We start from the raw sequence: 57,671 nt of genomic DNA on the forward strand, positions 1-57,671 counted from the left end.
GGAGGAGCAGCGGATCGCCTACACCCGGTTCGTCGACGAGGCCGCGCGGGCCATCCACGCCCTCGACGCGGACCACCCGGTCACCTCGACCGACGCCTGGACCGGCGCTTGGCCGTACTACCGGGCGTACGCGCCGAACCTGGACCTCTATTCGGTCAACGCCTACGGCCACGTCTGCCAGGTGAAGCAGGACTGGCTCGCCGGTGGCTACACGAAGCCGTACCTGATCACCGAGACCGGCCCGGCCGGCGAGTGGGAGGTGCCGAACGACGTCAACGGCGTGCCCGCCGAGCCGACCGACCAGCAGAAGCGCGACGGGTACACCAGCGCGTGGAACTGCGTGCTGGCCCACCCCGGGGTGGCCTTGGGGGCGACGCTGTTCCACTACGGCACCGAAGGCGACTTCGGCGGCGTCTGGTTCAACATCACCACGGGCGGCGAGAAGCGGCTCTCCTGGTACGCCGTCCGCAGGCTCTACAGTGGACAGACAGGCGGCAACACGCCGCCGGTGATCGCGTCGATGACCCTCGGCCGCGTCACCGACGTCCCGGCCGGCGGCACGTTCACCGTGACGGCCGCGGTGTCCGATCCGGACGGTGACCCGATCGGCTACACGATGGGCTACAACAGCAAGTACATCAACAACGCCTCGGGGCTGATCCCGGCCGCGTTCACCGGGAACGGGACCTTCACCGTGACCGCGCCGCAGCAGCCGGGCGTCTGGAAGCTCTACCTCTACGCCCGGGACGGCCACGGCAACGTCGGCATCGAGACGCGTTCGCTGCGCGTGGTCGCCCCGCCGGTGCCCGGCACGAACCTGGCGCGGGGCGCCCCGGCCACGGCCTCGACGTACCAGGCCGACGGCGCCGGCGCGCCCTACCCGCCGCAGGCCGCCACCGACGGCGACGGCGCGACGCGGTGGGCGAGCGCGTGGAGCGACCCGCAGTGGCTGCAGGTGGACCTGGGCCGCAGCCAGGCGTTCGACCACGTCCAGCTGGTGTGGGAAGCGGCGTACGGCAAGGCCTACGAGATCCAGGTGAGCGACGACGCGGCGAACTGGCGCACGGTGTTCGCGACGACGTCGGGCGACGGCGGTGCCGACGACCTCGCGATCGCGGCGACCGCGCGGTATGTGCGCGTGTACGGGACCCAGCGCGGCACGGGGTACGGCTACTCGCTGTACGAGTTCGGGGTGTACCGGACCTGACGTCGTGGCCCTCGGTCCCTCGGTCCCTCGGGACCGGGGGCCACGACGGTGTCAGCCTTCGGCCAGGCAGAAGAGGTGGCCTTCGGGGTCCTGCAGGACGGTCCAGTCGCCGCCACCGGGCTGGAACTCCGGTTGGGTGGCGCCCAGTGCCACGAACCCGGCGGTGGCGGCGGCGAGGTCGCCGACCTTGAAGTCGAGGTGGGCGTGCTTGGCGTCGCCGGGCCAGGCGGGGCCGCGGTAGCCCGCGACGCGCTGGAAGCCGAGGACGGCCGGGCCGCCGCCCAGCTGGACGGTGTCGGCGTCCTCGTAGGTGACTTCCCAGCCCAGCGCCTTGGCGTAGAAGGCGGCGAGCGCGGCCGGGTCGGCGCAGTCGAGGACGACGGCGGTGAGTTCTGCGGGCACGGATGGCTCCTTTCGTCGTGCGGCAGCCTGCCCGCCGTCGCGGGCCGCGGTCTTGAAGATCCTTGCGGGCCGGAAACTGTCGTACCCCCGGCGTACGGTCCGTGACGTGCGTGACGCAGTGGAAGTGGTGGCCCGCCCCGGGTATGCGGTGAACGTGGTCCGCTGCGCCGACGACCACACCGGCTGGTCGGCGGCGGAGGTCTCGGCCGGCCACCGGATGGTGCTCGTCCGCCGCGGCCGGTTCCGCCGGCGCGTCCGCGGAGTGATTGCGGACGCGGAGCCGACGGCGGCGTACATCGTCGAACCCGGCGACGAGGAGTGCTTCGCGCACCCGGCGGGCGGAGACGTGTGCACGTCGGTGGAGTTCGGCGCGCGGTTGTGGCGGCGCCTCACGGGCGACCGGGCGGTGCCGTCGACGGTGTACGTCGACGGCGCGCTCGAGCTCGCCCACCGCCGGGTGGTCGCCTCGGCGGCCGACCCGGACTACGCGCTGGCGGAACAGCTGCTGGTGCTGGTGGGGGGCGCGCTCGCGCAGCCGGCGCGGGCGGCGGGCGCGAACGACCGCACGCTGGTAGGCCGCGCCCGCGAGGCGATCGTGACGGACGACCCGGCGGCGGCCGGGCTGTTCCCGCTGGCGGAGGCGCTGGGGGTGTCGCCGTACCGGTTGAGCCGGGCGTTCCCGCGGGAGCTGGGTGTTTCGCTGACCCGGTACCGCAACCGGGTGCGGGTGAGCCGCGCTCTGGAGCGGCTGGAGGCGGGGGAGCGGGAGCTGGGTGTGCTGGCGGTCGAGCTGGGGTTCGCCGATCAGGCCCATTTGACGCGGACGGTGCGCGAGCACGCCGGAGCGCCGCCGGGGGTGGTGCGCCGGCTGTTGGCGAGATGAGGGTGGTGTCGCCGCGCCGGCGGTGACCCTCGCGTGGGCGGGTCCGCTGGCGCCGGCTCGGCGTGTCGGCGCGTGCGCTTGATCCGCTGAAGCTGCCTTGCCGGTGCGCGGGCTCGATCCACCGCCGTCCGAGCCGAAACCCTCCACCCCAGCGGGAAAGCGAGAGGGGCGGCGCGGCGGTGAGGGTGGGGCGCGTGGCCACCCCCAGCGGCCACGTGAGTCACCCGCGGGCCGCTGCGCCACCCCGGGCCGGTGTCAAGTTTCCGAAACACCGGTCAGGCGTATCGTAGTCTTTCCGACACAGGGTGTGTCAAGTTTTCAGGACAGCTAGGCTGACCGGTGTCACGTTTCATGGCTGCGGGTGGTGTGTGGTGAGCGAAGAGCGCAGTTTCGCCGAACGGCTGGCGCACCTGATCGCGACCGTGCACCCGCCGGATCGGAAGCCGTACTCCTACCGGGAGATCGCGCACGGCGTCGCCGAACAGACCGGCGTCACGATGTCGGCGACGCACGTCCAGCAGCTCGCCGTCGGCGCGCGCAAGGACCCGAAGCGCTCGCACATCCAGGCGCTCGCCCAGTTCTTCGGCGTGCCGGTGACCTACTTCTTCGACGACCGGGTCGCCGGCCAGGTCGACCAGCAGGTCGAAGACGTCGTGGCGTGGCGCGACAGCGAGGCGCGGAACCTCGCGCAACGGGCCATGCGGCTCTCGCCGCGCGACCGCGAAACCGTGACGGCCCTGCTCGATCAGCTCACCAGCTACGACGAAACCCGGCGTCGCACCGGCCGGCGGCGGAAGCCGGAGTGACCGCGGCCGGCTCGGTTACGATGGCCTCGTCCGTCTTCGCGCCCCGGTGCACCCGGCTGGCGCCCGGTGACCGGGGAGGACCCATCGACGAGCGCGGCCTGCCGGCCCTCCGCGCGCGGGCACGCGAGCGCGTGCGGGCGGTGCTCGCCGCCGTCCCGATGCCGCGGCCGTGGTCGATGAACGCCTGGGTCGACGGGCTCGAAGCGTGGCGCGGGCGCGAGATCGACCTCGTTCCCGTCGCCCACCGGCCCGGGCAGCCGTCCGGTGCGTGGCAGGCCCGCCCGGACTACGACCTGATCGCCTACACCGAGCACACGTCGGCGCTGCACCAGGACCACATCATCGCCCACGAGCTGGCCCACCTGCTGTGCGCGCACACCGGGACGTGCCTGATGTCGGAGGCCGAAGCCGCCGAACTCGCCCCGGACCTGGCGCCGCGCGCGTTGTCGCACCTGCTGACGCGCGTCACCACCGGGACCGACGAGTACGAGGCCGAGCTGATCGCCGTCCTGCTGATGAGCGCGGCGACGAGCGAGCCGGCCGCCGTTCAGCCGGGCGCGTCCGGCCGGGCGGCGGATCAGGCTAGGCGGCTGGCGGCACTCCTGGGATAGTCGCGTTCCGTGATCGACCTACTTTTCGTCGGAGTCGGGCTCTTCGCGCTGTCGGCCGGAATCTGGCGAGCGGTCCGCGCGCGCCGCACCGGCGCGGGCGCCGGCCTGGCCGTCTCGCTGATCGCGCTGGGCGCGGCGTTCTGCTTCCTGTCCAACCGGGCCCAGCAGTTCGAGAGCGAGATCCACCCGAGTCTCGGCCGGCTGCTGTCGAACCTGGCGACGATGGTCGCGGCATACGGCATCGGCCTGACGGTGGCCGAGATCAGCGGTACCCGCGACCGCGGCCGCCGCACCCGGCTGGTCGCGCTCGGCGTGGCGCTGACGGTGCTGGTGGTGACGTTCTTCAGCACCTCGGACCTGCCGCGCGGCGTCGGCGTGTTCGACGAGCTGTACCGCACGCACCCGACGCTGGTGGTCTACGTCTTCACGTACACGGTGTACCTGGGTTTCGCGGTGCTCGACATCGGCTTCGTGGCCGCGGTGACGATCCGGGCGAGCGGGGGAGCGCTGCGGGCGGGCCTCGCGTTGTTGCTGCTGGCGTCGGCGTTCGCGGTCGCCTACCTGGCCGGGAAGGTGGTCGCGACGATCGGCGCGCTGCAGGCCGACCACCCGGTGAAGGCGTTGTGCCGGGGGCCGTTCTCGACGTTGCCGTGCACCCTGGACGTCGGGTTCCCGGCGGTGTCGGTGTTGCTGATCGTGCTGGGCCTGACGATCCCGGCGATCCCGGGCTGGGCGGCCTCGCGCCGCGACGCCAAGACGCTCCGCCTGCTGCGGCCCCTGCGCGACCACCTGACGCGGCGGTTCCCGGAGATCGTCCGGATCGACCCGGCGGGCCCGTCCCGCCGCGAGCGCCTCCTGACGGCGATGAGCGAGACGAACGACGGCTTGGTCCTGGCCGGGGTGACCCCGGCGGTCCCACCGACGACGGCGGCGAGACTGGTGCGCGACCTGCCGGACGAGCCGTCCGGGACGGAGCCGCCCACCGCGGCGACGGAGCCGTTCGCCGCGGACGTGGCCCGGTTGCGCGCGATCGCCCGCGCGTACCGGGAGCTGGAGCGAACGGCGGCTCCCGAAGTCACCGGGCCCTAGCCCAGCGGGCGGTCGCCTCCGCCGCCGAACGGTGCCGACAGCCGCGGCTCCCAGCCGCGGTCGGTGAGCGCCACCCACTGCAGGGACTCCGCGCGATCGGTCAGCGGCAGCAGCGGCCGCACTTCATCGGCCACCCGCGCGAGAGCCTCGTCCGAACCACCCATCGCGACGGTCAGATGGGCGACCGGGCGAGGACCGAACCGGCCCCCGTACGGCAGGATCCCGGGCCACCGAGCGCACACCGCGTCGGCGACCGCCTGAAGCGCCGGAGCGGCGAGGGACACGAAGCCCGGTGCCACCACCAGCTCGGTGAGCCGGACCTCGAGCGGGGGAAAGCCCGCCGCCAGCGCGCGGACTGCCTCAAGGACCTCTTCGCTCGGCGACGGGTCCGGCAAGAACGGGTACAGCGCCGTGACGTGGGCGGGCAGGCCGGGACGGACCAAGGCGGGATCGACCCGCCGGGCCGCGGCCAGCACCGGCTCGGCGGCGGGCAACAGGATCACCAACGCGGTGGTTCCGAGTTCGGGCACTCCCGCATCATGGCAGCCGGGCGGTCACGGCGGCCGAGCGCGGATTGCGGTCACGGCCTTGCCGAGCCGGGCGGTCACTGCGGCCACGGGCTTGCCGTAGCTGGGCGGTCATCGCGGCCGAGCGCGCATTGCGGCCACGGGCTTGCCGCGCTCGAGTGGTCTACTGCGGTCACGGGCTTGCCGTAGCTGGGCGGTCATCGCGGCCGAGGGCGCATTGCGGCCGCGGCCTTACCGCAGCCGAGCGATCGCAGCAGCCGAGCGCTCACTATCGCCACCGCCTTGCCGAAACCGGGCGATCGCGGCGCAGCCACGCGTTCACCCCGGCCACGCCATCACGGCCGTCAGGCGGTCACCGCGGCCGGGCGCTCAACCCAGCCGGGCGCTCAGGCGGCCGCCGCCTCCGGGAAGCGGCCCGAGCGGGCCAATGCCAGGCTCCGCCGGCACAGCTCGATCAGCTCCTGGTTGGCCCGGCTCCGCGGGACGGCCCCGCACAGCCCGCACCGGATCGTCACCTCGCCGGCGAGCTCGTCCACCGCCACCAGGGCCTGGTGGTCGCAGCGACGGCACCAGCGGTACCCGATCGCCGGGTTCGTGTGGACCGGCGAGGCCACGCAGTCGTGCAGCCAGCGGCGGTGCGTCCGGCACGTCACGCGGTCGGTCGGGTCGAGCCTGCCGGCGTCCTCCAGGTGGTCTTCGCGGGCCAGGGTCGTCGTCAACAGCGGCTGGCGTGGTGCCGCCGGCCGGTCCTGCGGGTTCGGCGCGGCCCACGCGTGGTGGTCGCCGCATCGGCACTTCTCGGTCATGTCGCCCCCAGTGGTCGGGCTGTTCGTCGGGTCGAGTGTGAGCTCGGCGACAGAGCACGGACAACCGGAAAAACGCGCACTTTCGACCGGCGGCACGTCACCCGCGGCAGGCGGACGAGCGGACTTCGGCGCACGGGTATGCGAACATATGTTCTATGACAGACGAGGGGCCCATCCTGCACGCCGACCTCGACTCGTTCTACGCCTCGGTCGAACAACGCGACGATCCGGCCCTGAAGGGGCGGCCGGTCATCGTCGGCGGCGGGGTCGTGCTCGCCGCGAGTTACGAGGCCAAGGCCTGTGGCGTGCGCACCGCGATGGGCGGCGCGCAGGCCCGCCGGCTGTGCCCGGAGGCGGTCGTCGTGCGGCCGCGAATGTCGGCGTACCTGGCCGCGAGCCGGGCGGTGTTCGAGGTCTTCCACGACACGACGCCGCGGGTGGAAGGCATCTCGATCGACGAGGCGTTCCTCGACGTCGGGGGATTGGCCAGGATCGGCGGGCGGCCGAGCCGCGTCGCCGAGCGGCTGCGGGCGGCCGTCGCCGAGCGGACCGGGCTGCCGATCACCGTCGGGGTGGCGCGGACGAAGTTCCTCGCCAAGGTCGCCAGCCGCGTCGCAAAGCCCGACGGCCTGCTCGTCGTCCCGCACGACGGCGAGCTGGCCTTCCTGCACCCGCTGCCGGTTTCGGCGCTCTGGGGCGTCGGCAAGGTCACCGCCGAGAAGCTGCGGGCGCGCGGCATCACCACCGTCGGGCAGCTGGCCGCGTCCGAGCACGTCGACCTCGTCGGCCTGCTCGGCCGGGCCGCCGGCGCGCACCTGCACGACCTGGCGCACAACGAAGACCCGCGCCGCGTCGAGATCGGCACCCGGCGGCGCTCGATCGGCGCCCAGCGGGCCCTCGGCCGCGGCAGGCGGACGCCGGCCGAGCTCGACGTCGTGCTCGTGGCGCTGATCGACCGGATCGCCCGCCGGTTGCGCGCCGCCCGCCGCGTCTGCCGGACCGTGACGATCCGCCTGCGCTTCGCCGACTTCTCCCGCGCGACCCGCTCGCACACGCTGACCGATCCCACCGCCGGCACCGGTGTGCTGCTCGCCGCGGCGCGGGAGCTGCTCGTCGCCGCGCTGCCGCTGATCGCCGACCGCGGAATCACCCTGCTGGGCGCGGCGCTGTCCAACCTGGCCGACGAAAATCCGTTCCAGCCGGCGTTGCCGTTCGAACGGGAGCGCTCGAGCGAGCTCGACACCGCCCTCGACGCCGTGCGGGACCGGTTCGGGAAGGCCGCGGTCACCCGTGCGGTGCTGCTCGGCCGTCCGGACGATCTCGAGGTGCCGATGTTGCCCGACTGAGCCGAGCCCGGCTCAGCGGGGAACGCGAGCGGGGGCCGGCGCGGCTCGCCGCCCTCCGGTGGCCACCGGCTCGACGGCTTCGACGTAGCCGTTCCCGGCCGTGTCGCGCAGTTCCGCGGGCGGCAGGTGGCCGGTCGCGATTTCCGATCCCGCGGCGAATCCGCCGAGCTTCCGCAATGTCGCGGCAATCGCGGTCCGGGTCGGGTACGCGGTGACACCGAGCCAGCCTGCGAACACGGGGCGAAACGGGTCCAGTCCACTCTGGACGAGCTGTTCCCGGAGCGGATCGGCTTCGGAGTCGATCGGGACGAACGTCACCGAAGGCGGTTGCCGACGCCGGCGCCCGTTTGGCCTCCTGAGTCGCCGGGTGGTCGACCTCGAACACGTGGAATCATCGCGACGGGGTCCGGTATGCGAACGAATCGAGGCCGGCGCCGAGAATCGGATACTGGTCTATACCAGAATTGCGGTGCGTCAGGCTCGCTCCGGCGAACCGGCTCAGGTATGCCGCTTCGGCGCGGGCGCCGACCGGGACCGTAGGGTTGGTGGTAAACCAGGAGTTCCTCGGTGTGGTCGCCGAGGAGGCGTTCGGCGAGAGTGCTGGAGAAGAGGAACGGCTCGGTGTCGACGAGCAAATGTGCTGCTCGCGCGGCGGCGGCCGTGAAGGTGGTCCGGCCGGCGCGGGGTCATTAGCGGGAAATCCGGCCAAACTCATGTCGACGCGGTACCGATTCGATTTCGAGCATATCACAAAATCAAATCACATCCAAGGTGGCGAGCATTTCGGGCCGGTTGCGGTCACGCTGGACGCGGGCGACCCGCTCGCCCGGGCGGCCATTGTGGACGCTTCAGGGTGTCGCGCGTGCCGGGCATGATTCGACAGGTTAGGGTCTGTCCGACCGTGTTCTGGAGAAGATGAGGAACGACGAATCATGGCGCAACGGGTACAGGTCCAGATGGTGGACGACCTCGACGGCAGCGAGGCTTCGCAGACCGTCCCCTTCAGCCTCGACGGGGTGACCTACGAGATCGACCTGTCCGAGGAGAACGCCTCCGCGCTGCGGGACGAACTGGCTCGCTACGTCGCCGCCGCGCGGCGCATCGGCGGCCGCAAGGTCCGCCTCGCGACCGGCCAGTCGCTGTCCGGCGCGTCCGGTTCGGGTACCGACCGCGAGCGCAACCGGCAGATCCGCGAGTGGGCGCAGGCGAACGGCTACGAGGTCGCCGAGCGCGGCCGCCTGTCCAGCGAGATCATCGCGGGCTTCGAAGCCGACCAGGCCGCGGCGGCCGAGCCGGCCGAAGCCAAGCCGGCCCGCAAGCGAGCGACGCGCAAGAAGGCTTGAAAGCCGTGCCCGTGCCGGCGAAGCCACGCCACCGAGCGCGGCCTCGCCGGCCGGTCGCCGCTTGAGCGCACTCAGGTGGCGGTCGGTGTTCTCGTCGTATCTCACCGTCACGCGTCCGGTTCGAAGTGGACGGCCGTGACACTCCCGGAGCGGCCAAACGGGCACCGCCCGGCCCAGCGCGCCGCGAAAGCTTGTCGGGAAGCGGCTCCGGTGGCCAGACTGTCAGTGCTCCGCGCGGCCGGTACCGCGGCGGAGCACCGGTCCGGTGGCCGCCTCCTCCCTCGATGGCCACCGGGCCGCCTCCCTCCGCGGCGTGACGGCTGCCGCGCTCAGTGAGTGCCGCACGCGGTGAAGCGGCCAAGCCCCTCCCTTTCGCGACGTGACCGCCGCTCGGCGAGTGCCGCGTGCAATGAGCTGCCAGGCCCTCCTCCGCGGCGTGACTGCCGCGCTCGGTGAATGCCGCACCCAATGAGCGGCCAAGCCGCCTCCCTTTCGCGACGTGACCGTCGCGCTCGAGTGCCGCCAAGCGGCCGACTCTTCGGCCGTGCCTCGAGATCCGCCGGACCGCTCTTGTCGCGGACTCGGCCATCCGGGCGCCTACCACCCCTCCCAGTGGACATCCCAGCCCAAGAAGCGCACACTTGGGCGACAGGATACTGCATACAATCTCCAGTCTGCGGAGAGGCGGTCGCCATGGCCGAGGTGCGTGAGCTCCGGGACGTCTACGGACGGCGGTACCGCGTCGGCGAGTCCGACCGCGACCTGCTCGGCCGGCCGCGGACGTGGATCACCTGGCTCGCCGCCGCGGCCATGCTCGCCGCCGGGGTGCAGCAGTACGGCTTCGGCGCGATCGTCCCGTCGCTGAGCCGGACGCCCGGCTGGACGTTCGGCGGGGTCGTCCTTTCGCTCGCGGTGTGGGCCCTTTGCCAGGCCGGCGCCGCGTTCCCGGTGGCCTGGCTCCGGGAACGCGGTCTGCTCCCGGCGCCCGCGGCGATGGCCGCCGGAGCGGTCCTGTGCGCCGCCGGGCTCGTGACGCTCGGCCACGCGACCAGCCTGCTGACCGTGTTCGTCGGATACTCCGTGCTCGGAGGGCTCGGGACCGGCCTGGTGTACGCCACCTGCGTCGGCGCGGTGCTCGCCTGGTTCCCGGATCGCACCGGCCCCCGCGCGGGGTTGGTGAGCGGCGCTTTCGCTTTCGGCAGCGTCCCCTTCGTCGTGCTCGCCGCCGCCCTGCCTGCCGCGCGTTCGGTGCTCTTGGACGTCACCGCCGCGGTCGTGCTCGCCGTCATCGCCGGGTGCGCGGTGCTGCTGCGGTACCCGCCGCGGCACTGGTGGCCCGTCGCGCCCGAACCCCGGGCCTGGGCGCTCGACCGGACGCACAACCGCCGTCCGGCGGTCCGCCACTACCGGCCGGCGGAGCTGTTCCGGTGCGGGACGACCCTCGCGCTGTACCTCGTCGTCGTGCTCGCGGCCGCCGTGCTGCTGTTCGACCTGGCCTACCTGGCGACGTTCACGGCCGCGCGCAACGGGCCCGGGCTCGCCGCGGCCGCGCTGGCGTTGCTCGCCGCGGCCACCGGGAGCGGACGTGTCCTCATCGGACGGCTCGCCGACCGGCTGGGCCGGCCCAGGATCCTGCGGTTCGCCCTGTTCGCGGGCGGTGTCGCCCAGTTCGTGCTGTGCTACTCCGGTGAACACCGGCACGCCGCCGGCCTGCTGCTGGGCGTCGCGCTGGCCGGTCTCGGCAACGGCTGCTGCTACACGCTGCTCGTCGGGCTGGTGCGCGAGTACTTCGGCGAGGAGTCGGCCGCGCAGAACTTCGGGATCCTCTACAGCGCCAAGGCCGTCGGGGCGGCGGCCGGGATCGGGTTGGCCACGCTCGCCGTGCCGGAACAGGGATTCGTCGCGGCCGGCGTGCTGAGCCTGGCCGGGGCGGTGCTGTCCGGGCGGCTGACCCAGCCGGGCCGGCCCAAGACACTGCTGCCGGCGGCGTGACGTGGGGCGGATGACCAGCAGGCGGCGGGTGCTGCGCGTCCACGACGGCGGGCACACCACGCGGCCGGACACCCTGACCGTCGAGGAACCCCTGGAGATCCGGGTCGCCGGCAAGCCGCTGACGATCACGATGCGGACCCCGGGCGACGACTTCGACCTCGCCGCCGGGTTCCTGGTCGGCGAAGGCGTGGTCCGCGCGGCGGCCGACATCCGGTCGATCCGCTACTGCGCCGGCGCCACCGCGGACGGCGGCAACACCTACAACGTCCTGGACGTCGTGCTCGCCGACGGCGTCGCCCCACCGGACGCCTCGGTGGAGCGCAATTTCTACACGACGTCTTCGTGCGGGCTGTGCGGCAAGGCCAGCCTGGACGCCGTGCGCACGACGGCCACGTGGCCGGTCGACGGCGACCCGTTCGCGACCGACCCGGCGACACTGGCCGGGTTGCCGGACGAACTCCGGGCGGCGCAACGGGTCTTCGACCGCACCGGCGGCCTCCACGCGGCGGGCTTGTTCGACGCCGACGGGAAGCTGCGGTGCCTGCGCGAGGACGTCGGACGGCACAACGCGGTGGACAAGGTGGTCGGCTGGGCGACCCGGGACGGCGGGCTGCCGCTGTCCGGGACGGTGCTGATGGTGAGCGGGCGGGCGTCGTTCGAGCTGGTGCAGAAGGCGGTGATGGCCGGGATCCCGGTGCTGGCCGCGGTGTCGGCGCCGTCGTCGCTGGCGGTCGACCTGGCCGCGGAAACGGGCCTGACCCTGGTGGGTTTCCTGCGCGGGACGTCGATGAACGTCTACACGCGACCCGACCGCCTCGGCCTTCAGCCGAGCTGAGCGAGCACGGCGGCCACGGCGGCGCCGGGCTCGGCCCGGTGCACGGCCGCGAGCTGCCACGGAACGGGCCGCGCGAACCGCCGCACGGTGAGCGCCGGGAACCGCGCGGCGGCGGAGGCGGGCAGGACGCAGGCGGCGAACCCGCCCCGCACGAGTTCGACGGCCACGGCGAGATCGTCGACTTCCAGCGAAATCCGGCGGCCGGGGAAGGCTCGGTCGACGGCCTCGCGGATCGCCCAGCCCGGCGGGAAGTCCACAAAGGAGAGTGCTGAGAGATCGGCGGGGGCGGACCGCGAGCCGCCGGGCGCGGTGACGAGGATCAGCTCTTCCGGCGGGAGGAGGGTCGTGGTGCGCGCCCGGTCTCCGGGTGCGGGGGTCGCCGGGCCGGGCGCGTTCCTGGCGGAGTTGGCGAGGTCGCCGCCCGAGGTGGGGGCGGTTGGTGCGGGGGTTGCCGGGCCGAGCGCGTTCCTGGCGAAGGTCGGGAGGTCGCCGCCCGAGGTGGGCGCCGGGCCGGACGCGTGGCCGGCGGAGTTCGCGAGGTCGCCTCCTGCGGGCGTCACCACCATGTCCACATCGGACTGCCATACTGCGCACGCCACCTCCTCCGGCCGCACGGACCGGACCGCCACCTCCAGCCCCGGGTGCGCGTGCCGCAGCGCCGTGAGCGTCCGGGGCAGGTCCGCCAGCAAGCCCGGGCACACGCCCACCCGGACCCGGCCGCGCACCGGGGACACCGCCGCCCGGGCGCGTTCCGCCGCCTCGAGGGCCGCCCGGGCCGCCGGGACGAACGCCTCGCCCGCGGGCGTCAGGACCACCCGGTGCGTCGTGCGGTGGAACAGCGGGGTGCCCAGGTCGCGCTCCAGGGCCCGGACCACGGTGGACACCGTCGACTGGACCGTCCGCAGGCGCTGGGCGGCCGCCGTGAACCCGCCCTCCTCGGCGACCGCCACCACCACCGCCAGCTGGCGGAGCTCCATCAGCCGAGCAGCTCGCGGGCCAGCGCCGCCGTCTCGCTCGGCGTGCGCCCGACCCGGATGCCCGCCGCCTCCAGGGCCGCCTTCTTCGCCGCGGCCGTGCCCGCCGAGCCCGACACGATCGCGCCCGCGTGGCCCATCGTCTTGCCTTCCGGGGCGGTGAACCCGGCCACGTACCCGACGACCGGCTTCGACACGTTGGCGCGCACGAACTCCGCGGCCCGTTCTTCCGCGTCGCCGCCGATCTCGCCGATCAGGACGATCAAGTCCGTCTCGGGATCCTTTTCGAACGCCTCGACCGCGTCGATGTGCGTGGTCCCGATGATCGGGTCGCCGCCGATGCCGACGCAGGTGGAGAACCCGATGTCCCGCAGCTCGTGCATGAGCTGGTAGGTCAGCGTGCCGGACTTCGACACGAGCCCGATCCGGCCCGGGCCGGTGATGTCGGCCGGGATGATGCCGGCGTTCGACCGGCCGGGGGAGATGACGCCCGGGCAGTTCGGGCCGATGATCCGGGTTCGCCCGCCGGCCGCGACGGCGTGCGCCCACAGCCGCGCGCTGTCGTGCACCGGGACGCCTTCGGTGATGACCACCGCGAGCCCGATGCCGGCGTCCACCGCTTCGACCACGGCGTCGGCGACGAACGGGGGCGGCACGAACAGCACGCAGACGTCCGCCCCGGTCGCCGCCATCGAGTCCGCCACGCTGCCGAACACCGGCAGCGACGCGTCGCCGACGGCCACGTGCTGCCCGGCTTTGCGGGGGTTCACCCCGCCGACGACGTTGGTCCCGGCGGCCAGCATCCGCCGCGTGTGCTTCGCGCCTTCGGAACCGGTGATGCCGGAGACGACGATCCGGCTGTTCTCGTCCAGGAAGATGGCCACGGTCAGACCTCCGCCATCGCGAGCTTCGCCGCCTCGCGGGCGGCGTCGTCCATGGTGGCCACCACGGTGACCAGGGGGTGCGCGGCGTCGGCGAGGATCCGCCTGCCTTCGGTGACGTTGTTGCCGTCGAGCCGGACGACGAGGGGCTTGGTGGCCCGCGGACCGAGGATCTCCAGCGACCGGACGATCCCGGTCGCGACGGCGTCGCACGCGGTGATGCCGCCGAAGACGTTGACGAAGACGCTGCGCACCTGGGGGTCGCCGAGGACGACGGTGAGCCCGTCGACCATCACCTGCGCCGACGCCCCGCCGCCGATGTCGAGGAAGTTCGCCGGTCCCCGCGCGCCCGCATCCGCCGCGGCCGCCGCCACCACGTCCAAAGTGGACATCACGAGGCCTGCCCCGTTGCCGATCACGCCGATGTCGCCGTCGAGCTTGACGTAGTTGAGTCCTTTCGCGTGCGCCTCGCGCTCCAGCGGGTCACCGTCGGCCGCGGTGCCGAACGACGAGGAACGCCGGAAGGCGGCGTTGTCGTCCAACGTGATCTTGCCGTCGAGTGCGACGATCCCGGTGGCCGTCAGCGCCAGGGGATTGACCTCGACGAGCGTGCAGTCTTCGGCGGTGAACACCTCCCACAGCCGCTCGACGACCCCGGCGACCTCGGCGCGGACGTCGGCGGGGAACACGGCCGCGACGGCCGCGGCGTCGACGCCCGCCAGCGGGTCGACCGGGACGCGGACCAGGGCGTCCGGCCGGGTGGCCGCCACCTCCTCGATCTCCATCCCGCCTTCGGCCGACGCCATCGCGAGGAACGTCCGCCCGGCGCGGTCGAGGAGGAAGGAAAGGTAGTACTCGTCCGCGATCTCGCTCGCTTCGGTCACCAGGACGCGGTGCACGGTGTGGCCCTTGATGTCCATCCCGAGGATGTCGTCGGCGGCCTGTTCGGCGTCGTCGGCGGTGCGCACCACGCGAACGCCGCCCGCCTTGCCGCGCCCGCCGGTCTTCACCTGGGCCTTGACCACCACCGGCCCGCCGAGGGCCGCCGCCGCGGAACGGGCCGCGGCCGGATCCGCCGCGACCCGGCCACGGGGCACCGGTACGCCGTGTTTTTCGAAGAGTTCGCGGGCTTCGTGTTCGAAGAGGTCCATGCGGGGGCGTCCTTTCCGCGGCGGGGCAGGGCGAGGAAGTCCGCCGTGTCCGGGCGCGGAGCGGTGGTCCGCGGGGGCCGGTTTCGAGTCCGGAAAAACCTGCGGATGGCCCTGGACACGGGCTGCCAGAAGAGTGACTATATGCCTACCCCATACGGTATGCAATCTACAGTCTGCCGCGAAGGGGTCGCTGACCTCGGAAAAGGCGACACGCACCGCCGGACAGGAGAGATCCGGCGGCGGACCAGAGGAGTTGAGCCATGGCGCTGACCACGACCGGCACCACCGCGGGGGAGAGTGCCGCAGCGACGAACGGCGCCGAGCCCGCGCCCGCCGGGATATCCGGCGGCCACCTGGTGGCCAAGGCGTTGAAGGCCGAAGGGGTCGACACGATCTTCACCCTGTGCGGTGGCCACATCATCGACATCTACGACGGCTGCGTCGACGAAGGCATCGAGGTCATCGACGTCCGCCACGAACAGGTCGCGGCGCACGCGGCCGACGGCTACGCGCGGATCACCGGCAAGCCCGGTTGCGCGGTGGTCACCGCCGGGCCGGGCACCACCGACGCGGTCACCGGCGTCGCGAACGCGCTGCGCGCGGAGAGCCCGATGCTGCTGATCGGCGGCCAGGGCGCGCTGACCCAGCACAAGATGGGGTCCCTGCAGGACCTCCCGCACGTGGACATGATGACGCCGATCACCAAGTTCGCCGCCACCGTGCCGCACACCGCCCGGGTCGCCGACCTCGTCAGCATGGCCTTCCGCGAGGCCTACGCCGGCGCGCCCGGACCGTCCTTCTTGGAGATCCCGCGGGACGTCCTCGACGCGCGCGTACCGCTGGAGCACGCCCGGATCCCCGAGGCCGGCCGCTACCGGGCGTCGACGAAGAACGCGGGCGACCCCGCCGACGTCGAGAAGCTCGCCGACCTGCTGGTGCACGCCAGGAAACCGGCCATCCTGCTCGGCAGCCAGGTCTGGACCACCCGGGCGACCGGCCCGGCGACCGAGCTCGTCCGGACGCTGAACATCCCGGCGTACATGAACGGCGCCGGCCGCGGCACGCTGCCGCCGGGCGACCCGCACCACTTCCAGCTCTCGCGCCGGTACGCCTTCGACAACGCCGACGTCATCGTCATCGTCGGCACCCCGTTCGACTTCCGGATGGGGTACGGCAAGCGGCTGTCGAAGGACGCCACCGTCGTCCAGATCGACCTCGACTACCGCACGGTCGGCAAGAACTGCGACGTCGACCTCGGCATCGTCGGCGACGCCGGCCAGGTGCTCGCCGCCGTCGCCGAGGCCGCGTCCGGCCGCACCGACAACGGTGCCGTCGGCCGCAAGACCTGGCTCGAAGAACTCCAGGCCGTGGAGGAGAAGGCCAAGCAGAAGCGGCTGCCGCTGCAGCACTCCGACGCGCGCCCGATCCACCCGTACCGGCTGGTCCACGAGATCAACGAGTTCCTCACCGAGGACTCGATCTACATCGGCGACGGCGGCGACATCGTCACCTTCTCCGGCCAGGTCGTCCAGCCCAAGTCGCCCGGCCACTGGATGGACCCCGGTCCGCTCGGGACGCTCGGCGTCGGCATCCCGTTCGTCATGGCCGCCAAGCACGCGCGCCCGGACAAAGAGGTCGTCGCGCTCTTCGGAGACGGCGCCTTCAGCCTCACCGGCTGGGACTTCGAGACGCTGGTGCGGTTCGACCTGCCGTTCGTCGGGATCGTCGGCAACAACTCGTCGATGAACCAGATCCGCTACGGCCAGGCCGCGAAGTACGGCCCGCGGCGCGAGCGCGTCGGCAACACCCTCGGCGACGTCCGCTACGACGAGTTCGCCCGGATGCTCGGCGGCTACGGCGAGGAGGTCCGCGACCCGGCCGACATCGGGCCGGCGCTGCTGCGGGCGCGGGAGTCCGGAAAGCCGTCGCTGATCAACGTCTGGGTCGACCCCGACGTGTACGCCCCCGGAACCATGAACCAGACCATGTACAAGTGAGCGGAGGCCAAGGCATGGGCAAGGCACTGGAGGGCGTCCGCGTCCTCGACATGACGCACGTGCAGTCCGGTCCGTCGTCGACGCAGCTGCTCGCCTGGCTCGGCGCGGACGTGATCAAGCTCGAAACCCCCGGCCGCGGCGACATCACCCGCGGGCAGCTGCGCGACCTGCCGGGCGTGGACAGCCTCTACTTCACGATGCTGAACGCCAACAAGCGCAGCATCACGCTCAACATGAAGAGCCCCGAGGGCAAGGGAATCTTCGAGAAGCTCGTGTCCGGAGTGGACGTCCTGGTGGAGAACTTCGGCCCGGGCGTCGTCGACCGGTTCGGCTACCCGTGGGAGACGCTGGCCGCGCTCAACCCGCGCCTGGTCTACGCCTCCATCAAGGGGTTCGGCCCCGGCCGCTACGCCGGCTTCAAGGCCTACGAAGTCGTCGCGCAGGCCATGGGCGGCGCGATGAGCACCACCGGCTTCGAGGACGGGCCACCGACCGCGACCGGCGCCCAGATCGGCGACTCCGGCACCGGCATCCACCTGGTGGCCGCCATCCTCGCCGCGCTGTACCAGCGGACCTCCACCGGCCGCGGCCAGCGCGTCCAGGTCGCCATGCAGGACGCCGTGCTCAACCTGTGCCGGGTCAAGCTGCGCGACCAGCAGCGGCTCGCCCACGGCCCGCTCGGGGAGTACCCGAACGACCAGTTCGGCGACGAGGTCCCGCGTTCGGGCAACGCCTCCGGCGGCGGCCAGCCCGGCTGGGCGGTGAAGTGCGCGCCCGGCGGACCGAACGACTACATCTACGTGATCGTCCAGCCGCCCGGCTGGGCCCCGCTCGCCCGGCTGATCGGCAAGGCCGAGCTGGCCGACGACCCGGCCTGGGCCACCCCCGAGGTCCGGTTGTCCAAACTGGACAAGATGTTCGCGCTCGTCGAGGAGTGGACCGAGAAGCACACGAAGTGGGAAGTGATGGAGAAGCTCAACGCCCGCAACATCCCGTGCGGCCCGATCCTGTCCACCAAGGAGCTCATCGAGGACGAGACGCTCGCCGAGCTCGGCTCGGTCGTCGAGGTCGAGCACCCCGAGCGCGGCACCTTCAAGACCGTCGGCTGCCCGCTCAAGCTGTCCGACTCGCCGGTGGAGATCCACCGGTCGCCGCTGCTCGGCGAGCACAACGACGAAATACTGACCGAACTCGGATACAGCGAAGCGGAACTCGGCGAGTTCCGCGCGGCGGGGGTGATCTGACGTGGCGGATCGTGCGGCGGTCGAACGGATCCTCGGACAGGCGGCCGCCGAAGGCCGGACGTCGCTGACCGCGCCCGAGGGGCGTGCGGTCTGCGAGGCCTACGGCATCCCGACCCCCGCCGAGCGGCTGGCGGCGACGGCTGCGGAGGCGGTGGCCCACGCCGAAGACATCGGGCTGCCCGTGGTGCTCAAGATCGTCTCGCCGGACATCCTGCACAAGACCGAGGCCGGCGGGGTGCTCGTCGGCCTGCGCGACGCCGCGGCGGTCAAGGCCGGCTTCACGAAGATCGTCGAGAACGCGAAGGCGTACCACGCCGGAGCCCGGATCCTCGGCGTCCAGGTGCAGCAGATGCTCACCGGGGGCCAGGAGGTGATCATCGGCTCGGTCACCGACCCGACGTTCGGCAAGATCGTCGCGTTCGGCCTCGGCGGCGTGCTGGTGGAGGTGCTCAAGGACGTCACCTTCCGGCTCGCGCCGACGAGCACCGAAGAAGCCCGGTCGATGGTCGACGGTATCCAGGCGGCCGAGATCCTCCGGGGCGTCCGCGGCGCGGATCCGGTCGACCGCGACGCCCTCGCCGCCGTGATCACCGGGCTCGGCGAGCTGGTCACCGACTTCCTGCAGCTGTCGGAAGTGGATCTGAACCCGGTGCTCGCCACCCCCGGCGGGGCCACCGCGGTCGACGTCCGGATCCTGGTCGACCCGGACGCGGCGAAGGAGCCGCACCGGTTCACCCGGGAGGAGATCCTCGCCTCGATGAACCGGATCATGAAACCGGCGTCGGTCGCGGTGATCGGCGCGTCGGCCGAAGCCGGGAAGATCGGCAACTCGGTGCTGAAGAACCTGGTCGACGGCGGGTACGCCGGGGAAATCCACCCGATCAACCCCAAGGCCGCCGAGATCCTCGACCGCAAGGCCTACGCGAGCATCACCGACGTGCCCGGCGACGTCGACGTCGCCGTGTTCGCCATCCCGGCGAAGTTCGTCCCCGCGGCGCTGGAAGAGGCCGGGAAGAAGGGCGTGGCGGGGGCGATCCTCATCCCGTCCGGCTTCGGCGAAACGGGCAACATCGCACTGCAGGACGAGGTCGTGGCGATCGCCCGCAAGCACGGCGTGCGCATCCTCGGCCCGAACATCTACGGCTACTACTACACGCCGGAGAACCTGTCGGCGACATTTTGTACACCGTATGACGTCAAGGGCGGCGTGGCGCTGTCGTCGCAGAGCGGCGGCATCGGGATGGCGATCCTCGGTTTCAGCCGGTCGGCGAAGATGGGCGTCTCCTCGATCGTCGGCGTCGGCAACAAGGCCGACATCGACGAGGACGACCTGCTCACCTTCTTCGAGCAGGACGACAACACCCAGCTCGTCGCCATGCACCTCGAGGACCTCAAGGACGGCCGGGCGTTCGCGGAGACGGCGAAGCGGGTCTCCCGGCGCAAGCCCGTCGTGGTGCTCAAGGCCGGCCGGACGTCGCAGGGCGCGAAGGCGGCCAGCTCGCACACCGGCGCGCTGGCCGGCGACGACAAGGTCTACGACGACATCCTCCGCCAGAGCGGCGTGATCCGGGCGCCCGGGCTGAACGACATGCTCGAGTACGCCCGCGGCATCCCGCTGCTGCCGACGCCGAACGGCGAGAACGTCGTCATCATCACCGGGGCCGGCGGCTCGGGCGTGCTGCTCTCGGACGCCTGCGTCGACAACGGGCTCGACCTGATGGCGATCCCGCCCGACCTCGACGCGGCGTTCCGGAAGTTCATCCCGCCCTTCGGCGCGGCCGGCAACCCGGTCGACATCACCGGCGGGGAACCGCCCTCGACCTACCGCAACACGATCGCGCTGGGCCTCGAGGACGACCGCGTCCACGCCCTGATCCTGGGCTACTGGCACACCATCGTCACCCCGCCGATGGTGTTCGCGGAACTGGTGTCCGAAGTGGTCGGCGAGTACCGCGCGAAGGGCATCCACAAGCCCGTCGTCGCGTCGCTCTCCGGCGACGTCGAAGTGGAGGAAGCCAGCGACTACCTCTACGACCACGGCGTCGTCGCCTATCCGTACACGACCGAGAAGCCCGTGGCCGTGCTCGGCGCGAAGTACCGCTGGGCGCGGGCCGCGGGCCTGCTCTGAACGTCTCCGCAGGGGCCGGCCGACGCACCAGGAAAGGACGAAGATCCACCGCACGGACGATGGCAGCAGAGGGACATGAGTCAACGGTGACGAAAGAGAACTCTTATGACCGCAGCCACGTATCAGGAGATCACCGACAAGAACGGAAGAGTCTACCGGGTCGGTGAGTCCGACCGGGACATCATGGGCAGGCCGCGGTGGACGATGGTCGTCCTGCCCTGGGTGGCCATGATGGCCATCAGTTCATCGGAATACGCGTTCACTTCGGCCGAGGACACATTGTCCGCGGCGCACGGCTGGCACGGCGCGCACATCTTCTGGTTGCTGGCCGTCTGGGTGTTCTTCCAGGCCGCGGTCGCGTTTCCCGCGGGCAAGATGCGGGAGAGCGGCCGGCTGTCCGCCCGGTCGGCGATGCTGCTCGGCGCGTTGGGCACCGTGCTCGGCTACCTGGCGCTGGCCTACGCACCGAGCGTCTTCTGGGCCTACCTCGGCTTCGGCCTCTTCGGTGGCGGCGGCGCCGGGTTCGTCTACGCGACCTGCATCAACATGGTCGGCAAGTGGTACCCGGAGCGCAAGGGCGGGAAGACCGGGTTCGTCAACGGCGGGTTCGCCTACGGTTCGGTGCCGTTCATCTTCATCTTCACGAACTACCTCGACCTGGGCAACTACGGCGCCATCCTGCCCGCGGCCGGGCTCTTCCTGGCCGGGGCCGTCGCGGTCAGCGGGCTCTTCTTCCGCGACCCGCCGAAGAACTGGTGGCCGGCGCACGTCGACCCGCTGAAGGTGCCGGACGACCCGCGCGTGCGTCGGGCGCTGGCGAAGAACCCGCCCGCGGTCCGGCAGTTCACCCCGCGGGAGGCGGTCCGGACCGGGATGCTGCCGCTGATGTGGATCTGCCTGCTGTGCACGGCGGGCGTCAACATCTTCGGCATCTCCGCGCAGGTTCCGTTCGGCAAGGAGATGGGCTTCGCGGGCGGCATCGTCGCGCTGGCGATGAGCCTCAAGGCGGTCATCAACGGCGCCGGGCGCGGGGTGATCGGCTGGATCTCCGACCGCTACGGACGGCGGCAGACGCTGCTGCTGGTCTGCGTGGTGCTGGGGCTGGCCCAGATCGCGGTGTACCTGTCCGGCTCGATCGGGAGCATGCCGCTGTTCCTGCTGGCGTCGATGGTCTCCGGGTTCGGCGGCGGGGCGATCTTCCCGCTGTTCGCCGCGCTGACCGCCGACTACTTCGGCGAAAACAACAACGCCAGCAACTACGGCCTCGTCTACAGCTCGAAGCTCGTCTCCGGGATCGTGGGCGCCGGCCTCGGGAAGCTGGTCATCGACGGGTGGGGCTACGGCGCCGCCTTCTCCCTGGCCGCCGGGACGAGCCTGCTCGCCGCCGGACTCGCCCTGTTCCTGCGCCAGCCGGGCCGCAAGCCCGGCGGCATGCGTCACGGGCTCGCCGAAACCGAGCTCGTCGCGCGGCCCGCCACCGGCTGACGGCCGGCACCGCAGTGAAGGGACCCGAGCCGGCGGAGGGAAGAGATCGCTCATGACCACAATGCGGTACCAGGAGATAGTCGACGAGAACGGACGCGTGTACCGGGTCGGCGAGACCCCGCACGACATCATGGGGCGCTCGCGCGGCTGGATGGTCTGGCTGCCCTGGATCGCCATGATGGCGGTCAGCGTCTTCGAGTACGGCTGGGGTGCCGTGGAGGGCACCCTGGAGCAGAAGTACGGCTGGACGCTGTCGGACGCGTTCTGGCTGGCCAGCATCTGGGCGGTGTTCCAGGCCGCGGTGGCGTTCCCGGCCGGGCGCCTGCGGGAGAAGAACATCGTGTCGGCGAGGACGGCGATGCTCGCCGGCGCGGTGTGCAGCGCGGTCGGCTACTTCACCATTTCGCACAGCGGCAACCTCGTGCTGGCGTTCGCCGGCTATTCGGTGCTCGGCGGCATCGGTGCCGGGCTGGTGTACGCGACCTGCGTCAACATGGTCGGCAAGTGGTACCCCGAGAAGCGCGGGGCACGGACCGGGTTCGTCAACGGCGGCTTCGCCTACGGTGCCGTCCCGTTCATCTACGTGTTCGCGGCCTTCCTCACCCCGGCCAACTATTCGGTGATCCTCGACGTCATGGGCGTGTACATGCTCGTCGCCGTCGGGATCTGCGGGTGCCTGTTCAAGGACCCGCCGAAGAGCTGGTGGCCGAAGGAGGTCGACCCGCTCGCCTGGGTCCGCGACCGGCGGTCCACGACCGGGGGACTGGCAAAGAACCCGCCCGCGGTGAAGCAGTTCTCGCCGATGGAGGCGGTCCGGACCGGGATGCTGCCGCTGATGTGGGTGTGCCTGGTGATCATCGGCGGGGTTTCGCTGTTCGGCATCAACTTCCAGGTGCCGTTCGCGAAGGTGAGCCACTTCGGCGCGTTCGTCGCCGCTTCGTCGGCCGGCGTGCTGGCCATCGTGAACGGCACCGGTCGCGCGGTCGTCGGCTGGGCGTCGGACAAGCTCGGGCGGCGGCCGACGCTGACACTGGTCCTGGTCGTCGCGGCCGTCGCGCAGTTCGGCGTGCTGTACGCCGGGAACACGCACAACCTGGTGCTGTTCATGGTGTTCGCGTTCCTGACCGGCTTCGGCGGCGGCGCGTTCTACCCGCTGTTCGCCGCGCTGGTGCCGGACTACTTCGGCGAGAACAACAACGCGTCGAACTACGGCCTGGTCTACAGCGCGAAACTGGTCGGCGGTGTCGGCGGCGGCGGACTCGCCGCCGGGGTCATCAGCGTGTGGGGCTACACGGGCGCCTACCTCCTCGCCGGGTGCATCGCGCTCCTGTCGGCGGTGCTGACGCTGTTCCTGCGCCAGCCCGGCCGGAAGCGCCACCAGCTCGCCGAAACCGAGCTGGTGGCGCGACCGTCGGCCGCTGCCGACGGCTGACCCGCCGGTTTCAGCGGCGCTCGATCCCGCCGGGGGTCCGGGGACTTGCCCCCGGCGGGGTCGGGGGCTCGGCGTCAGAAGACGCGGCCGGGCGTTCGTGGTAGGCCTGGCGGGTGCGTTCGGTGTGCTTGGCCATGATCTTCTCGGCAGTGTCGGCGTCCTGGGCGGCGATCGCCTTGATGAGCTCTTCGTGCTCGTTCCACGCGTCCCGCCCGCGAGGCCGGGCGATGGGCGTGTAGTACCAGCGGACCCGGCGGTCGACGAGACCGATCAGCTCCGCCAGCACCTTGTTCCCGGACAGTTCGGTGATGAACGCGTGGAGGGCGGCGTTGGCCGCGACCAGCCCCTCGGTGTCCTCCTTGGCCAGCGCCTTGATCCCGGCCTGCTGCAGTTCGTGCAGGCGGAAGACGTCCGCCGGCTTCGCGTTGCCGGCGGCGAGCTTCGCGGAGTGCGTCTCCAGCACGCTGCGGACGCTCAACAGCTGATCGGCCTCCTCGTCGGTGGGGAGGTGGACGAACGCGCCCTGGGCGGGACGGAGGTCGACCCAGCCTTCGCTCTGCAGCCGCTGCAGGGCTTCCCGGACCGGCTGCCTGCTGACGCCGAGGTACTCGGCGAGGTCGGCCTCCACCAGGTGCTGCCCGGGTTCGAGGGTGCGGTTGACGATCAGTTCGGCGAGGGCCTCGTAGACGACCTGCCGCAGCGGCGCGGGCCGCTCGACGCGCTTGGCGGGGGTCGAGCTGAGCGAGCCCTTGGCCGTGCGGCGGCCGGTCGGGCCGCGTTCGGGCAGCGGGGATGCGGGCTGGCTCACGGGACACCTCGACTCGGGGAGGAAAGCGGTGATCTGCCACCAGGATACAGGTTTTGGTATGCAAAATCCCGGAACTCACCCGCAGGCGGGGACTTCGGCCGATGTGGATCAGCGACGACCGGGCGAAGTGACCCATGGTGTCCGGTTTGTCGCTCTTCGCTGAGCCGCCCGGGTGGCCGTGCCGGAAAAGCTGGTCCCGTCGGTGGATCCAGGATACTGTATGCAATACCTCGTCGACCTGGGAGGCGCGTGATGAAGGTGGCTGTTCTCGGGGCCGGGGCGATCGGCGCCTACGTCGGGGCCGCGCTGCACCGCGGCGGAACCGAGGTGCACCTGATCGCCCGCCGGGCCCACCTCGCGGCGATGCGCGAGCACGGCGTCCGGGTGCTCAGCCCCCGCGGTGACTTCACCGCGCACCCCCACGTGACGGACGACCCCGCCGAGGTGGGCGAGGCCGACTTCGTGTTCCTCGGCCTGAAAGCCCACTCCTACGCCTCCTGCGGTGAGCTGCTCGCGCCGCTGCTCGGCCCGGAGACGGCGATCGTGGCCGCGCAGAACGGCATTCCGTGGTGGTACTTCCACGGCCTGCGGGGGCACCCGCTCGAAGGGCGGCGGATCGAGACCGTCGACCCCGGCGGCTCGGTGACGGCGGTGCTCGGGCTGCGGCGGGCGATCGGCTGCGTCGTCTACTGCTCGACGGTCATCGAGGAGCCGGGCGTCGTGCGGCACCTGGAGGGCACCCGGTTCTCCCTCGGCGAGCCGGACGGCGAGATCTCGGCGCGTGCCAAGGTGCTCAGCGCGGCGATGATCGCCGGCGGGCTCAAGGCGCCGGTCGAAGCGCGGCTGCGCGACGACATCTGGATCAAGCTGATGGGCAACGTCGCGTTCAACCCGCTCTCGGCGCTGACCCGGGCGACCATGGCCCAGATGTGCGAGCACCCCGACACCCGCGAGCTCGTCGCCACGATGATGACCGAGACACTGGCCATCGCCCGCGCGGCCGGCGCCGACCCGCGGATCTCCGTCGAGAAGCGCATCGACGGCGCCTGGCGCGTCGGCCACCACAAGACGTCGATGCTGCAGGACCTCGAAGCCGGCAAGCCCCTGGAGATCGACGCGATCATCGGCGCGGTCGTCGAGCTGGCCGGCCTGACCGGCGTGCCCGCGCCCGCCCTGCGGTACGTCCACGCCGCCGTTTCGCTGCTCGACCACACCAGCAAAGTCCCCGTCGGGTCGCACTGACCGGAGGTCACCGTGAAGCGCAGGAACACCGAGCCCTACGTCCGGCTCACCCGGCCCCTGGTGCGTGATTCCGGCGTGCTGCGGCCGGCCACGTGGGCCGAAGCCCTCGACCGGGCCGCCGCCGGGATCCGCCGCACCCTCGACGGCAAGGGGCCCGAGGCGTTCGGGATGTTCTCGTGCGCCCGCGCCACCAACGAGATGAACTTCGTCGCGCAGAAGTTCGCCCGCGCGGTGATCGGCACGAACAACGTCGACTCGTGCAACCGCACCTGCCACGCGCCCAGCGTCGCCGGGCTGGCCCGCGTGTTCGGCAGCGGCGGCGGCACGTCGTCCTACCAGGAGATCGAGGACGCCGACGTCATCGTGATCTGGGGCGGCAACCCCCGCGAAGCGCACCCGATCTTCTTCCACCACGTCCTCAAGGCCGTCCACAAGGGAGCGAAGCTCTTCGTGGTCGACCCGCGGCGGACCAGCACCGCGAGCTGGGCGCACCGGCAGCTGCAGCTCGAGGTCGGCACGGACATCCCGCTCGCGCACGCCATCGCGCGCGAGATCATCCACTCCGGACTGGCGAACCGGACGTTCGTCGAGCGGGCCACCGAGGGGTTCGCCGAGTTCGCCGCCTCGGTCGAGCCCTGGACGTTGGAGGTCGCGGAGAAGACGACCGGTGTGCCGGCCGGGCTCATCCGCGAGCTGGCCCACACCTACGCCCGCGCCGACCGCGCGCAGCTGTCGTGGACCCTCGGCATCACCGAACACCACAACGGCACCGACAACGTCTTGTCGCTGATCAACCTGGCGCTGCTCGCCGGGCAGGTCGGTCGCTACGGCGCCGGGCTGAACCCGTTGCGCGGGCAGAACAACGTCCAGGGCGGCGGCGACATGGGTGCCATCCCGGACCGGCTCCCGGGCTTCCAGGACGTCCTCGACGCGGACGTCCGCGCCAAGTTCGACACGGCGTGGGGCTCGTCGATCCCACCGCACCGGGGCCTCAACCTCACCCAGATGCTCGACGCGATGGAACGCGGCGACCTGACCTGCGTGTACATCATCGGCGAGAACCCCGTGCAGTCCGAAGCGGACTGCGAGCACACGATCAAGCGGCTGGCCAACGTCGACCACCTCGTCGTCCAGGACATCTTCCTCACCAAGACCGCCCAGCTCGCCGACGTGGTGCTGCCGGCGACGGCGGCCTGGTGCGAGAGCGACGGCACCTTCACCAACTCCGAGCGGCGGGTCCAGCGCGTCCGCAAGGCCCTCGAACCCCCGGAAGGCGCGCGCGACGACATCGAGCTGCTGTCCGAGCTCGCCCGCCGGCTCGGGCACGACTGGCACCACACCGGCGGCGAAGAGGTCTGGGACGAGCTGCGGTCGCTGTCCCCGATGCACGCGGGGATGTCGTACGCGCGGCTCGAAGAGCTCGGCGGCATCCAGTGGCCGTGCTACTCCGAGGACACCCTCGAACCGACGTTCCTGCACGCGCGGCTGTGGGCCGAGGACCCGGCCGAGCGCGGCCGCCCGGCGCCGTTCACGGTGCTCGAGCACAGCCCGCCGGTCGACCTGCTCACCGAGGAGTTCCCGATCCGGCTCACCACCGGGCGGCGCCTGGACTCCTACAACACCGGCGTCCAGTCCGGTGGGTTCCCCTCGCCGCTGCGCCGGGGGGAGACCCTCGACCTGTGCCCGGAGGACGCGCGCGCCCTCGGCGTCGAACCCGGCGAACTGGCCCGGATCTCGTCGCGGCGCGGGGAGATCGTCGCACCCGTGCGGCTGGACGACGGGCTGAAGCCCGGCCTGGCCTTCATGACCTTCCACTTCCCGGACGAGGTCGACGTCAACGTCATCACCATCGAAGCCACCTGCCCGATCGCCGGGACCGCCGAGTACAAGGCCGCGGCCATCCGCGTCGACAAGCTGCCGGTGGAGGTCTGACGTGGACCTCAAGCTGCTGGACGCCGTCGCGTCGCACGAAGAACGGGAAGCGGTCGCCGGGTTCGCCGGCGGCGGCCGGGACCAGCTGCTCCCCGCGCTGCACGCGGTCAACGACCGGGTCGGCTGGATCAGCCAGGGCGCGCTCAACCTCATCTGCGAGACGCTGCACGTGCCGCCCGCCGACGCGTACGGCGTGGCGAGCTTCTACTCGCTGTTCGCGCTCGAGGAACGCCCGGAGCGGGTGGTGCACGTGTGCACCGACCTGGCCTGCCGGCTCAGCGGCGCGGAGACGGTGTGCGACGTCCTCACCGAACACGTCGGCGCCGCGGGGAAGGCGCGCGGCGGGGTCACGTGGCAGCGAAGCCCGTGCCTCGGCGTGTGCGAACGGGCCCCCGCGGCGCTGACGTTCCAGGCCGGCGCCCCCGCGACGACCGAGCTGCTCGCCCCCGCGACCGGTGCCGCGGCGGTGCTGGCGGCGCACCGGGCCCCGGCGGCGGAGGGCGCGGCGCCGGTCATCCACCAGAAGCGGGGACTGCGGCTGCTGCGCCGGGTCGGCGTCGTCGACCCGGCCAGCCTGGACGGCTACCGGGCGTCCGGTGGTTACGCGGCCCTGCGCAACGCCCTGCGGATGGGCCAGGCCGCGGTGATCCGCGAGGTCACCGACTCGGGCCTGCTCGGCCGCGGCGGCGCCGCCTTCCCGACCGGGCGCAAGTGGGCGGCCACCGCCGCCCAGCCGGCCGGGCCGCACTACCTGGTGTGCAACGCCGACGAGAGCGAACCCGGCACGTTCAAGGACCGCGTGCTGCTCGAAGGCGACCCGTTCGCCCTCCTCGAGGCGATGACGATCGCCGCCTTCGCGATCGGCGCCCGGCAGGGGTACGTCTACCTGCGCGGCGAGTACCCGCGGGCGCTGCGGCTGCTGCGGAACGCCCTCGCGGTGTGCCGCGAACGGGGGTTCCTCGGCGCCGGCATCATGGGCCACGAGGGGTTCTCGTTCGACATCGAGATCCGGCGCGGCGCGGGCGCCTACATCTGCGGCGAAGAGACGGCGATCTTCAACTCGATCGAGGGCTTCCGCGGGGAGCCCCGGACGAAGCCGCCGTTCCCGGTCGAGCGGGGGCTGTTCGGCAAGCCGACCGTGGTGAACAACGTCGAGACCCTGGTCAACGTGCCGCTGATCCTCACCGAAGGCGCGGCCGCGTACCGGGCGATCGGCACGGAGGCGTCGGCCGGGCCGAAGCTGTTCTGCCTGTCCGGCCACGTCGAACGGCCGGGTGTCTACGAGGTGCCGTTCGGCGCTTCCTTGCGCGACCTGCTGGCCTTGGCCGGGGGAGTGCCCGAGGGCCGCACGCTGCGCGCGGTGCTGCTGGGCGGCGCGGCGGGCGGGTTCGTCCGGCCGGACGAGCTGGACCTGCCGCTGACGTTCGAGGACGCGCGGGCGGCGAAGACGACGCTCGGCTCGGGCGTCGTCCTGGTCCTCGACGACCTGGCCGACCTCGGCGGGTTCCTGCTGCGGATCGCGGAGTTCTTCCGCGACGAGTCGTGCGGCCAGTGCGTGCCGTGCCGGATCGGGACCGTGCGGCAGGAGGAGGCGATCCGCCGCGTCCTGGCGTCCGGCTCCCAGGAGCGGCCGCTGCTGCGGGAGGTCGGCGGGGTCATGCGCGACTCGTCGATCTGCGGACTCGGCCAGACCGCGTGGAACGCCATCGAATCCGCCATCGACCGGCTGGGAGCCTTGAAGTGACCATTGTGGACCTCGGAATCCCGAAGCGGCTGGTCGAGTTCACCGTGGACGGTGAGCCGGTGCGGGTCCCCGAAGGCTCGACGATCCTGGACGCCTGCACGGCGGCGGGCAAGGCGATCCCCACGCTCTGCTACGGCGACACCCTCGAACCGGCGAACGCCTGTCGCGTCTGCATGGTCGAGGTCGAAGGCTCGCGGACGCTCGCGCCGTCGTGTTCGCGCCAGGCCGAGCCGGGCATGGTGGTCCACACCGATTCGGCGCGGACGCGGACCAGCCGCAAGGTGGTCCTCGAGCTCCTGGCGTCGGCGACGGACCTGTCGACCACCCCGGGCGTCGCGGAGTGGATCGCGGAAACCGGCGCGGACCCGGGCCGCTTCGGCCCGGACGCGGCCACCGTGGCGCAACCGGCCCTGGTGGACAACGAGCTGTACGTCCGGGACTACGGGAAGTGCATCCTCTGCTACAAGTGCGTCGACGCGTGCGGCGAGCAGTGGCAGAACTCGTTCGCGATCAGCGTGGCCGGCCGCGGGTTCGACGCGCGGATCTCGACGGAGTTCGCGAACCCGCTGCCGGACAGCGCGTGCGTGTACTGCGGCAACTGCGTCGAGGTCTGCCCGACCGGGGCGTTGAGCTTCAAGCGCGAGTACGACAAGCGTGAAGACGGCACCTGGGCCGAGGAACGCCAGACGCGGACGACGACGGTCTGCACGTTCTGCGGGGTCGGCTGCAACCTGACCCTGCACGTCCAGGACAACGAGATCGTCAAGGTGACCTCACCGCACGACAGCTCGGTCACCCACGGGAACCTGTGCATCAAGGGCCGCTTCGGCTGGCAGCACGTCCAGAACCGTTAGGACCACGCGGCCAGCACGCGGTCGAGGTTGACGAGCACGGTCTGGTGTTCCTCGACGGCTCGGCGGCGGCGCAGGGCCGTGAGCAGAGCACGTTCGTCACGGCGCTCCGCCGCCTGCACGGCCTGGATCCGGGCGTAGGCGTCCTCGTCGTCCAGCGCCCGCTCCAGCAGGGCCGTCGCTTCGCCGCGGGCTTCGATGAGGTGCCAGACGGCGGCCGTGCGGGTGTTCGGCTCGGGCCGGGTGAGCAGCGGCGCCAGGTCGGTGACCAGAAGTGCCCCGGAAGCGGCCAGCGCCCGCATCGTGTGCCAGGCGACGTCGGGGTCGGGGTCGGCGAGGAGCTCGCGGGCGCGGCCGGCGAGATCCGGGGTGCCGAGCGCGCCGAGGACGCGGATCGCCTCGGCTCGCACGGCGGCTTCGGGGTCGGCCAGCGCGTTCCGGGCGGCCGGGGCCACGGCCGCCCGGACCGTCCGCGCGGCGGCGAGCGCCGCCGCGCGGACCCGGGCGTCCGGGTCGGCGGCGGCCGCCGCGAACGCCGCGGCCGCCGCGGGGCCGGTCGAGGGCAGGTAGGCCACCGAGAACGCGGCTTGGGCCCGCCGTCGCGGATCCGGGTCCTCGGCCAGGACGGCGAGGAGGGTGTCTTCGCCGCCGGGGAGCTTGTGGCCGAAGCCCGAGACGGAGCACCCGGCCAGCAATTCGTCGAGCCAGCGGTGGTACCACGCGAGGAAGTCCTCGTCTTCCAGCACGTACGGGGCGGGCACCCCGTTGAGGTCGAGGTTGACGAGCCGTCCGCGGCCCGGGCCGGACACGACGAGGTGCGTGTACCCGGTGCAGCCGTGGTGGACGACCGCGAGCGTGCCCTGGGTCGGGTCGGGCCGGTCGTCCGGGCCCCGGAAACCGTCCCACCAGTCGTTTTCGAACCACCGGCCCGGCCGGAACGGGCTCGGTGCGCGGAGGTGGCCGGGGAACGAGCCGGACACCTCCGCGTAGGCGTCGGCGAGCGGAAGCAGCCCGTAGCTCGGGCCCGCGCCGCCGTCGCCGGCCTCCAGCAGGAACGTGCGGTAGCTCTCGGGCAGGCGGATGCCGTGTTTCGCCTCGAAGGCCGCGACCTCGTGCGCGGGCCGGGGCGGGTTCAGCCGGAACCGGTGGTGGCCGGCGCCGAACACGTCGCGCAGCCGCGGGTCGGCGGCGGCCCGATCGAGTTTCGCGACGATCCGGGTGCGCTCTCGACTCATGTGTGCCCCTCGCGGTTCGGAACGAGCGTAACGGGCGGGCGTTGACCTCGTCGCAGGTCACGAGCTATTCTCGATATGCGAAAGAAAAATTCCGGATAGCGAAATTCGAGGTCGCGATGCCTGAAGGTCACTCCCTGCCGTACGTCGCCAACCTGTCGATCCTGTTCAAGGAGGTCCCGTTGCTCGAGCGCGCGGCCGCCGCGCGGGACGCCGGGTTCACCGACGTCGAGTACTGGTGGCCGTTCGACACCGCGGTCCCCGCGCGCGACGAGGTCGACGCCTTCGTCGCGAGTCTCGACGGAGTCCGCCTGCGGGGCCTGAACTTCTACGCCGGGGACATGGCGGCGGGGGAGCGGGGCCTGGTCTCGTGGATCGGCCGGGAGGCCGAGTTCGCCGACAGCCTCGTCGTCGCGCTGGGCATCGCCGAACGCACCGGCTGCCGCAGCTTCAACGCCCTCTACGGCAACCGGATCGACGGCGAAGACCCGGCCAAGCAGGACGACCTGGCCCGGGTGCACCTGGACAAGGCCGCCGACGCCGCCGCGGAAATCGGCGCGCAGCTGGTCCTCGAACCGCTTTCCGGCGCCGATCGCTACCCGCTCAAGACCGCCGCGGACGCCGTGGCCGTGCTCGACGACCTCGGGCGCGACAACGTGCGGCTGCTGGCCGACCTGTACCACCTGGCCGTCAACGGCGACGACCTGGACGCGCTCGCGACGACGCACCTCTCCCGGATCGGGCACGTGCAGATCGCCGACGCACCCGGGCGCCACCAGCCCGGCACCGGCTCGCTGGACATCGAGGGACACCTCGTGAAGCTGCAGAACGCCGGCTACGCCGGGTTCGTCGGAATCGAGTACGTCCCGGAACCCGACACCGTCACGTCGCTGGAGTGGCTGCCGAAGACCCGAAGGGGACGAGCATGAAACTGGGATTCATCGGACTGGGCGTGATGGGCGCCCCGATGGCCGCGCACCTGGTCGCGGCCGGGCACGACGTCAGCGGCTACGACGTCACCCCGGCCGCGGGGGAGAGGCTCGCGGCCGCGGGCGGGCGGGCCGCGACCGGGGTCGCCGACGCGGTCGCCGGGGCGGACGTCGTCATCACGATGCTGCCGAACCACCCGCAGGTCGAGGCGGTCGTGCTGGCCCCGGACGGGGTCCTGGACCACGCCGAGCCGGGCACGCTCCTGATCGACATGAGCACCATCCGGCCCGAGACGTCGATCGCCGTCGCGGAAGCCGCGCGGGACAGGAAGATCCGCGTGCTGGACGCGCCGGTCTCGGGGGGCCAGGCCGGGGCCGAGCAGGCGTCGCTGTCCATCATGGTCGGTGGTCCGGAAGAAGACTTCGAAGCCGCGAAACCCGTGTTCGGCACGCTCGGCAAGACGATCGTGCACGTCGGCCCGCACGGCGCCGGCCAGGTCGTGAAGGCCGCCAACCAACTCGTCGTCGGCGGGATCTACGGCTTGGTCGCCGAGGCGATCGTGCTGCTCGAAGCGTCCGGTGTGGACGCCGCCACGGGGCTGGACGTGCTCGCCGGCGGCCTCGCGGGCAGCCGGATCCTCGAGCTGAAGCGCAAGTCCATGGTGGAGCGGGAGTTCGCGCCCGGCTTCCGGATCGACCTGCACCACAAGGACATGGGGATCGCGCTCGCGGCCGCCCGGCAGGCCGAAGTCGCGCTCCCGCTCACCGGGCTGGTCGCCCAGCTCGTCGCCGCCGGCCGCGCCATGGGCTACGGCTCCCTGGACCACTCGGCCTTGCTGAAGGTCGTCGAACAGTTGTCGGGCCGCGTCCCGGCGGAGGTGTGACATGCCCCGGATCCCCGCGATGCAAGCGGTCGTCGACGTCCTGGAGAGCGAAGGCGTCGACACCGTCTTCGGCTGCCCCGGCGCCGCGATCCTCCCGCTGTATAACGCCCTACAAGGCCGGGCGATCGAGCACCTGATCGTCCGTCACGAAGAGGGCGCGACGCACATGGCCGACGGCTGGGCCAGGACGAACGGCCACGTCGGCGTCGCCATCGGCACGTCCGGCCCGGCCGGGACCAACATGATCACCGGGCTCTACACCGCGCACGCGGACTCGATCCCGATCATCTGCATCACCGGCCAGGCCGCGACCACGAAGCTGCACCAGGAGGCGTTCCAGGCCGTCGACATCGTCGAGATCGCCAAGCCGGTGACGAAGTGGGCGGTGCAGGTCAAGGAGGCCGCGCAGCTGCCGTGGATCTTCCGCGAGGCGTTCCGGATCGCTCGCTCGGGCCGGCCCGGCCCGGTGCTCGTCGACCTGCCGATCGACGTGCAGAAGCAGGACATCGAGTGGGACTCTTCGATCGACTCCCCGCTGCCGGTGCCGGCGGTGAAGCCCGCGCCCGCACGGGTCGAACGGGCCCTGGACCTGCTGCTGGCCGCCGAGCGGCCGATCATCCTGGCGGGTGGCGGGGTCGTGCTCGGCGAGGCGAGCGAGCGGCTGCGGGCCGTGGCCGAGCGCCTCGGCGTCCCGGTGCAGGTGACGCTGATGGGCAAGGGCAGCTTCCCGGAGGACCACGAGCTGTTCGCCGGGATGGCCGGCATCCAGACGTCCCAGCGCTGGGCGAACGCCGCCTTCCTGGAGTCCGACCTCGTGCTGGCGCTCGGCGCCCGGTTCGGCGACCGGCACACCGGCGAGCTGTCGGTCTACCGGGGGCGGCGGAAGTTCGTCCACGTCGACATCGAGCCCACCCAGCTGGGCAAGGTGTTCGGCCCGGACCTCGGGATCGTGTCGGACACGCGGGAGTTCCTCGATGCGTTGCTGGCGGCCCTGGAGAAGCGCTCGGTGCCGTCCCGGCGCGAGTGGGTGGGCCGGGTCGCGGAGCTGAAGGAAGCGCTTCCCCGCCGGGAGGACTTCGACAGCCTGCCGATCAAGGCACCGCGGGTGTTCAAGGAGATCAACGAAACCTTCGGCGAGGACACCTACTTCGTCACCGCGATCGGGCTCTACCAGATCTGGTCGGGTCAGTTCCAGAAGGCGCACAAGCCGCGGCACTACCAGGTGTGCGGCCAGGCCGGCCCGCTCGGCTGGGAGATCCCGGCGGCGATCGGCGTCAAGAAGGCGCGGCCGGAGGCCGAGGTCGTCGGCGTGGTCGGCGACTACTCGTTCCAGTTCCTCGTCGAAGAGCTGGCGGTCGCCGCCCAGTACGACGTGGGGTTCGTGCTGATCATGCTGAACAACACCTACCTCGGGCTGATCCGGCAGGCCGAGACCGGCTACGAGATGAACTTCGAGGTCGACATCCACTACGACACGATCGGCACGGACAACGTGAAGATCATGGAGGCCTACGGCTGCTCCGGCACCCGCGTGCACGAGCCGGGCGAGATCCGCACGTCGCTGGAGTGGGCGCGCAAGGAGGCCGAGCGCACCAGCCGCCCGGTCCTGGTGGAGATCATGATCGAGCGCGAGGGCAACGCCGCGATGGGCGCCGCCCTGGACGCGGTGAAGGAGTTCGAGCCCTGCTGATGCTCGTGAGGGGTAGGGCGGGCTAAACCCGCCCTACCGCTTTCACGAGCCCCCGCGTGACCAAGGCCGCCGTGCGAGATCCGGACCTCGTGCGGCGGCCTTGGCGTGCCCGCGGCGCGCCGGTTGGAGGAAAGTACAAACGCGAGCCGGAAATTCACCCGTCTTTCAGGGGTTTTGCCGTGGTCCCCGCCACAGCCGAGCGTGTGTACTTCTTGCCGAAGCAGCCCCGAAAGGACGTCCACAGTGGAATTCCTCCGACCCGCCTCGCTGGCCGACGCGCTCGCCGCGAAGGCCGCGAACCCCGGTGCGGTGCCCATCGCCGGCGGCACGGACGTGATGGTCGAAATCAACTTCGACCACCGCCGCCCGGAGTCGCTCCTCGACCTCGGGCGCGTGCCCGAACTGCACGAGCACGGCACCGACGACGGCCGGATCCGGATCGGCGCGGCCGTGCCGTACGCCCGGATCATCGCCGACCTGGGCGCCAGGCTGCCCGGGCTGGCCATGGCCGCCCGGACGGTCGGGTCGCCGCAGATCCGCAACCGCGGCTCGGTGGGCGGCAACCTCGGCGCGGCTTCCCCGGCGGGCGATGCCCACCCGGCTCTGCTGGCCGCCGGCGCCGAGGTCGAGATCGCCTCCGTGCGCGGCACCCGGATCGTCGCGGCGAAGGATTTCTACACGGGGGTGAAGCGCAACGTCCTCGAACCCGACGAGCTCGTCACCGGCGTCCTGCTCGCACCGGCCACGGGGCCGCAGCAGTTCAGCAAGATCGGCACCCGCAACGCCATGGTCATCGCCGTCGCCGCGTTCGGGCTGGCACTGCACCCGGAGCAGCGGCGGGCCGGGACGGGGATCGGCTCGGCCGCGCCGACCCCGCGCCGGGCCCTCGAAGCCGAGGAGTTCCTGGCCGGCGAGCTGGACTGGGACTCGCCGAAGCCCCTGAACGACTCGGTGAAGCGCCGCTTCGGTGACCTGGTCGCGGCCGCCGCGGCGCCGATCGACGACGTCCGCGGCAGCGCCGCCTACCGGCGCCACGCGCTGGGTGTCATGGCGCGGCGGACGCTGACCTGGGCCTGGACCGAATACTGCGGAGGGAGCGCGAAGTGCGCGTGAACGTCACCGTCAACGGCGAACCCCGCCGGGCGGACAACGTCTGGGAGGGCGAAAGCCTCCTCTACGTCCTGCGCGAGCGGCTCGGCCTGCCGGGCGCGAAGAACGCCTGTGAACAGGGTGAATGCGGGTCGTGCACGGTCTACCTCGACGGCGTCCCGGCGTGCGCGTGCCTGGTCGCGGCGGGGCAGGCCGAAGGCCGCGAGGTCGTCACGGTCGAGGGGCTGGCGGACGGCGACGAACTGGACCCGGTGCAGGAGGCGTTCGTCGAGCGCGGTGCCGTCCAGTGCGGGTTCTGCACGCCCGGCCTGCTGGTGGCCGCGCACGACCTGATCGAGCGGAACCCCGAGCCGTCCGACGTCGAGATCCGCGAAGCCCTCGCCGGCAACCTCTGCCGCTGCACGGGTTACGAGAAGATCCTCGACGCCGTGCGCGACGCCGCCGCGAAGAAGGCCGTCCGATGAGCGCGCCGGCCCGCTCCCCGCAGGAGCTGCACGACACGATCGCCGGCGGCATCGGCGAGAGCCCGCTGCGCCCGGACGGCACGCTCAAGGTGCGCGGCGAGTTCGCCTACTCCTCCGACCTCTGGCACGAGGACATGCTGTGGGGCGCCACCCTGCGCAGCCCGCACCCGCACGCCCGGATCGTCGGCCTCGACGTCTCCCGCGCGCTGGCCCGGCCGGGCGTGCACGCGGTGCTGACGCACGAGGACGTCCCCGGCGAGAACGTCTACGGCCTCAAGGTCCAGGACACCCCGGCCCTGGCCGAAGGCGTCGTGCGCTACCAGGGCGAACCGGTGGCGATCCTCGCCGCCGACCACCCGGAGATCGCGCGGCAGGCGCTCAAGGACATCGTCGTCGAGTACGAGGTGCTCGAGCCGGTCACCGATCCCGAGCGGGCCGCGCACGACGACACGCTGCCGAAGCTGCACCCGGGCGGGAACCTGGTGCGCCACCAGCGGATCGTCAAGGGCGACCCGGAAGCGACCGCGGAGGTGGTCGTGTCGGGCGTGTACGAGATCGGCATGCAGGACCAGGCGTTCCTGGGCCCGGAGTCGGGGCTGGCCGTGCCGGCCGAGGACGGCGGCGTCGACCTCTACCTGGCCACCCAGTGGCTGCACGTCGACCAGCGCCAGACGGCGAAGGCCCTCGGGCTGCCGCTGGAGAAGGTCCGGCTGACGCTGTCCGGCGTCGGCGGCGCGTTCGGCGGCCGCGAAGACCTGTCCATGCAGATCCACTCGTGCCTGCTGGCCCTGCGCACCGGGCGCCCGGTGAAGATGAGCTACCACCGCCTGGAATCCTTCTTCGGCCACGTGCACCGCCACCCGGCGAAGATGTACTACGAGCACGGCGCCACCCGCGACGGGAAGCTCGTCTACGTCCGGGCGAAGCTCTACTTCGACGGCGGCGCGTACGCGTCCAAGACCCCGGTCGTGGTCGGCAACGGCACGACGCTGAGCGTCGGCCCCTACGACGTCCCGAACGCCCACATCGAGGGCTGGGGCGTCTACACCAACAACCCGACCTGCGGCGCGATGCGCGGCCTCGGCGCGGTGCAGCCGACGTACGCCTACGAGTCCCAGATGGACAAGCTGGCGTCCGCTTTGGACATGGACCCGGCGGAACTGCGGATCCGCAACGCGCTCGGCGAGGGGTCCACGGTGGTCACCGGCCAGGTGGTCGACTTCCCGGCGCCGGTGGCGGAGCTGGTGCGGCGGGTCCGTGACCTGCCGCTGCCGCCGTCGCGCGGCGGTGACGCCGACATCCGCGAGCTGCCCGGCGGCGCGTCCAACACCACCCACGGCGAAGGCGTCGTGCGCGGGGTCGGCTACGGCGTGACGATCAAGAACATCTCCTACGCCGAAGGTCTCGACGACTACTCGACCGCCCGCGTCCGCCTGGAGGTGATCGGCGGCGAAGCGGTGGCGATGGTGCACACCGCGGCGGCCGAAGTCGGCCAGGGCCTGGTGACGCTGCAGCAGCAGATCGCCCGCACCGAGCTGGGGGTGACGCGGGTGAGCGTGCACCCGGCCGACACGAGCGTCGGCGACGCCGGCTCCAGCTCGGCGTCGCGCCAGACGTACGTCACCGGTGGTGCGGTCCGCAACGCCTGCCGCGCGGTCGCGGATACGGTATACAGCCGGCTGGGACGCTCGGCCGAAGGCATGACCCTGGCCGGCGGGAAGGTCGTCGCGGCCGACGGCGAAGTCGTCGCCGACCTCGCCGAGCTGCTCGGCGACACGGCGATCGAGGAGACCCGCGAGTTCCACCACCGGCCGACCTACCCCCTGGATCCGGAGACCGGGCAGGGTGACGCCCACGTCCAGTACGGCTTCTCCGCCCACCGCGCGGTGGTCGACGTCGACCTCGACCTGGGGCTGGTCAAGGTGGTGCAGCTGGACTGCGCCCAGGACGTCGGCAAGGCGATGAACCCCGACGCCGTCGTCGCCCAGATCCAGGGCGGGTCGGCGCAGGGCCTCGGCCTCGCGGTGATGGAGGAGATCCTGGTCGAGGGCGGCAAGGTGCGGAACCCGTCGTTCACCGACTACCTCATCCCGACCATCCTCGACGTGCCGCCGATGCGCGTCGAGGTCCTCGAGCGGCCCGACCCGCACGCGCCCTACGGCGTCCGCGGCGTCGGCGAACCACCCACGATCTCGGCCACGCCGGCGATCGCCAACGCCATCCGCGCGGCCACCGGCCTCGAGCTGCCGCGCGTCCCGATCCGCCCCGAGCACATCACCGGAGTCTGAGATGACCACGTCCGTTTCCGTCGAGCGGGACTGGCTCGACGAAGCCGTCCGCATCGCCACGCGCAACGTCGAGAACGGCGGTGGCCCGTTCGGCGCGCTGATCGTCAGGGACGGCGAAGTGGTCGCGACCGGCGTCAACCGCGTCACGGCGAACCTGGACCCGACCGCGCACGCGGAGGTGGTCGCGATCCGCGCGGCCTGCCAGGCGCTGGGCACGTTCAAGCTGGACGGCTGCGTGCTCGTCTCCAGCTGCGAGCCGTGCCCGATGTGCCTGTCCTCGGCGCTGTGGGCCCGGGTGGACCGGATTCTGTATACCGCCGACCGCGACGACGCGGCCAGGGCCGGTTTCGACGACCGTGCCTTCTACGAACTCTTCGACCGTCCGCGCGAGACGTGGACCGTTCCCGTGACGCGGCTGTCCGCCAAGGACGGGTTCGCGCCCTTCGGGGCCTGGCTCGACAAGAGCGACCGCACCGACTACTGACCGGCACTTTCCCATGAAAGTGATCCGGAGTGCCGACTCCAGGTCACTTTCACGTGAAAGTGCCCAACAGCAAGGGCAGGACGCATGACCCAGACCGAGATCGACACGCCCGTAGCAGATGAAGTACCCGTACGACGTTCGCTGCTCGACAAGGTGTTCGAACTGCGGGGGCGGCAGACCACGATCGGCCGCGAAGTCCGCGGCGGTGTGACCACGTTCGTCGCGATGGCCTACATCGTGCTGCTCAACCCGCTCATCCTCGGCGCCTCCGCCGACATCACCGGCGCCCGGCTGTCGGCCGCGCAGGTGACCACGGCGACCGCGCTGGCCGCCGCCGTGATGACGGTCCTCATGGGACTCGTCGGCAACGCGCCCCTCGCGCTGGCCGCCGGTCTGGGCATCAACGGCATCGTCGCGTTCCAGATGGCCCCGGAGATGACCTGGGCGCAGGCGTTCGGGCTGGTCGTGCTCGAAGGCGTGTGCATCGTGCTGATGGCGGTCAGCGGTGTGCGCGAACGGATCATGAACGCCATCCCGCGGCCGCTCAAGATGGCGATCACCGTCGGGATCGGGCTCTACATCGCGCTCGTCGGCCTGGTCAGCGCCGGGTTCGTGACCCGGATGCCGGACTCGGCGCAGACCACGGTCCCGGTCCGCCTCGGGGCGGGTGGCCACCTGCACGGCTGGCCGATCGTCGTGTTCTGCTTCGGTCTGCTGCTGATGATCGTGCTGATGGCCCGGAAGGTCCCGGGCGCGGTGCTGATCAGCATCGGGGTGGCCACCCTGTTCGCCGTCGTGCTGCACGAGGGTTTCGGCGTCGGCGGCTGGGGGCTCACGGCTCCGGCCCTGCCCGACCACGTCGTCGCCGCCCCCGACTTCGGGCTCTTCGGCCACATCGACCTCTTCGGCGGCTTCGCCTCGGCGGGCGCGCTCGCGGCCACCGTCTTCCTGTTCACGCTGGTGCTGTCGGGCTTCTTCGACGCCATGGGCACGATCACCAGCGTCTCCGACGAAGCCGGCCTGTCGAAGAACGGGAAAGTACCGCGGATGGGCCGGATCCTGCTGGTCGACGGCGCGGGCGCGATCGCCGGCGGCGTCACCGGCTCGTCGCCGAACACGGTGTTCCTGGAGTCCGCGGCCGGCGTCGGCGAAGGCGCCCGGACCGGGCTGGCCAGTGTCGTCACCGGCCTGCTGTTCGCCGGGACGCTGCTGTTCACGCCGCTGGCCGGCGTCGTCCCGGCCCAGGCCGCGGCCCCCGCGCTGGTCGTCATCGGCGGCCTGATGGTCGCGCAGTGCCGGACCATCCCGTGGCACGACCCGGACTACACGATCCCGGTGTTCCTGACGGCGGCGCTGATCCCGTTCACCTACTCGATCACCAACGGCGTCGGCGCCGGCCTGATCGCGTTCGTGCTGATCAAGATCGGCCGCGGCCGGTGGCGCGAGGCCGGCTGGCTGCTGTCCCTGCTGGCCCTGGTCTTCGCGGTGTACTTCGCCATCGACGGCGTCGAAGCCCTCTTCCGCTAAGGAGTTCCCGTGCCCCTGATGTTCTTCAACGGCGGCGCCATGCGCGGCGAGCCACTGCACCACCTGCTGGCCGGATCGCCGTTCGTGGCGGCCACGGAGACCGCGCCGAAGTACCGGTTCTACGCCGTCGGCGACCAGTGCCCGGCGCTGTACCCGGTGTCCCACGGCGGCGCTCCGGTGACCGGCGAGGTCTACGACGTCTCACTGGACGCCCTGCGGGACAAGGTGCTGCCCGCCGAGCCGCACGAGCTGGAGCTGGGGGTGGTCGAGCTGGCGGACGGCAGTTCGGCGTTCGCGATGCTGCTGCGGCGGCCGTACACCTCGCACGTCGCCCTGCGGGACATCACCGAGATCGGCGACTGGCGGGCGTTCCGGGCGAGCGCGTGAGGGTCCTGGTCGCGCCGGACAAGTTCAAGGGATCGCTGACCGCGGCCGAGGTGGCGTCGGCGGTGGCCGCCGGCCTCGCCGACGTCCACCCCGCCCTCGCGGTGACGACCCTCCCGGTGGCCGACGGCGGCGAAGGGACGGTGGACGCCGCCGTCGCCGCCGGGTTCCGCCGTGTGCGAGTTCCGGCACGCGGGCCGACCGGGGCGCCGGTGACGGCGTCCTACGCGGTGCTCGGGGACACGGCGGTGGTCGAGCTGGCCGAGGCGTCCGGGCTGCACCGGCTGCCCGGCGCCCCCGAACCGCTCACCGCGACCAGCGCGGGAACCGGCGACGTCATCGCCGCGGCGGTCCGGGCGGGGTGCCGCCGGATCGTGCTCGGCGTGGGCGGCAGCGCGTGCACCGACGGCGGCGCGGGCATGCTGGCCGCGCTGGGCGCCCGGCTCCTCGACGACGACGGCCGTGACCTCCCGTCCGGCGGGGCGGCCCTGTCCCGGCTGGCCTCGCTCGACCTGACGAACCTGTCCCGCGTGGACATCGAGCTGGCGAGCGATGTGGATCATCCGCTGCACGAAGCGGCTTCCGTCTACGGACCGCAGAAGGGCGCGTCTCCGGAGGACGTCGGGATCCTTGCTGCCGCACTACGGCACTGGGCCTCGATCGCCGGACCGGAGTTCGCTTCCCGCCCGGGTGCCGGAGCGGCCGGGGGAGTGGGCTTCGCGGCGATGGCCGTGCTGGGCGCCCGGATGCGGCCCGGCATCGAGCTGCTGCTCGACCTGCTGGGCTTCGACGCGGCGCTGACCGGTGCTTCGCTGGTCGTCACCGGCGAAGGGTCGCTCGACGGGCAGACGCTGGCCGGCAAGGCCCCGGCCGGGGTGGCCCGCGCCGCGGCGGCCCGGGGTGTCCCGTGCGTCGCGGTGTCGGGACGTTGCTCGCTGTCCCCGGCGGAGCTGGCGGGCGCGGGCATTTCGGCCGCGTACGCGCTGACCGACCTGGAACCGGACCCGGCGCGCTGCATGGCCGAGGCGGCGCCCCTGCTGCGCCGCCTCGCCCACCGCGTCGCGGCCGGCTACTTCTCGCTGTCGAGGTGATCGAGCTGGGCGGCGGCGTACCGCCCGCCGGCCGCAGCCCCGGCCGGCACGGCGGCTTCGATCTCCGCCAGGTCGGCGCCGCTCAGCTCGACGTCCGCGGTCCCGAGCGACTCGGCCAGCCGGGCCCGGGTCCGGGCGCCGACCAGCGGCACGATGTCGTCGCCTTGCGCGGCGACCCAGGCGATGGCGAGCTGCGCGGTGGTGACGCCCTTGGCCGCGGCGATCTTGCCGAGCGCCTCGGTCAGCGCCAGGTTGCGCTCGAGGTTCTCACCCTGGAACCGCGGGCTGTGGCTCCGGAAGTCCCCGGCGGCCAACTCCCGCGACGGTGTCCAGTGGCCACTGAGCAGGCCCCGGGACAGGACGCCGTACGCGGTGACGCCGATGCCGAGCTCGCGCGCGACCGGCAGGATTTCGGCCTCGATCCCGCGCGAGAGCAGCGAATACTCGATCTGCAGGTCGGAGATCGGATGCACGGCGGCGGCCCGGCGCAGGGTCTCGGCGCCCACTTCGGACAGTCCGATGTGGCGGATGTAGCCGGCCTGGACGAGCTCGGCGAGCGCGCCGACCTGGTCTTCGATCGGCACGGCGGGATCGAGCCGGGCCGGGCGGTAGACGTCGACGTGGTCGGTACCGAGCCGCCGCAGGCTGTAGGCGAGGAAGGTCCTGACGGCCTCGGGACGGCTGTCGTAGCCGAGCCAGGAGCCGTCCGGGCCGCGCAGCGCCCCGAACTTCACGCTGATGACCACCTGATCGCGATCGCGGCCCCGCAGGGCATCGCGCAGCAGCAGCTCGTTGTGCCCCATGCCGTAGAAGTCGCCGGTGTCCAGCAGGGTGACCCCGGCGTCGAGGGCGGCGTGCACGGTGGCGACGGACTCGGTCTCATCGGCCGGGCCGTAGAGGTCGGACATGCCCATCAGGCCGAGCCCGAGGGCGCTGACGGCCGGACCGGTCCGGCCGAGGGTGCGGGTACGCATGACATCTCCTGTGTTTCCGTTGATACCTGAACAACCGTATCACCGATACCGAACAGGTGCTACCGACGATTTGTTATCATCGGAACCATGGCAACGAAGACGGCGCTGGACACCCGCGAGCGCATCCTCGAAGCGGCGGCCACGCTCCTGGCGGCGGAAGGCCGCGACGGCCTGTCGACCCGCGCGGTGAGCGCGGCGGCGGGCGTCCAGCCCCCGGCGTTGTACCGCCTCTTCGGCGACAAGGACGGCCTCCTGGACGCGGTGGCGGCCTACGGCTTCGACGAGTACCTGAAGAGCAAGCGGGCCATGGGCGCGACGGCCGACCCGGTGGAGGACCTCCGCAGGGGCTGGGACCTCCACATCGAGTTCGGCCTGTCCCGCCCGGAGTTCTACGTCCTCATGTACGGCGACGCCCGCCCGGGCCGGACATCGCCGGCGGCGCGCGAAGCGGAGGCCATGCTGCGCGCGATCGTCGAGCGGGTGGCGGCGGCAGGCCGCCTCCGGGTGAGCGTCGAGCGGGCGGCCCGCCTGACCCACGCGGCAGGCATGGGCGTGGTGCTGACCCAGATCGCCACACCGGAAGAGCAACGGGATCCCGAGCTGTCGGCCACGGCAAGGGAGACAGTCCTCTCCCGCATCTTGACCGGCACGAAGAAACCGGCGGGCTCGGACCTCCCGGAGCGGGCGATCGCCCTGCGGGCCGGGCTCGAAGGCGCCACGGCCCTCACCGAAGCGGAGCGCACCCTCCTGGCCGAGTGGCTGGACCGCATCGCCAACGCATGACCAGCCCCGGGGCCACCGGTCTGGATCGATAAAGTCCGATCGGACATTGCCAGCCACCTCGGCACGCCGCAATATGTTGCGACCCACAACATATTGAGCGACAACGCCGTCGGAGGACCCCGATGCCCAGGTGGAAAGCCGTCCTGACCTGCACAGCAACCAGCATCCTGCTGGCCGCGACCCTCCACGGAACAGCTCAGGCGAGCGGAACGGCGGCGGACTGCTGCGGCGGCGGCGCCTCCTGGGCCACCGGCAACAAGGCGGCCCTCGGCACCGCCACGACCACGGCGAGCCCGGTGTGGTTCACGGTCGCCAACGGCGTCACGTCGGAAGTCTTCTACCCCCGAGCCGACGTCCCGAACATGCAGGACATGCAGTTCGTGGTCACCGACGGAAGCACCTTCGTCGACCTGGAACGCGACGCGACGAACCACGTCGTGAGCATGCCGGACGAGAAGGCACTCCAGTACCGGATCACCAACACGGCCAAGAGCGGCAAGTACCGCATCACCACGGACTACGTGACGGACCCGGCCCGGGCGGCCCTCGTCACGAACACCCGCTTCCAGTCCCTGGACGGCGGCACCTACCGCCTCTACCTCCTGGCCAACCCCTCGATGGCGGGCGGCGGAGCCGACGACAACGCCTGGTGGGACGGCACCGGCCTGCTGGCGAGCGGAACGGAAACCCTCTTCGGCGGAACGCCCACCACAGTCGTCTCCGCGCTGCGCGCCTCCACCGGCTTCACGGCCCACGACAACGGCTACACCGGCGCACCCAGCGACTGCCTGGTCGACCTCCGCGCCGACCGGACCCTGACCAACCAGTTCGACAACATCGCCGGAACCGGCAACGTCGTCCAATGCGGCCAGATCCCGGTGGGAACGGACACCACGTTCACCGTCGCCCTCGGCTACGGCGGCACGTCGGCGGCGGCCACGTCGAACGCGACCGCGTCCCTGAGCAACGGCTTCACGGCCGTGTCAGCGTCCTACCGCTCAGGGTGGAATTCCTACGTCGGCGGCCTGAAACCCGCCCCGGCGAGCGTCTCCGGCGACACCCAGCGTCGCCGCACCTACTACGTCGCGGCCATGGCGCTGAAGACGGCGGAAGACAAACAGCACCCGGGTGCGAGCGTGGCGGGCCTGGCCACCCCCTGGGGCGACTTCACGAACGGCGACCACCTCAACGACGGCTACCACCGCGTCTGGGGCCGTGACCTCTACCAGCAGGCGACCGGCCTCCTGGCCGCGGGCGACAGCGCACAAGCCCGGCGGATGGCCCAGTTCCTCTGGAACTCCCAGTGGATCGGCACCCCGACCGCCGGCGACGGCACGACGTACCCGGCCGGGTCGTTCCCGCGCTACAGCCCGGTGTCCGGCGTCGCGGGAGCGAGCGCCCAGCAACTCGGCTGTTGCGAACAGCTCGACCAGGACGCCGACGCGATCCTGCTGGCCTGGCAGACCGGCCTCACCGACGCCTCGACCTACGCCAAGGTCAAGACGACCGCGAACCACATCGTGTCGACCGGCCCGGACACCACCGAGCGGTGGGAGGAGCAGTACGGCAAGTCACCGTCCTCGGTGGCCGCGGAGATCGCCGGGCTGATCGCGGCCGGGGCCATCGCCCGGGCGAACGGCGACGCGGCGAGCGCGACCTCCTGGGAGTCCACAGCGGACTCCTGGCGCGCCTCCCTCGCCGGCTGGACCGTCACGACCTCCGGTTACTGGGGCGGCCACACCTACTACGAGCGCCTCGACCGGGCCGGCAACCCGAACGACACCGCGACCCTCTGCTTCGACGAAGGCTGCTTCTACGAGCACGACGTCACCGACTTCGGCTTCCTCGACCTGGTCCGGCTCGGCATCCGCCCGGCCGGCGACGCCACGATCGCGAACTCGGTGGCGCCGACGGCCGCGGCGTCCGACGGCAACTCGGCGATGCAGGTGACGCTGCCCAACGGCGACGTCTACTTCCACCGCTACCCGCACGACAACTACGGCGAAAGCACCGCGGACTGCAGCGGCTGGCCGGCGGGTGGGAGCCGGCGGTCCGGGCGCCTGTGGCCGGTGCTGTCGGGGGAGCGCGGCCAGTACGAGCTGGCCAACGGCCGGTCGGCGGCGGTCTACCTGAAGTCGATGGCGGATTCGGTCAACGAGGGCTACTTCGTGCCCGAACAGGTCTGGGACCGCGCGGACGTCGGCTGCTTCGGCCTCGGCCGCCCGACCGGCAGCGCGGGCCCGCTGATGTGGGCCGAGGGCCAGTACCTGCGCCTGGCCCAGAGCATGGACGCCGGCCACAACCTCGACACCCCGTCGATCGTCCAGGCCCGCTACGGCACCTGACCCCACCGTGTCGTCCCTCCGGACACGCGTGTCGTCCGTTCAAGCACGCGTGTCGTCCGTTCCGTCACCGCACCAGGCGGACGGTCTTCGCCGCGGGGGCGAAGGTCGCCGTCTGGCCGCGGGTGAGGGCGACCGTGTCGGCTTCGAGGCCGTCGCCGAACGCGACCAGGCGGTCGGATTCGACCTCGACCGTCAGGGACGTGTTCGTCAGCTCCCCCTCGGTGCGGGTGGTCCCGGTCGACGGCGACGGCCACGCCTCCCTCACGAACCAGACCAGCCGGGCCTCGCCGGGGGACGGCAGCGACAGGCCGCTGCGGCGGTCCCGCCACACCGAGCCGCACCAGCCGGTGGCCCCCGTGCCCGTCCCGACCAGGATCCCCGACGAGGCCTGGCGTTCCGCGCGCCCGCCACCGACCCCCAGCCGGTAGCGGGCCGTCTGGTGCCCGGCGTGCCCGAGGTAGATCTCGTTGAGGGCGAGCAGCCGCTGGCCGTCGTCCGCGGTGAGCTGCGCCATCGTCCGGTGCTCGACGTCGCCGGTGGACCGCACCAGATCGGCGACGGCCTCGACCGGGTGCTTGACCAGGACGCCGGGCTCGCCGGGCGCGACGCCGATCACCGGCTGGCCGTCGAGGTACTTGGCCACGTTGGCGATCAGGCCGTCCTGCCCGACCACGACGACGACGTCCTCCGGGGTGAACAGGAACCGGTCGAGGTCGGCGCGTTCGACCTCGCCGCGGCGCCAGTCCAGCGGGATGGCGGCACTGGCCGCGGCGAGCGCGGCGCGCAGGGCCGCGTCCGCCGCGGCCACCTCGCGCAGGTCGCGGCCGCGGGTGCGCAGGAAGAACTCGGCCTGCCCGCGGGTGCCGTGGCGGGCGACGAGCTCGTCGAGTTCGGTGCGGCGGTGGACGAGCACGACCCGCGGGGCGAGGCTCACGACCGGACGCCCAGCTTCGTCAGCAGGGGCGCGAGCAGGTCCGGGGTCAGCACCAGGCTCTCGATCTGGGGCAGGTTGCCGGCCAGTTCCTTCAGCGCCAGCCCGGTCAGCACGCCTTCGGGCAGGTCGCGGTACGCGGCCAGCCGGGCGGCCTCGCCCGCCGCTTCGGCTTCGCCGAGCGCTCGCCGGCCGTCGGCCTTCACCTGCGTCAGCCGCTCTTCGCGCGAAGCCTGCGCCTCCGTCTCGATCCGGTTCGCCGCCGCGGCTTCCTCGGCCTGGCGCCGGGCGTTCGCGCCGCGCTGGGCGAGCAGCTGCTCCTCGCGGCGGGCCAGCTCGATCTGGTTCTGCAGCTCGTTTTCGCCGATCGCGCGTTCGCGTTCGACGGCGAGCGCGCGCCGCTCGAAGGTCGCCCGGTCGGCCTCCTGCTGCACCTTCTCCCGCGCGGTCGTCTGGAGCGCCTTCTCGACCTCCGGCTCGGCCCGGATCGCGACGACGCGGACGTCGACCACGGCCGAACCGGTCTGCGCGAGCCGGGTGTCCTCCTCGGCCAGGCCGGCGCGGATGCGGTCGCGGACCGCGCGGACGCCGTCGACGAGCGCGGTGGCCAGCGGCGTGCGGGTCAGCACCTCGACCGCGTACTGCTGGACGTTTTCGGTGAGCAGCCCGCTGATCTGGGCGAGGGGATCGCTTCGCCACCGGCCGGTGTCCGGGTCGACGGAGAAGTCGATGCGCTGCGCGGCCAGCGCCGGGTCCTCGATCCGGAAGGTGAGGGCGAGCTGGACGGTGACGTCCTGGAAGTCGGCCGTGCGGGCGTGGAACAGCAGCGGCAGTTCGCGGTCGTCGACCGGGACTTCCGAGACGACCGCGGTCAGCGGCCGGTACCAGAACGACAGCCCGACGCCGTCGTGCGCGAGCTTGCCGCGGCGGTAGTGGCGGATGTGCACGGTGGGGGCACCGCGCAGGTGCCGGAACCCGAACCGGCGGTTGATGTCGGCCATGGAGCCCTCCTCTTATCGTCGTCGTGACGATATGGGGTGGACTCGCTAATCGTCAAGCTGACGATTAGGGTGGTGGCATGGGTCACCCGCCGTTCGCCGTCACCGTGGACCTCGTCGTGCTCACCCTGACCGGGGAGGAGCTGTGCGCGCTGCTGGTGCGCCGGGGAATCCCGCCGTACGAGGGCGAGTGGGCGCTGCCGGGCGGCTTCGTCCGCGAGGACGAGGACCTGGCGGACGCGGCCCGGCGCGAGCTGGCCGAGGAGACGGGGCTGGCGCCCGGGACCGTCCACATCGAACAGCTGGCGGGCTACGGCGCCCCGGACCGGGACCCGCGGATGCGGGTGGTGACGGTGGCGTACCTGGCGCTGGCCCCGGACTTGCCGGTGCCGCGCGCGGGCACGGACGCGGCCGAGGCGCGGTGGGCGCCGGTGCGGTCGTTGCGGACCGAGCGCCTGGCGTTCGACCACGACCGCATCCTGCGCGACGGGGTGGAGCGCGCCCGCGCGAAGCTGGAGTATTCGCCGCTGGCGACGGCGTTCTGCGCGCCGGAGTTCACGGTCGCGGAGCTGCGGAGGGTGTACGAGCTGGTCTGGGACACGCGGCTGGACCCGCGCAACTTCCACCGCAAGGTGACGGGAGCCGAGGGCCTGCTGGAACCGACGGGCCGGACGACGACCCGCGACGGCGGCCGCCCGGCCCGCCTCTACCGGCGGGGCGCGGCGAAGGTGCTGTACCCGCCGATGCTGCGGAGCTGAACGCGGGCCCGGTTCAGGACGTCCGGCGTCCTGAACGGGTCATGCACGACGTCCGCGGGCCCGGATCACCGCGACGTATTCCCCGGCACCGCCCGGAACCACAGCGTGAACTCCGTCTTCTGCGGCACCAGCCGGTACCGCGGCAGCACCCCCGGCCCGCACGACGCCGTCCCGAGCCCGTGCTGGGCCACGTCCAGGGTCACGTGCACCAGCTCGCCCGGCACCAGGTCGTCGGTGTGCCGGGCCTCCTCCAGCTCGGCCGCGGTCCAGCGGCGGGCCGTGAAATCGAAGACCGGGTCGCCGTCCACCCGCAGGCCCGCGCCGTCCGGGTCCGTCAGCCGCAGCCACCGCACCGCCGTGCGGTTGCCGTTCTCCTGCGGGAACACGTACGGCGTCTGCAGCCCGTCGACGCTGCGGGAAAACCGGCCGATCCGCGCCGCCTGGCGGCTGTCCGGGTAGGCCTCGCCCGGGCCGCCGCCGAACCACTCCGCCGAGCCGAGCGTGCCCGGGACCGCCATCGCCAGCCCGAGCCGGGGGAGCGTGCCGGGGAACTCGCCGTCCGGGGTCACTTCGACCCGCAACCGCAGGCGGTCGCCGAACGCCGTCCACGTGTAGTCCGCGAACAGCCCGAACGCCTGTGCCGGCGGCGCCACCCGGGTGCGCACCACGAGCTCTTCGCCGTCGGCGTCGACGATGATCACCCGGTGCTGCAGCCGGTGCAGGCCGGCCTCGCGCCACTGGTCGGCGTCGGGCCGCCCCGCGAACGCACCGCGGTCGTTGTCGGTCGTCGCCCGCCGGACGTCGAGCCGCGGGCCCGTCACCACGTGCCCGCCGAGGGCCGCCAAGGCGCCCGTCACCGGGTCGAACCCGCCGACGCCCAGCACCAGCCGCCCGCCGGTGCGGAACACCGGCCCGCGGGGCGGCAGCGGCGCCGCGGCGGGGGCCGCCGACACCGCCAGCTGCCCCCACCCGACGACGTGCCCGGCCGGCGCCCACGCCGTCGCCGCGGTCAGCGACGCCGATACGGTCAGCCACGACTCGCCGCCCGTCGTCGGCAGTGCGGGCAGCGGCACCGAGACACTCTGTCCCGAGGGGACGGACGGAACCTCCAGAACGCCGTGGGCGACGGCGATTCCTTCGTCCTCGAGCAACCAGGTGAACGACAGGTGCCCGGTGCTCACGAAGTCGTAGTGGTTGCTCACCCGGATCCCGGCCGCGTCCGCCTCGATCCGGACCGGCTCGATCACCTTCGCGAACTCCAGCAGCCCCGGGGACGGCGTCCGGTCGGGGAAGAGCAGGCCGTCGATGACGAAGTTGCCGTCGTGGATCGGCTCGCCGAAGTCGCCGCCGTAGGCGAAGCGCCCGCCGTCGGCGAGGCCGTGGTCGATCCACTCCCAGACGAAGCCGCCCTGGCAGTTCGGGTAGCGCTCGAACAGCTCCCGGTACTCCAGCAGCCCACCCGGGCCGTTGCCCATCGCGTGCCCGTATTCGCACAGCAGGAACGGCAGGTCCCGCCGGCGCGCGTTGGCGTCCTCCCGGCGGCCGATCTTCCCGACCTCCTCGTGCGTGGCGTACATCCGGCTGTGCACGTCGACGTAGGCGCAGTCGTGGTCGCCTTCGTAGTGCACCGGCCGGGACGGGTCGCGCTCGCGCACCCACGCCGCCATCCGCGCGAGGTTCTCACCGGTGTGGCTTTCGTTGCCCAGCGACCAGAGGATCACGCTGGGGCGGTTCTTGTCCCGCTCCACCGTGCGCCGGATCCGGTCGAGGTACGCCTCGGCCCACCTCGGGTCGCCGCTGGGGTTGCCCGCCCAGCCCAGGAGCTCGAAACCGTGGGTCTCCAGGTCGCACTCGTCGATCACCCACAGGCCGTGGGTGTCGCACAGCTCGAGGAACGCCGGATCGGGCGGGTAGTGGCTGGTCCGGACCGCGTTGACGTTGTGCCGCTTCATCAGCAGGACGTCGGCGAGCGCGGTCTCCGGCGGCACCACACGCCCGGTGCGCGGGTGGTGCTCGTGGCGGTTCACTCCGCGCAGCATCAGCGGGCGGCCGTTGACCTTGAGCTGCCCGTCCTCGATCGTCACGGTCCGAAACCCGATCCGCACCGGCACCCGCTCGGCCGCGGTGGCCAGCGTGCCCTCGTACAGCCGCGGGGTTTCGGCGCTCCACGGCTCCACCGGGCGCTCGAGCGGTTCTCCGGCCGGGTGCCCGGCGACGCCCAGTTCGGGGATGTCCAGCACGACGTCCGGGCCGGTTTCGACCCGCAGCGTGCCCAGACCGGTGGTGTGGTCGTAGTCCGCGTGGACCCGGTAGTCGCCGATGCCGCCGGCGGGGCGGGCGAGCAGGGTGACGGCGCGGAAGATGCCCGAGAGCCACCACATGTCCTGGTCTTCGAGGTAGCTGCCGGCCGACCACTGGTGCACGCGCACCACGAGGACGTTCCCCGACGGCCGCAGCAGCGGGCCGACCTCGAACTCCGAGGGGAGCCTGCTGCCCCGCGTGACGCCGAGTTCGGTGCCGTTGAGCCAGATCCGGCCGCACGAGTCGATGCCGTCGAAGCGCAGCACGGCGGACCCGGCGGGCCACTCGGCGGGCAGGTCGAACCGCAGCCGGTGGTCGCCGGTCGGGTTGTCCGACGGCACGTGCGGCGGGTCGACCGGGAAGGGGTAGGGGACGTTCGTGTAGGCCGGACGCCCGTGGCCGTGCAGCTGCCACAGCGAAGGCACCGGCAGTTCGTCCCACGCCGAGTCGTCGAACCCCTCGGCCTCGACCCCGATCGGCGCGGCCGCCAGGCTCGGGGACAGCCGGAACCGCCAGGTGCCGTTCAGCGACAGCGCCGACGCGTCGGAGGTGAAGGCCGCGCGCGGCGGAAGGGCCCCCCAGCCGGGGCCGGGGTCTTCGAGGTACGACATGGGTTCCTTCCGGCTCTCCGCCTGGGACCGGGAACGTTCCCGACGCCCCGGAGTGTGCTGCGCGGCCGGACAGGGTGTCAAGGGATTCGGTGGATTCACGCAGGTGGAGCCGGGTGTGGGTGATCATGGGCGCCGTTGTCCGGGTCGGCCGGGGATTGAGGCGGATTCGCGGAGGTGGAGAGCGGACGATCGGTGACGCGGGGCGAGGGGAGCCGCGGCGTCCGCGTTACCCGAGCGGGGTGCGTTCGCGGCGCTTCACGAAACGCCAGCCGACCGCGAGGACCACGGCCAGGACCGGGATCGAAGAGAACGCGATCCTCTCGGCGCCGTCCGAGAAGCCCATCAGCGCCACCACCAAGGCCAGGAAGCCCAACGTCGCCCAGCCGCTGTAGGGCGCCCACGGCATCCGGTACGACGGGCGCTCCAGCTCGCCGCGTCAGCAGCGCGACGCCGACGCCGGCCGGAGACAGTCCACTGTGGTCGGTCAGGTTGTGCGCGCCGGCGGGCGTGCCGCCGATGTCCGCGCTCGTCAGCCCGCCGAACACCTTCACCGACAGCAGGTTCACCGCCAACAGGACGCCCAGCGCGATCAACGCGGTGATCCACTGCGGCACGTCGGGCAGCCACTTGTGGACGTAGATGGTGACCGCGGTGATCTCGGCGATCCCGGTCATCGCCCAGAGCTTGCCGCCGGCGCCGAGGAAGAGCCCGACGCCGATCGCGCCGCCGATGGCGGGATCACGGCCGTTCGATCCGCCGAACCGGGGTGCCCGCCGCCCGCGCCGGAGCGCCTTCTACGCTCGGGTTCGTGGATCTCGCGGCGCTGCTGGACCGGATAGCCGACGACGTTGCGACCGACATCGGCCGCGGCGTCGTCGCGGACTACATTCCCGCGCTGGCCAGGGTCGAGCCCGGGCGGTTCGGCATGGCGGTGGCCGAAGTGGACGGTGCCGTGCACGGCGTCGGCGACTGGGAGCGCCCGTTCTCCGTGCAGAGCATGTCCAAAGTGTTCACCCTGGCCCTGACCCTTTCGCGCGGCGACGGCGTGTGGGCCCGCGTCGGCCGCGAACCGTCGGGTGATCCGTTCAATTCGCTGGTGCAGCTCGAACACGAGGACGGCATTCCGCGCAACCCGTTCATCAACGCCGGCGCGCTGGTGGTCACCGACGAACTCGCCCGCCACGGCGACGCGGCGGACGCGCTGCTCGCCTTCCTCCGGCAGGAGAGCGGCCGCCAGGAGATCACGGTGGATCCCGAGGTGGCGGCTTCGGAGGCCGGGCACGCCGACCGCAACCGCGCGCTCGCGTACTTCATGGCTTCCTACGGCAACATGCGCCACCCGGTGCCGTCGGTGCTGGACCAGTACGTCCGCCAGTGCTCGATCGCGATGAGCTGCGCCGACGTCGCCCGCTCGGCGTTGTTCCTGGCCCGCCACGGTCTGCGCAACGACGGCTCCCGCCTGCTCGGGCTCAGCGCGGCGAAGCGGATCAACGCGGTGATGCTGACGTGCGGCACGTACGACGCGGCGGGCGAATTCGCCTACCGGGTCGGCCTGCCGGGCAAGAGCGGCGTGGGCGGCGGCATCCTGGCGATCGTCCCGGGCCGGTGCGCGGTCTGCGTCTGGAGCCCGGGACTGGACGCCCGCGGCAACTCCGTGGCCGGGGTGGCCGCGCTCGACCGGTTCACGACGCTGACCGGCTGGTCGATCTTCTGAGTCAGCGCAGGTAGTTGTAGACGCTCGCCCGCGAGATCCCGAGCAGCTCGGTCAGCGACGGCACCGCGTTCTTCAGCTCCAGGAACCCCCGCTCCTTCAACGACCGCACGAGGTCCTTCTTCGCCGCCGCCGGCAGGCCGCGCGGGGTGTGGCCGCGCTCGGCCGCGTAGTCCTCGACCGCGGCGCGCAGCTCGCCGGCCGTCCGGGCGCGCAGGGACTCGGTGAGCGGGGCCGGTTCGCCGGTGGCGGCCAGCCGGGTGAGGGCGTGGGCCGCCGAGCCGAGCAGGGAGACGTCGAGGTTGAGGCACAGCGCCGCGACGTACTCCCCGGCCGAGTTGCGCAGGCCGATCGACGTGCTCTTCGCCGGCCGCCCGTCCGGGAACCGGTTCGGGTAGTTCTGCAGCACGTCCGGGAACTCCGCGTCGGCGATCCGGGCCAGCCCCAGCTCGGTGGCCGGGTCGCCGACCGCGCGCCCGGACAGGCCGCCCTCGATCGCGCGCACCGCGTGGGCCGGGTCGCGCAGGTCGTGCAGCACCACCTCGCACAGGCCCGGGAACATCCGGCCGACGGCGTGGGCGATCTTCTCCGCCTCGCGCAGCAGCAGCTCGTCCTCGGTCATCCGATCAGCTCCCGCAGCCGGTCCGCCGCCTTCAGCCCCGAGCCGGTGAGCACGACGACCGTGGTCTCGCCGGGCCGGATGGCCCCCCGCGCGCGGAAGACGCCGATCGCCGCGGCGGCCGTCGCGCTGGTGGGCTCCGCGTAGAGGCCGAGGGACGCCAGGCGGCGGGCGGCCGCGGCGATGTCGTCCTCGGCGATCGCCGCGGTGTCCCCGCCCGAGCGCCGGATCGCCGCGACGACCTCCGGCAGTCGCACCGGACGGCGGATCGCCGTCCCTTCGGCGACCGTCGGCGCGAACCCGGGCGGCTGCCGGTCGTGGAAGGCCGCGTCGACGGGGGAGCAGTTCCGCGGCTGCGCGACGAGCAGGCGCGGGCGCCGCGCGATGGACCCGGCGGCCAGCAGCTCGCCGAACCCGAGGTCGCAGCCCAGCACGATGCTGCCCGCGCCGGCCACCGTGACGACGGCGTCGGGGGCGCGGAAGCCGAGGTCCTCCCACAGCTCGTAGGCGAGGGTCTTGGTGCCCTGCAGGAAGAACGGGTGCCAGTTGTGGCTGGCGTAGGTGGTGCGGTCCGAGCGGCGGACGGCCTCGGCGGCGGTGTCGTCGCGGGTACCCGGCACCAGCTCGACGGCCGCGCCGTACGCGCGGGTCTGCAGCACCTTCGCCGGTGACGTCCCTTCCGGCGCCAGGACGGTCGCCGCGATCCCGGCCGCGGCGCTGTAGGCCGCCACCGACGAGCCGCCGTTCCCGGAGCTGTCCTCGAGCAGCTCCCGCACCCCGGCGCCGGCCAGCGCGGAGACCATGACGCTGGAGCCGCGGTCCTTGAAGCTGCCGGTCGGGCTGAACCATTCGAGCTTGAACCGGACCTCGGTGCCGTCCCAGACCCGCGGGACCAGGGGAGTGCAGCCTTCCCCGAGCGACACCGGGCGGAGGTCGCCGGGCAGCGCGGCCCGGTACCGCCAGAGCGAGCGGACGCCGGTGTCGACGTCGTCCGGGCGCAGGCCGCCCAGCGGCGCCACGGTCAGCGGGGCGCCGTCGTCGCCACGCCAGCGCACCGCGTCGCCGGGGTACCGCGCTCCCGATCGCTCGTCGGTGTACCAGTACTCCACCGTCACCTCCCGGTCCTGGACGAACGGTCCAAGTCTAGACGTACTGTCCAGTACTACTCCCGAGTACGCGAAATGTCTTCAGCTTCTTCTCAGGAAAAGCCGGTAACGGACAGGCGGAAAATTTCGATCACGCGTGTCGCTCAGGTGCGCCGCCGACGGTCGCTCGAATACGGGCCGGCGTGCTCGCGGCGGTGCCCGTGGCCTCCGGCGTCCCTCGTTCGTGGTCTCGTGAGCACCGAGAATTCCGGAGCGTGACCAATCCACAGTGGACGTCCGTGGTGGCGCGGGAGTGGCGCCACGTATTCTTCGGGCGATTGTTTCCGCGACTCCGTAAAACGCCGGGAAATCGGCGCGAAGAATCGGCGTCGGCCGGTGGGCGCGGATCGGTGAAGGAAGCGCCGGCACCCGTCTGCTTTACCGCCGGGATAAGCGGCGGAGCTCGCGGCGAAACCTCGGAGCGACGGTCGACGTGGTCCGGAGTGGTCAACCGCGCGGCGTCCACCGGACGGGATGGCCTGCGCCGTCCGGCGGCGCGTGGCGGGTGGACCACGCCGCGGAACCGGTCCACCGCGGCCGGCTGGGCCCGCTTCGGCACCGGGAACGTGACGGTGACGTTAAATTCTTGCGCCCTCGGCCTGGTCCATCCCGAATTTTCTGAACCTCGGCGATGAAATCGTGGTCACTTGTTGACGGCACGGGCGGGAACCCGCTTAAGTACCTCCCGTTACCCTTCACCCTTTCGTGCGTAGCGGGAGTTCCCATGCGTCTCTCGAAAGACGACTCCGTGCCGGCCGGGTTGGTCGTCGCCGTGTCGCCGCTGCGATGGCCGTCGGCGCGCGGGGTCGCGGCCGCCGCCCGCGGAGGCGGGCTGGGCGTGCTCGACCTGACGGCCGGGGGCACCACGGCCGCGGAAGAGCTCGCGCTGCTGGGCGAGTGGGGTATCCCGGCGTTCGGGGTCCGGCTGGCACGGCCGGCGGACCTGCCCGAAGCCGCGACCACCGTGCTGCTGACCGAGGACGCCGAGTGCGCGCCGCGGGACTTCCCGGGCCGGCGGGTGCTGGCCGAGGTCAGCTCCCGCGCCGCGGCCGGCCGGGCGGCCGCCGCCGGCGCCCACGGCCTGATCGCCCGCGGGCACGAATGCGGGGGCCGGGTCGGGGAGCTGAGCACGTTCGTGCTGCTCCAGGCCCTGCTGGCCGACGATGGCCTCGGTGTCCCGGTGTGGGCGGCGGGCGGCATCGGGCCGCACACCGCCGCGGCCGCGGTCGCGGGTGGCGCGGCCGGCGTCGTCGTCGACACCCAGCTCGCCCTGCTGCCGGAAGCCGAACTCCCGGCCGCGCTGACCACCGCCGTCACCGGTCTCGACGGCTCGGAGACGACCGTCGCCGGCGGCGTCCGCGTCCTGGCCCGGCGCGGCACCGAGCCTCTCGAAGCCGGCCAGGACGTCTTCCTCGCCACCCGGTTCCGCGACCGCTGGGGCACGGTGACCGCGGCGGTGCGCGGCCTGGCCGACGCCGTCGGCGCGGCCCTGCGCCTGCCGGACGCGGTCCTCGGTCCCGGCAGCGCGGGCAGCCGCGCCCTCGGCACGGCGCTGCCGGTCGCCCAGGGCCCGATGACCCGCGTCAGCGACCAGCCCGCCTTCGCGGCGGAGGTCGCCGCGGGCGGGGCGCTGCCGTTCATCGCCTTGGCCCTCTCCGGCCCGGAGCAGACCCGTGACGTGCTGGAACGGACCCGCGCGGCCGTCGGCGACGCGCCATGGGGCGTCGGTGTCCTCGGCTTCGCCGCCGACGACGTGAAGGCCGCGCAGCTGGCGGTCATCCGCGAGCTGCGGCCCACGCACGCGATCATCGCCGGCGGCCGGCCCGCACAGGCCGTGGCCCTGGAAGACGCCGGCATCGCCACCTTCCTGCACGTGCCCTCGCCGGGCCTGCTGAAGCAGTTCCTCGAGGCGGGTGCCCGCAAGTTCGTCTTCGAAGGCTCGGAGTGCGGCGGCCACGTCGGCCCGCGCACCAGCTTCCCGCTGTGGGAGGCCCAGCTCGGCGTGCTCGCCGACTTCCTCGCCGCCGTCCCGGACGCGGCCGCGGACCTGCGGCTGCTGTTCGCCGGCGGCATCCACGACGAGCGCTCGGCCGCGATGGTGGCCGCCCTCGCCGCCCCGGTGGCCGCCCGGGGCGCGGCGATCGGGGTGCTGATGGGCACCGCCTACCTCTTCACCCGCGAGGCCGTCGACGCCGGCGCGGTGCGCCCGCTGTTCCAGCGCCGGCTCCTGGACGCCGAGCACACCGATCTGCTCGAAACCGCGCCGGGGCACGCCACGCGCTGCGTGCGCAGCCCGTTCACCGAGGAGTACGCGGCGATCAAGGCCGGCCTCGCCGAGCGCGGCGTGCCGAGCCGGGACGCCTGGGAGCAGCTGGAAACCCTCAACGTCGGGCGGCTCCGCCTGGCCAGCAAGGGCATCGAGCGCGTCGGCGACGAGCTGCGTGACGTCGGCGAAGACCGTCAGCTCGCCGAAGGCATGTTCATGGCGGGCGAAGTGGCCGTGCTGCGCTCGGCCGTCACCACGATCGCGGAACTGCACCACTCGGTGGGCGAAGGCGCGAACGCGTTCCTGCGCGCGCGGGCCGCGGCGTTCGGCGCCGCCGAGGCGGAACCGGTGGCGCCCGCGCCCCTGGACATCGCGATCGTCGGCATGGCCTGCATGTTCCCCCAGGCCCCGGACCTGGCCGCGTTCTGGG

At 72.4% G+C, this 57,671-nt stretch carries 50 protein-coding genes and 1 pseudogene (2 of these 51 cut by a window edge); 34 read left to right on the forward strand and 17 right to left on the reverse strand.

All coding sequences use genetic code 11. The features are described 5' to 3' along the window. Positions 1-1,207, forward strand: partial view of a discoidin domain-containing protein gene (locus DV20_RS35665; RefSeq protein WP_084093830.1) — the 3' portion only. 518 nt of this gene lie to the left of the window's left edge; 1,207 of the gene's 1,725 nt are visible here — the last part of the coding sequence; its start codon lies beyond the left edge, outside the window; the stop codon is at positions 1,205-1,207. 51 nt (positions 1,208-1,258) lie between these two features. Here DV20_RS35665 and DV20_RS35670 read toward each other — a convergent pair whose 3' ends face one another. Continuing rightward, positions 1,259-1,609 (reverse strand): VOC family protein, encoded by a 351-nt coding sequence (locus DV20_RS35670; RefSeq protein ID WP_043787700.1) that lies wholly within the window; start codon positions 1,607-1,609, stop codon positions 1,259-1,261. Positions 1,610-1,685: 76 nt separating this feature from the next. Here DV20_RS35670 and DV20_RS35675 point away from each other — a divergent pair, with 76 nt between their 5' ends. From DV20_RS35675 to DV20_RS35690, 4 genes are all read left to right on the forward strand, one after another. After that, the gene (locus tag DV20_RS35675; RefSeq protein WP_043787793.1) at positions 1,686-2,492 is read left to right on the forward strand and encodes a helix-turn-helix transcriptional regulator; all 807 of its coding nucleotides are present in this window, start codon (positions 1,686-1,688) and stop codon (positions 2,490-2,492) included. 371 nt (positions 2,493-2,863) lie between these two features. Continuing rightward, entirely contained in the window at positions 2,864-3,298 is a 435-nt protein-coding gene (locus DV20_RS35680; protein ID WP_084093831.1) for a transcriptional regulator, read from the forward strand. Between the two features lie 20 nt (positions 3,299-3,318). Next, on the forward strand, positions 3,319-3,909 hold the full coding sequence (locus DV20_RS35685; protein ID WP_235191081.1) for an ImmA/IrrE family metallo-endopeptidase: 591 nt from the start codon (positions 3,319-3,321) through the stop codon (positions 3,907-3,909). 9 nt (positions 3,910-3,918) lie between these two features. Continuing rightward, on the forward strand, positions 3,919-4,998 hold the full coding sequence (locus DV20_RS35690) for a hypothetical protein (RefSeq protein ID WP_043787703.1): 1,080 nt from the start codon (positions 3,919-3,921) through the stop codon (positions 4,996-4,998). Here DV20_RS35690 and DV20_RS35695 read toward each other — a convergent pair. Both DV20_RS35695 and DV20_RS35700 read right to left on the reverse strand, forming a co-directional pair. Then, positions 4,995-5,528 carry a 2'-5' RNA ligase family protein gene (locus DV20_RS35695; protein ID WP_235191082.1) on the reverse strand — a complete coding sequence of 178 codons (534 nt, stop codon included), beginning with the start codon at positions 5,526-5,528 and terminating at the stop codon, positions 4,995-4,997. The genes DV20_RS35690 and DV20_RS35695 overlap by 4 nt on opposite strands. Positions 5,529-5,911: 383 nt before the next feature. After that, entirely contained in the window at positions 5,912-6,331 is a 420-nt protein-coding gene (locus DV20_RS35700; RefSeq protein ID WP_043787705.1) for a hypothetical protein, read from the reverse strand. 155 nt (positions 6,332-6,486) lie between these two features. On the opposite strand from DV20_RS35700, the gene dinB reads away from it, so the two are divergent. After that, positions 6,487-7,677, forward strand: a complete 1,191-nt coding sequence (gene dinB / locus DV20_RS35705) for a DNA polymerase IV (RefSeq protein WP_043787707.1) — start codon at positions 6,487-6,489, stop codon at positions 7,675-7,677. A 12-nt stretch (positions 7,678-7,689) separates the two neighbouring features. Here the strand turns inward: dinB and DV20_RS47085 are convergent, their stop codons facing one another. Further along, positions 7,690-7,995, reverse strand: a complete 306-nt coding sequence (locus DV20_RS47085; RefSeq protein ID WP_051736262.1) for a class I SAM-dependent methyltransferase — start codon at positions 7,993-7,995, stop codon at positions 7,690-7,692. 73 nt (positions 7,996-8,068) lie between these two features. Beyond that, positions 8,069-8,314 carry a class I SAM-dependent methyltransferase gene (locus tag DV20_RS47090; protein WP_268747467.1) on the reverse strand — a complete coding sequence of 82 codons (246 nt, stop codon included), beginning with the start codon at positions 8,312-8,314 and terminating at the stop codon, positions 8,069-8,071. Here DV20_RS47090 and DV20_RS46820 point away from each other — a divergent pair. From DV20_RS46820 to fdhD, 4 genes are all read left to right on the forward strand, one after another. Then, the gene (locus tag DV20_RS46820; RefSeq protein ID WP_167344415.1) at positions 8,223-8,552 is read left to right on the forward strand and encodes a hypothetical protein; all 330 of its coding nucleotides are present in this window, start codon (positions 8,223-8,225) and stop codon (positions 8,550-8,552) included. The two genes, DV20_RS47090 and DV20_RS46820, sit on opposite strands and share 92 nt — an antisense overlap. 57 nt (positions 8,553-8,609) lie before the next feature. After that, positions 8,610-9,020: a histone-like nucleoid-structuring protein Lsr2 gene (locus DV20_RS35715; RefSeq protein ID WP_043787709.1), complete on the forward strand. Its 411-nt coding sequence runs from the start codon at positions 8,610-8,612 to the stop codon at positions 9,018-9,020. Positions 9,021-9,713: 693 nt separating this feature from the next. Continuing rightward, complete coding sequence (locus tag DV20_RS35720; protein ID WP_043787711.1) at positions 9,714-11,012, forward strand: MFS transporter; 1,299 nt, start codon at positions 9,714-9,716, stop codon at positions 11,010-11,012. Between the two features lies 1 nt (position 11,013). Beyond that, complete coding sequence (gene fdhD / locus DV20_RS35725; RefSeq protein WP_200876561.1) at positions 11,014-11,847, forward strand: formate dehydrogenase accessory sulfurtransferase FdhD; 834 nt, start codon at positions 11,014-11,016, stop codon at positions 11,845-11,847. Here the strand turns inward: fdhD and DV20_RS35730 are convergent. Genes DV20_RS35730 through sucC form a run of 3 tightly spaced genes read right to left on the reverse strand, consistent with a single transcriptional unit; the run spans position 11,835 to position 14,853 of the window. Then, positions 11,835-12,824, reverse strand: a complete 990-nt coding sequence (locus tag DV20_RS35730; protein ID WP_043787712.1) for a LysR family transcriptional regulator — start codon at positions 12,822-12,824, stop codon at positions 11,835-11,837. The two genes, fdhD and DV20_RS35730, sit on opposite strands and share 13 nt — an antisense overlap. Further along, positions 12,824-13,705: a succinate--CoA ligase subunit alpha gene (gene sucD / locus DV20_RS35735; protein WP_043787714.1), complete on the reverse strand. Its 882-nt coding sequence runs from the start codon at positions 13,703-13,705 to the stop codon at positions 12,824-12,826. The genes DV20_RS35730 and sucD overlap by 1 nt, the downstream gene beginning before the upstream one ends. A 2-nt stretch (positions 13,706-13,707) precedes the next feature. Further along, positions 13,708-14,853 carry an ADP-forming succinate--CoA ligase subunit beta gene (gene sucC / locus DV20_RS35740; protein ID WP_043787716.1) on the reverse strand — a complete coding sequence of 382 codons (1,146 nt, stop codon included), beginning with the start codon at positions 14,851-14,853 and terminating at the stop codon, positions 13,708-13,710. 260 nt (positions 14,854-15,113) lie between these two features. On the opposite strand from sucC, the gene DV20_RS35745 reads away from it, so the two are divergent. The 5 genes from DV20_RS35745 (at position 15,114) to DV20_RS35765 (ending at position 23,139) form a co-directional block, all read left to right on the forward strand. Next, complete coding sequence (locus tag DV20_RS35745; protein WP_200876562.1) at positions 15,114-16,850, forward strand: thiamine pyrophosphate-binding protein; 1,737 nt, start codon at positions 15,114-15,116, stop codon at positions 16,848-16,850. Between the two features lie 14 nt (positions 16,851-16,864). Then, positions 16,865-18,094, forward strand: coding sequence for a formyl-CoA transferase (frc, locus tag DV20_RS35750; protein WP_043787718.1), 1,230 nt, complete (start codon positions 16,865-16,867; stop codon positions 18,092-18,094). 1 nt (position 18,095) lies between these two features. Next, positions 18,096-20,222 (forward strand): acetate--CoA ligase family protein, encoded by a 2,127-nt coding sequence (locus tag DV20_RS35755; protein WP_043787721.1) that lies wholly within the window; start codon positions 18,096-18,098, stop codon positions 20,220-20,222. Positions 20,223-20,327: 105 nt separating this feature from the next. Continuing rightward, the gene (locus tag DV20_RS35760) at positions 20,328-21,707 is read left to right on the forward strand and encodes an OFA family MFS transporter (protein ID WP_051736263.1); all 1,380 of its coding nucleotides are present in this window, start codon (positions 20,328-20,330) and stop codon (positions 21,705-21,707) included. A 52-nt stretch (positions 21,708-21,759) separates the two neighbouring features. After that, entirely contained in the window at positions 21,760-23,139 is a 1,380-nt protein-coding gene (locus DV20_RS35765) for an OFA family MFS transporter (RefSeq protein WP_043787722.1), read from the forward strand. A gap of 10 nt (positions 23,140-23,149) precedes the next feature. Here DV20_RS35765 and DV20_RS35770 read toward each other — a convergent pair whose 3' ends face one another. Then, positions 23,150-23,947: a GntR family transcriptional regulator gene (locus tag DV20_RS35770; protein ID WP_051736264.1), complete on the reverse strand. Its 798-nt coding sequence runs from the start codon at positions 23,945-23,947 to the stop codon at positions 23,150-23,152. A 252-nt stretch (positions 23,948-24,199) separates the two neighbouring features. On the opposite strand from DV20_RS35770, the gene DV20_RS35775 reads away from it, so the two are divergent. The 4 genes from DV20_RS35775 to DV20_RS35790 are packed head-to-tail and all read left to right on the forward strand — an operon-like array spanning position 24,200 to position 29,719. Continuing rightward, positions 24,200-25,189, forward strand: a complete 990-nt coding sequence (locus DV20_RS35775) for a 2-dehydropantoate 2-reductase (RefSeq protein ID WP_043787723.1) — start codon at positions 24,200-24,202, stop codon at positions 25,187-25,189. Between the two features lie 12 nt (positions 25,190-25,201). Continuing rightward, entirely contained in the window at positions 25,202-27,121 is a 1,920-nt protein-coding gene (locus DV20_RS35780; protein ID WP_043787725.1) for a molybdopterin oxidoreductase family protein, read from the forward strand. A gap of 1 nt (position 27,122) precedes the next feature. Further along, entirely contained in the window at positions 27,123-28,865 is a 1,743-nt protein-coding gene (locus tag DV20_RS35785) for an NAD(P)H-dependent oxidoreductase subunit E (RefSeq protein WP_043787726.1), read from the forward strand. Next, positions 28,862-29,719, forward strand: coding sequence for a 2Fe-2S iron-sulfur cluster-binding protein (locus DV20_RS35790; protein WP_043787728.1), 858 nt, complete (start codon positions 28,862-28,864; stop codon positions 29,717-29,719). The genes DV20_RS35785 and DV20_RS35790 overlap by 4 nt, the downstream gene beginning before the upstream one ends. Here the strand turns inward: DV20_RS35790 and DV20_RS43300 are convergent. Further along, positions 29,716-30,951 (reverse strand): SMI1/KNR4 family protein, encoded by a 1,236-nt coding sequence (locus DV20_RS43300; RefSeq protein ID WP_051736265.1) that lies wholly within the window; start codon positions 30,949-30,951, stop codon positions 29,716-29,718. The genes DV20_RS35790 and DV20_RS43300 overlap by 4 nt on opposite strands. Positions 30,952-31,067: 116 nt before the next feature. Between DV20_RS43300 and DV20_RS35800 the strand changes: the two genes are divergently transcribed. From DV20_RS35800 to DV20_RS35845, 10 genes are all read left to right on the forward strand, one after another. Beyond that, a complete protein-coding gene (locus DV20_RS35800) occupies positions 31,068-31,877 on the forward strand; it encodes a hydroxypyruvate isomerase family protein (protein ID WP_043787729.1) in 810 nt (269 codons plus the stop codon). Then, on the forward strand, positions 31,874-32,761 hold the full coding sequence (locus DV20_RS35805; protein WP_043787730.1) for a 2-hydroxy-3-oxopropionate reductase: 888 nt from the start codon (positions 31,874-31,876) through the stop codon (positions 32,759-32,761). Before DV20_RS35800 ends, DV20_RS35805 begins: the two co-directional genes overlap by 4 nt. A gap of 1 nt (position 32,762) precedes the next feature. After that, entirely contained in the window at positions 32,763-34,451 is a 1,689-nt protein-coding gene (gene gcl, locus DV20_RS35810) for a glyoxylate carboligase (protein ID WP_084093833.1), read from the forward strand. Positions 34,452-34,694: 243 nt separating this feature from the next. Beyond that, positions 34,695-35,564, forward strand: a complete 870-nt coding sequence (locus tag DV20_RS35815; protein WP_043787731.1) for an FAD binding domain-containing protein — start codon at positions 34,695-34,697, stop codon at positions 35,562-35,564. Next, positions 35,555-36,025, forward strand: a complete 471-nt coding sequence (locus DV20_RS35820; RefSeq protein WP_043787733.1) for a (2Fe-2S)-binding protein — start codon at positions 35,555-35,557, stop codon at positions 36,023-36,025. Before DV20_RS35815 ends, DV20_RS35820 begins: the two co-directional genes overlap by 10 nt. Beyond that, positions 36,022-38,313, forward strand: coding sequence for a xanthine dehydrogenase subunit D (pucD, locus tag DV20_RS35825; protein ID WP_043787734.1), 2,292 nt, complete (start codon positions 36,022-36,024; stop codon positions 38,311-38,313). Before DV20_RS35820 ends, pucD begins: the two co-directional genes overlap by 4 nt. 1 nt (position 38,314) lies before the next feature. Next, the gene (locus tag DV20_RS35830; protein WP_043787735.1) at positions 38,315-38,797 is read left to right on the forward strand and encodes a nucleoside deaminase; all 483 of its coding nucleotides are present in this window, start codon (positions 38,315-38,317) and stop codon (positions 38,795-38,797) included. Positions 38,798-38,881: 84 nt separating this feature from the next. Further along, entirely contained in the window at positions 38,882-40,324 is a 1,443-nt protein-coding gene (locus DV20_RS35835) for an NCS2 family permease (protein WP_043787736.1), read from the forward strand. A 9-nt stretch (positions 40,325-40,333) separates the two neighbouring features. After that, entirely contained in the window at positions 40,334-40,711 is a 378-nt protein-coding gene (locus DV20_RS35840) for an allophanate hydrolase-related protein (protein ID WP_043787737.1), read from the forward strand. Next, a complete protein-coding gene (locus DV20_RS35845; protein ID WP_043787739.1) occupies positions 40,708-41,799 on the forward strand; it encodes a glycerate kinase in 1,092 nt (363 codons plus the stop codon). The genes DV20_RS35840 and DV20_RS35845 overlap by 4 nt, the downstream gene beginning before the upstream one ends. Here the strand turns inward: DV20_RS35845 and DV20_RS35850 are convergent. Continuing rightward, positions 41,778-42,773, reverse strand: coding sequence for an aldo/keto reductase (locus DV20_RS35850; RefSeq protein ID WP_043787740.1), 996 nt, complete (start codon positions 42,771-42,773; stop codon positions 41,778-41,780). The genes DV20_RS35845 and DV20_RS35850 overlap by 22 nt on opposite strands. A gap of 87 nt (positions 42,774-42,860) precedes the next feature. On the opposite strand from DV20_RS35850, the gene DV20_RS35855 reads away from it, so the two are divergent. Both DV20_RS35855 and DV20_RS35860 read left to right on the forward strand, forming a co-directional pair. Further along, positions 42,861-43,556 (forward strand): TetR/AcrR family transcriptional regulator, encoded by a 696-nt coding sequence (locus DV20_RS35855; RefSeq protein ID WP_043787741.1) that lies wholly within the window; start codon positions 42,861-42,863, stop codon positions 43,554-43,556. A 122-nt stretch (positions 43,557-43,678) separates the two neighbouring features. Continuing rightward, the gene (locus DV20_RS35860) at positions 43,679-45,901 is read left to right on the forward strand and encodes a glycoside hydrolase family 15 protein (protein WP_043787742.1); all 2,223 of its coding nucleotides are present in this window, start codon (positions 43,679-43,681) and stop codon (positions 45,899-45,901) included. Positions 45,902-45,965: 64 nt separating this feature from the next. On the opposite strand, the gene DV20_RS35865 is transcribed toward DV20_RS35860, so the two are convergent. Together DV20_RS35865 and DV20_RS35870 are read right to left on the reverse strand one after the other, a co-directional pair. Continuing rightward, complete coding sequence (locus DV20_RS35865) at positions 45,966-46,835, reverse strand: NAD(+)/NADH kinase (RefSeq protein ID WP_043787743.1); 870 nt, start codon at positions 46,833-46,835, stop codon at positions 45,966-45,968. Continuing rightward, positions 46,832-47,833 (reverse strand): SPFH domain-containing protein, encoded by a 1,002-nt coding sequence (locus tag DV20_RS35870; protein ID WP_043787744.1) that lies wholly within the window; start codon positions 47,831-47,833, stop codon positions 46,832-46,834. The genes DV20_RS35865 and DV20_RS35870 overlap by 4 nt, the downstream gene beginning before the upstream one ends. Positions 47,834-47,910: 77 nt before the next feature. On the opposite strand from DV20_RS35870, the gene DV20_RS35875 reads away from it, so the two are divergent. Next, entirely contained in the window at positions 47,911-48,588 is a 678-nt protein-coding gene (locus tag DV20_RS35875) for an NUDIX hydrolase (RefSeq protein ID WP_043787745.1), read from the forward strand. 65 nt (positions 48,589-48,653) lie between these two features. Here the strand turns inward: DV20_RS35875 and DV20_RS35880 are convergent, their stop codons facing one another. After that, on the reverse strand, positions 48,654-51,500 hold the full coding sequence (locus tag DV20_RS35880; protein WP_043787747.1) for a glycoside hydrolase family 2 TIM barrel-domain containing protein: 2,847 nt from the start codon (positions 51,498-51,500) through the stop codon (positions 48,654-48,656). A gap of 226 nt (positions 51,501-51,726) precedes the next feature. Then, positions 51,727-52,234, reverse strand: a pseudogene (locus DV20_RS44435) (hypothetical protein); the annotation flags it as partial. Between the two features lie 74 nt (positions 52,235-52,308). Here DV20_RS44435 and DV20_RS35890 point away from each other — a divergent pair. Then, on the forward strand, positions 52,309-53,214 hold the full coding sequence (locus DV20_RS35890) for a glutaminase (protein WP_043787751.1): 906 nt from the start codon (positions 52,309-52,311) through the stop codon (positions 53,212-53,214). Between the two features lies 1 nt (position 53,215). Here the strand turns inward: DV20_RS35890 and DV20_RS35895 are convergent, their stop codons facing one another. After that, a complete protein-coding gene (locus DV20_RS35895; RefSeq protein WP_043787752.1) occupies positions 53,216-53,833 on the reverse strand; it encodes a helix-turn-helix transcriptional regulator in 618 nt (205 codons plus the stop codon). Then, entirely contained in the window at positions 53,830-54,945 is a 1,116-nt protein-coding gene (locus DV20_RS35900) for a threonine synthase (protein ID WP_235191084.1), read from the reverse strand. The genes DV20_RS35895 and DV20_RS35900 overlap by 4 nt, the downstream gene beginning before the upstream one ends. A 754-nt stretch (positions 54,946-55,699) precedes the next feature. On the opposite strand from DV20_RS35900, the gene DV20_RS35905 reads away from it, so the two are divergent. Next, on the forward strand, positions 55,700-57,671 hold the 5' portion of the coding sequence (locus tag DV20_RS35905; protein WP_043787756.1) for a type I polyketide synthase. Its footprint extends 4,862 nt past the window's final position; the window shows 1,972 of its 6,834 coding nt (coding positions 1-1,972); it begins with the start codon at positions 55,700-55,702; its stop codon lies beyond the right edge, outside the window.

Origin of the sequence: Amycolatopsis rifamycinica (genome assembly GCF_000695625.1) — a bacterium.
Lineage (GTDB): Bacteria > Actinomycetota > Actinomycetes > Mycobacteriales > Pseudonocardiaceae > Amycolatopsis > Amycolatopsis rifamycinica.

Excerpts from the sequence above, each read along its gene's own strand:
- DV20_RS35685 (WP_235191081.1), top strand. The coding sequence starts at position 3,319 with ATGGCCTCGTCCGTCTTCGCGCCCCGGTGCACCCGGCTGGCGCCCGGT.
- DV20_RS35700 (WP_043787705.1), bottom strand. The coding sequence starts at position 6,331 with ATGACCGAGAAGTGCCGATGCGGCGACCACCACGCGTGGGCCGCGCCG.
- dinB (WP_043787707.1), top strand. The coding sequence starts at position 6,487 with ATGACAGACGAGGGGCCCATCCTGCACGCCGACCTCGACTCGTTCTAC.
- DV20_RS35715 (WP_043787709.1), top strand. The coding sequence starts at position 8,610 with ATGGCGCAACGGGTACAGGTCCAGATGGTGGACGACCTCGACGGCAGC.
- DV20_RS35720 (WP_043787711.1), top strand. The coding sequence starts at position 9,714 with ATGGCCGAGGTGCGTGAGCTCCGGGACGTCTACGGACGGCGGTACCGC.
- DV20_RS35730 (WP_043787712.1), bottom strand. The coding sequence starts at position 12,824 with ATGGAGCTCCGCCAGCTGGCGGTGGTGGTGGCGGTCGCCGAGGAGGGC.
- sucC (WP_043787716.1), bottom strand. The coding sequence starts at position 14,853 with ATGGACCTCTTCGAACACGAAGCCCGCGAACTCTTCGAAAAACACGGC.
- DV20_RS35745 (WP_200876562.1), top strand. The coding sequence starts at position 15,114 with ATGGCGCTGACCACGACCGGCACCACCGCGGGGGAGAGTGCCGCAGCG.
- frc (WP_043787718.1), top strand. The coding sequence starts at position 16,865 with ATGGGCAAGGCACTGGAGGGCGTCCGCGTCCTCGACATGACGCACGTG.
- DV20_RS35760 (WP_051736263.1), top strand. The coding sequence starts at position 20,328 with ATGACCGCAGCCACGTATCAGGAGATCACCGACAAGAACGGAAGAGTC.
- DV20_RS35765 (WP_043787722.1), top strand. The coding sequence starts at position 21,760 with ATGACCACAATGCGGTACCAGGAGATAGTCGACGAGAACGGACGCGTG.
- DV20_RS35775 (WP_043787723.1), top strand. The coding sequence starts at position 24,200 with ATGAAGGTGGCTGTTCTCGGGGCCGGGGCGATCGGCGCCTACGTCGGG.
- DV20_RS43300 (WP_051736265.1), bottom strand. The coding sequence starts at position 30,951 with ATGAGTCGAGAGCGCACCCGGATCGTCGCGAAACTCGATCGGGCCGCC.
- DV20_RS35800 (WP_043787729.1), top strand. The coding sequence starts at position 31,068 with ATGCCTGAAGGTCACTCCCTGCCGTACGTCGCCAACCTGTCGATCCTG.
- DV20_RS35805 (WP_043787730.1), top strand. The coding sequence starts at position 31,874 with ATGAAACTGGGATTCATCGGACTGGGCGTGATGGGCGCCCCGATGGCC.
- gcl (WP_084093833.1), top strand. The coding sequence starts at position 32,763 with ATGCCCCGGATCCCCGCGATGCAAGCGGTCGTCGACGTCCTGGAGAGC.
- pucD (WP_043787734.1), top strand. The coding sequence starts at position 36,022 with ATGAGCGCGCCGGCCCGCTCCCCGCAGGAGCTGCACGACACGATCGCC.
- DV20_RS35830 (WP_043787735.1), top strand. The coding sequence starts at position 38,315 with ATGACCACGTCCGTTTCCGTCGAGCGGGACTGGCTCGACGAAGCCGTC.
- DV20_RS35835 (WP_043787736.1), top strand. The coding sequence starts at position 38,882 with ATGACCCAGACCGAGATCGACACGCCCGTAGCAGATGAAGTACCCGTA.
- DV20_RS35850 (WP_043787740.1), bottom strand. The coding sequence starts at position 42,773 with ATGCGTACCCGCACCCTCGGCCGGACCGGTCCGGCCGTCAGCGCCCTC.
- DV20_RS35855 (WP_043787741.1), top strand. The coding sequence starts at position 42,861 with ATGGCAACGAAGACGGCGCTGGACACCCGCGAGCGCATCCTCGAAGCG.
- DV20_RS35860 (WP_043787742.1), top strand. The coding sequence starts at position 43,679 with ATGCCCAGGTGGAAAGCCGTCCTGACCTGCACAGCAACCAGCATCCTG.
- DV20_RS35870 (WP_043787744.1), bottom strand. The coding sequence starts at position 47,833 with ATGGCCGACATCAACCGCCGGTTCGGGTTCCGGCACCTGCGCGGTGCC.
- DV20_RS35875 (WP_043787745.1), top strand. The coding sequence starts at position 47,911 with ATGGGTCACCCGCCGTTCGCCGTCACCGTGGACCTCGTCGTGCTCACC.
- DV20_RS35880 (WP_043787747.1), bottom strand. The coding sequence starts at position 51,500 with ATGTCGTACCTCGAAGACCCCGGCCCCGGCTGGGGGGCCCTTCCGCCG.
- DV20_RS35895 (WP_043787752.1), bottom strand. The coding sequence starts at position 53,833 with ATGACCGAGGACGAGCTGCTGCTGCGCGAGGCGGAGAAGATCGCCCAC.